Origin of the sequence: Micromonospora sp. CA-248260, assembly GCF_050942205.1 — a bacterium.
In the GTDB taxonomy this organism is placed as follows: domain Bacteria; phylum Actinomycetota; class Actinomycetes; order Mycobacteriales; family Micromonosporaceae; genus Micromonospora; species Micromonospora antibiotica.
Genome location: NZ_CP192021.1, coordinates 56,165 through 111,479 on the forward strand (window position 1 = coordinate 56,165; position 55,315 = coordinate 111,479).

Here is a 55,315-nt window from a genome sequence, read left to right on the forward strand (position 1 = left end):
CTGGACATCCGGGGGGTGGAGCAGCTCCGTACGCACACCGACTCGATCGTCCCCGAGGCCGCCTGCACCAGCCTCCAGTTCCACCTCCAGGTGGCCCCGGACAGCTTCGCCGACTATTGGAACGCCTCCCAGGCCATCGCCGGTGTCCAGGTCGCGGTGGGCGCGAACTCGCCGTTCCTCTACGGCCGCCAACTGTGGGCCGAGACCCGGATCGCGCTGTTCCAGCAGGCCACCGACACCCGCCCGGACGAGCTGAAGGCCCAGGGGGTACGCCCCCGGGTGTGGTTCGGTGAACGCTGGATCACCTCGATCTTCGACCTGTTCGAGGAGAACGTCAGGTACTTCCCGCCACTGCTGCCGATCTGCGCCGACGAGGACCCGGTCGAGGTGCTGCACGGTGGCGGCGTCCCGCAGCTGTCCGAGCTGCGGTTGCACAACGGCACCGTCTACCGCTGGAACCGCCCGGTGTACGACATCATGAACGGCCGTCCGCACCTGCGGGTGGAGAACCGGGTCCTGCCGGCCGGCCCGACCGTGGTCGACATGCTGGCCAACGCCGCCTTCTACTTCGGGTTGGCGCGCGGGCTGGCCGAGTCGGACCGGCCGATCTGGAGCCAGCTCACCTTCAGCTCCGCCGAGGAGAACTTCCACGCCGCCGCCCGACGGGGCATGGACGCGGTGCTGCACTGGCCCCGGCTCGGCGAGGTGCCGGTCACCAAGCTGGTCCTCGACACCCTGCTGCCGAAGGCGGCCGTCGGGTTGGACCGGTTCGGTGTCGCCCCCACCGAGCGGGACCGCCTGCTCGGCATCATCGAGCAGCGCTGCCGTACCGGCCGCAACGGCGCGGTCTGGCAGACCGAGACGGTGTGGGCCGCGCAACGGCACCGCAACCTGGACCGCGACGCCGCGCTGCACCACATGGCCAACCGGTACGCCGAGCTGCAACGCAGTAACGAGCCGGTGCACACCTGGCCGGTCGGCTGATCCCCTTTTCCCGCCTGCCCTTTTCCGCCCCGCCCCACCCCTTCCGGTGCCCCGACGAGTCGGAGGGCCGGGAGAGACGCGGGTCGGAGAGGGCCGGGAGAGACGCGAGCCGGGAGAGGGCCGGCATCCGGGAAGGTCAGGGGGTGCGGCGTCCGGGGCGGGGCCTGGGCACGCCGGGCGGGTCCGCCGGCAGGCTGGCCGGCGACCCGGTGTCCTGCTCCGGAGACCCACTGGCCGGCAACCCGCCGGTCGGAGACCCACCGGCTGGCAGCCCACCGGCCGGCGGAGCCGTCGGGGCGGCCCGACCCCGGCGGACCGGCCGGGCCCGTCCCACCGCCGAGGGCGTCGGCTCCCCGACCGGGGTGTCGGTCGGGGTGGCCGGGGGGTCCGCCGGGGCGGCCGTGGGATCGGCACGTGTGTCCGGGTCGACACGGGCGTCCGGGTTGGCCTGAGCGCCCACGTCGGTGCGGGCACCCACGTCGGCGCGGGCGTCCTGGTTGGCCCGCGCGTGCTGGTCCGCAGGGGCGTCCAGGTCCGCAGGGGCGTCCACGTCGGCGCGGGTGTCCGAATCGGACGGTGGGACCGGATGGGTGTCGGCCGGCCGGTCGTCCAGCTCGCCGGTGCGGGGGTGCGGTACGGATGCCGTCCGCGCGGCGGCACGCCGCTCGGCCCGCTGGGCGAGCGAGGCCACCAGCACCGACCCGGCCGCCCCGACGATGACCGCGTACGGCGCGACGAGGTGGGCCGAGACCTGGGCCGGCGAGATCGTGGCCAGCCGGGGGACGGCGAGGAAGTAGGCGACGGCGACGAGCAGCGGGCCGGCGGCACCGGAGACCACCGCACCGAGTCGCAGCTCCGCCCTACGGGCGGCCCGCCGGGCGGCCAACGCGCCGATCAGCAGCGCCGAGCCGAGGGCGAGCAACGCTCCTGGCCAGTAGAGGTGGTCCCGCAACCAGAAGCGGGGGCTGTCCTGGGCGATCTGCCAGATGCCGAGTTGGGCGCTGGTCAGCCCCCGTCCGGCGAGCACCCCGTCGACGACGGAGACCACGGCCAGCAACCAGAGCCAGCCGACGGTGGCGGTCACGTTCGTCGCCGCGGCCCGGGAGTGCAGCGTCCACACCGCCACCACCAGCCCGATGAGTACGCCGACCCCGGCGTATCCGGCCGCGACGGTCTGCGGCGAGAAGGTGTCCGGCACGGAGGCGGCCCGGGACGGCACCGCGACCAGCAGCACGGTGATCAACGCGCCGACCGCGCCCGCCACCGCGAGGGTGACCCGGTGCAGGGCACCGCCGGTCTCGACGTCCGTACCGCGTTCGTGCAGCCGCTGGGCGCAGACCGCCCCGCCGACGGTGGAGACGGCGGCGATCCAGGTCGCCCAGGCGAGACTGGCGAACCAGGACGGCTCGGTGGCCCCGACGTCGACCGGTGCCCAGTTGATGATGCCCAGGCCGTAGCCGAAGCCCAGTTGCGCGGCACCCACGCCGGCGGCGACGCCCACCGCCGTGAGCACCGATCCTCCCCAGCTCCGTCCCGCCATGCCGGGACTGTAGCGTCCCCTGGTCGGGGCGGCGAGTCGGACGAGCGGCGGAGCACGGCCGGTGACCGGTGGGCAGCGGCCGGTACCGTCTCGGGGACGAGGCGGGAGCGGCATGGACGACGAGTACACCGAACAGGACACTGCGGAACGCGACCGGCCCGGCCGGGGCAGGCTGCTGCTCGGCGGCACCCTGGCGACGGTGCTGCTGGCCGCCGTCGGTGGCACCGTCGGGTGGGTGCTGGCCGACCCCGGTACCCCCGACACGGGGGCCACCCCGGCGGCGGCGGGCCCCGGACCGGCGAGCCCGTCCGCCGCGCCGACCACCGCCCCGCCGACCACCGCGCGGGCCACGACGCCCCCGCCGCCGCCCGCCGCGACCAAGGGTGGCCTGACCGTGCCCCGGCTGGTCGGTCTCGATTTCGAGAAGGCGCGCGACGAACTGCACGACCGCAAGCTCGGCTGGCGGCTGGTCTTCGGCACCGGCTCCGGGCGGACGGTGGTCCGTACCGTGCCCGCCCAGGACACCTCGGTCCGGCCGGGCACCACGGTGCGGGTCGAGGTCAGCGGGCCGGCCCCCGAGGTCGAGGTGCCGGACCTGGTCGGCGAGGACTGTTCGGACGCGGCCGACGAGCTGGGTGACGTCGGCCTGTTCCCCCGGTATCCGACCGGGAACCGGGGCGAGGTCACCGCCCAGGTGCCGGCGGCCGACGCGACCGCGCACTGGAACGACGCGGTGGCGATCTCCTGCGGTGACGGTCCGACGCCGACGGCCGAGGCGACGCCGACGGGGTAGGGGGCGGGTCGTCGCGTCCATCCCGGTGGATGGTGCCTCCGACCGTTACGTTGGGGGCCGAGGGCCACGACCGTCTGGCCGGCCGGGGACACCGACTCCGGGTCCGGGGCCTACCGCCCGCCAGGTGGCGAGAGGACGTGCGATGAGCGACGACCGCCAGGAGCCACCCGCCGACGACGCGACCCGCCCGCTGCCACCGGCACGACCGGGGGCCGGTGGGCCGCCCGACGCCACCGCCCGGCAGGAGCCGGTGGACGCGACCCGTCCGTTGCCGCCGGTCGGTGGCGGGCCGGCCGGTTCGCCGGTGTGGTCCGGGCGGGCCGGGGTGCCACCGCCGCGTCCGGACGAGCCCCGGGAGCCGGCCGAGTGGTACGGCGAGGATCAGCGCGGCCGGCGCTGGTGGACGCCGATCCTGCTGGGCGTCCTCGGGTTGCTGCTGCTCGGGCTCGTCGGAGCAGGGATCTGGCTGGCCCTGCGGGCGGTGGATTCCCCGTCGGACGAGACACCGACCCCACCGCCGACCGCCCCGACCACGACCGCCCCGACCCGTGCCCCGACGACGAGCGCGCCGACCACCGCAGCGCCGACGACTCCGCCGACCACCCCGCCGACGACCGGCCCCGCCGCCATCGCGGTGCCACCCCTGGTCGGGCTCTCCCAGGAGACCGCGGAGAACCTGCTGGGTCGACTCGGCCTGTCCTCCCGGGTGCAGACGCGGGAGTCGGACCGGCCGGCCGGCACCGTCCTGTCCACCGACCCGGGGCAGGGTGAACTGGTGTCGCCGGGGGACGAGGTGACCCTGGTGGTGGCCGCCGAGCCGACGGCGTCGCCGACCGGGGCCGGCACCGCCACGCCGACGGCCAGCCCCACCGGGTGACGGTTCCGCCGCCGGCCCGGGTCGACGTCCGTCGCCGCGCCACCCTGCCGTCTGGTGCCTACCGGGCCCGTCGGGGGCTCACCACATCCGGCGTCGGGTGCCCACCAGACCCAGACCGGCCAGGGAGATGGCCAGCCCGAGCAGACCGGAGTAGAAGAGCGACTGGGCGACGGTCTGCGGGTCGTCCGAGGGACGTCGGGGCTCGGTGAGCGTGGACGTGCCGCCGCCCACCCCCGACTGCGCGCCGTTCGGGTCGGCCATCGGTCCGGCGGCGGCGTCGGCCGGTCCGCCGGGGCCAGGGGCGGCCGGTTCGCGGGCGGCGGCGTCGGCCGGTCCGTCAGGGCCAGGGTCGGCCGGTTCGCGGGCGGCGGCGTCGGCCGGTGCGCCCGAACCTGTGTCGGCCGGTGCGGCGGAGCCGGGGTCGGTGGGCGCGGCGGTGTCGCCGGCCGGGAGGTCGCCCTGCCCGACCACGGTGATCTCGGGCGCCGGTACCGGCTCGGCGAGCCGGGTGGCCGATGTGGCCGGGTAGTGGGTCACCACCGCGACGGTGATGACCGCGCCGATCAGGGCGAGCAGTCCGAAGGCGTATCGGATACGGGACCTGTGGTGCCGCCGCGCGGCGGGCAGATTGACCATGGCCATCCCAGGTTCAGGGGCCGGAACGCGCGGGGTGGAGACGTTCGCCGGGGTGGGCGTACCGAGTCTATGGCGGCGGTACGCCCTCCGACCTGGTAATCGGGGAGTCAGCCCACCGCGATCGGTGCGCGGTTGACCGGCCGGCGCGAACGGGCGGGGTGCTGACGGGGCACGGTCGCCGCCCGGAGCTGGGTCAGTCCGGCCTGCTGGACGAAGATCGACCGGCGGCTGACGGCGTCTCCCGACGCGTTCAGCTGGTAGCCGTCAAGCCAGAGCCAACCGTCGTACGTCGGCCAGTCGAGCACCCGGATCACCCGGAAGGTGATCGGCCTGAGGAACTGCACGCTGGCGGCACGCGTCACGTGCAGAACGTCACCGGAGCGGGGAAGCACATGGGCTCCTGGGAGGGTATGGCCGGCGTCGCGGGCCGGCCGGTGCGGAACGGGGACGAGGTGCGGGTCCGGCGACGGGGTTGTGCCTCGCGGGCCGGTGCTCGATGTGGTGCTGGTCGGGCCGTACCCGCTGGTGGTGGATCGCCACCCGACCATCACCCGGCTGCTCACGGGTGTTACCGCTCCCACCGCCGCAGCCTCCGGGCGTGCAGCGGTGGGGTCATCAACCCGAGGCAGGTCTCGATGACACAACTGGTCCGGGGCGCCCGCCGGCCCGTCCGCTCCCCCGGTAATGATCACTCGGTGAGATCGGTCGAAAGCGGTGAGTTACTCGAACCATACGGACAGACTGCATCAGCGTCGTGCTAGATGCAAGTTGCACGTCGACTTTTGCCGATACGTGAGTGCGACACGTGAACCGGGCGCTTGATCACGCCGACTCCGGGGCGGCACACTGGACGCCGGTTCCGCCCGCCGCGGCCGGTCGGCGACCGGGCTCCACCCCTGCCGCGAACGATGCCCGCCGCCCACGGTCGCGCCCTTGGCGGTAATGGACGCGGGCGCGATCGACCGGAGGTAACCGGGTGGGCCCGAGGCACCAGCTTTCCCCGTCAACAGGACCCGGGGCGCCCCGATGAGCGAACGGCGGAGCCCGACCATCCGGCGTCGCCGGCTCGGGGCCGAGCTGCGCCGGCTGCGCGACGGTGCCGGGATCACCATAGAGGCGGTCGCCGAGCAGTTGGAGTGCTCCGCCTCCAAGGTCTCCCGGATCGAGACCGGTCACACCTCGGCGACCCCGCGTGACGTCCGGGACATGCTCCGCATCTACGGGGTGGTGGGCGCGGAGAGCGAAGAGCTGGTGCAGATCGCCCGCGAGGCGCGGCAGAAGGGCTGGTGGCACCCCTACAGCACGGTGCTCGTCGGGGCGTACGTCGGCCTGGAGGCGGCGGCCGGTTCCATCCGGGCGTACGAACAGCAGGTCGTGCCCGGTCTGCTGGAGACCGAGGAGTACGCCAGTGCGATGATCCAGGCGGCCCGTCCGGACATCTCTCCCGATCAGGTGCAACAACGGGTGCGTGTCCGATTGGGCCGTCAGTCGTTGTTGACCCAGGACGATCCGGTCGATCTGTGGGTGGTGCTCGATGAGGCGGTGTTGAGTCGGCCGGTGGGCGGCGACGCGGTGATGCGTGGTCAGCTCAGACGGCTGGTGGAGGTGGCCGAACTGCCGAACGTGACGCTGCAGATCCTGCCCTTCGAGGTGGGAGCGCACGCCGGCATGGACGGGACCTTCACGATTCTCGGTTTCCCCGACTCGGTTGATCCGGATGTCGTGTACGCGGAGAACGCCACGGGTGGGCTCTTCCTGGAGAAGAGCGACGAGCTACAGAAGTACAACTTCATCTTCGATCAGATTCAGGCAGCGGCCAGGCGACCGGAGGAGTCCATCGCACACATCGCAGAACTGGCAGAGGAGCCGTTGTGGAAATGGCGACCAAGAGGTTCCCCGAGGACCTGACGCAGGCGACCTGGTTCAAGAGCTCAAAAAGTGGGCCGAACTGTGACAACTGCGTCGAGGTAGCTTACGTGATCGGGGCGGTCGGGGTGCGGGACTCGAAGGACAAGACAGGTCCCGCCCTCGTATTCGCCCCCGGGGAATGGAACGCCTTCGTCGCCGACGCTCGGAACGGCGCGTTCGGCCAACACTGACCAACGCAGCGTGGCGTTGACCGCGGGTCGGTCGGGGGACACTCCCCGGCCGGCCCGTCGCCACTTGCGCCCCCGCATCGTTGAACCCCTCGGTACGGCGCTGGTCGATGACCCGCCACACGCGGCGGCAACCAAGCGAGGCAGGCGAGAGCACATGACGACGATCGGTTCAGAAAACCTCACCCACGGCCCGGGCCGGGTCGAGCGCTTCGGCGGCAAGTACCGCAGCGCCCGCCGCGACACGATGCTCACCGAGGTGGGCGCCGGCGACACCGACTTCGATGACGACGGTGTCCTCGCACCCGAGCAGGCCGGGCCACCGATGACGTCGCTCGACCCGAACCCGCTCGCCGAGCCGTCGTTTCCCAGGGACACCTGGGAAACGACGGCACCCGAGTCGATGATCGACCACCCGCTGCTGCGTGGCCTGCTGCTGGAGTTGCCGCCCAAGGGGAGCGTACCGCCGCCCGGCTGGCTGGACCGGTGGTTCGAGGCGACCCGGGCGATCTTGGAACTGCTATACGTGCAGGGAGCCGGCCGCAGCCGGTGAGGCGGGCAGGCCGACCAGCGCGGGTCCGGTGCCCGGCAGCGTCCGCTCCGTGAGCCGGTTGTGCCGCAGGCCGTGGCGTACCCCGATGGCGAGGACGGCCAACCCGCCGAAGGTGAGCGCGACCCCGGTGACCCCGTTGCCGGCACCCAGGTCCAGCCCGGCGGCGGTGAGCAGCCCCGGCACGGTGGCCAGCGCGGTCACCTGCACCGGTAGACCGACCAGCGGGTGCCCGGCGGCGGCCCGCAGACCGTACGGCGCGGGCGTCTCCGGCGCGGCGGCGAACGCGCCCGCGCCCGCCCGCAACCGGCGGACCCGGCGCACCGTGCAGACCGCCACCGCGAGCGCCGGCACCGCCACCAGTGGGAGCTGCCCGGCGGCCCGGTCGACCGGGGTGTCCCCACCGCTGACCGTGCCGGCGACCAGCACCGTCGCGGTCAGTGCGAGCCCGGCCACGGAGAGGGCGAGCAGCCATCCGGTACGCCGTCGCAGCGCGCGGGCCCGATCCAGCCGGGGGAGGCCGTCCGCCACGACGCCGGCGGCGAGCCAGACGGCGGCGATCGACAGCAACACGATGAGATGCCCATCCATGGACACAGCCTTGCCCACAACGGCGGGCGGCGAATCCGGGACGAGCCCCTGTTCCCACCCCGGAGCATCCCGTAGGGGTGGCCGTGTCCCGGCCGGTCGGCCCAGCGGCACGGAACCGACCGGGTCGTCGTCCCGGCCGGTCGTCCGCAGTGGACGGATCAGACCGCGAAGGTCGCCGGCCGTTCGGTGGCCGGGGCCGGCGGACGGGCCTTCCACAGGCCGGTCTTCTGGCCGGCGAGGCGGGTCAGGTAGGCGGGGTTGAGGATGACGTACCGCCGCCAGAGCCGCTTCGGCTCCAGGCCGAGCCGCCAGAACCACTCCAGGCCGGCCCGCTGCATCCACGGCGGCGGCTGCCGGAGCAGGCCGGCGTGGTAGTCGAAGGCCGCGCCGACGGCCATCAGCGGCATGTCCAGCAGGGGTCGCATCGCGTACGTGAAGACCTCCTGGCGGGGGCAGCCCAGGCCGACCAGGACCAACCGGGCACCGCTGGCCCGGATCCGGTCGGCGATCTCGACGTCCTCGCCGGGCTGCACCGCGCGGAACTTCGACGGCTCCACCCCGGCGATCTTGAGGGCCGGGAACATCCGCTCCAGCGCCGGGATCAGCTTCGCCAGGGTCTCCTCGGTCGAGCCGTACAGGTAGACCGGCAGGCCCTCGTCGGCGAAGCGGCGCAGCACGTGCAGGGTCAGCGTCGGGCCGTAGACCCGGTCGGCCAGGCCGGCGTGGTGCAGCAGGTTGAGCGCCCAGCGCACCGGCTGGCCGTCCGGGGTGACCACGTCGAAGGAGTTGAGCCGGGCGTTGTGCGCCGGGTCGAGCACCCCGGTCATCACCCCGTGCACGGCCAGCGCGGTCAGCGCCAACGGCCGGCGGTCCCGGGCCGCCGCGACGACCTGCTCGGTGGCCGAGGCGTAGTCGGTGGCGTCGACCAGGACGCCGAGGACGTTGCGCTTGCCCTGTGCGGTCATGCTCCCGGCACCCACTTGTCGACGTTGGCCTGGTAGATCTCCCGCATGATCATGGGTACGTCGTAGACCTGCTTCCAGCCCGGGTAGTCGGCCTGGAACGCCTCGTTCGAGCCGATCCACCACTTGTGGTCGCCGATCCGGTTCGCATCGACGTACTCGGTGATCATCTCCTGGCCGGTGATCTGCTCGGCCAGGGCGAACGCCTCCCGGTTGGAGGTGTTGGAGTGCCGGCCGCCACCGAGGTTGTAGACCGCCGCCGAGCGGGGCGCCCGGAAGAACGCCTCGAACGCCGACACCACGTCGGAGCTGTGGATGGCGTCGCGCACCTGCTTGCCCTGATAGCCGAAGATCTTGTAGGTGCGGCGCTCCATGTTGGCCCGCATCACGTACCCGAGGAAGCCGTGCAGCTCGGTCGCGGAGTGCGCCGGGCCGGTCAGCGTGCCACCCCGGAAGCAGGCCGTGCGCATGTCGAAGTAGCGGCCGTACTCCTGCACCATCACGTCCGCGGCGACCTTGGAGGCCCCGAAGACCGAGTGCAGGCAGGCGTCGATCGACATGTCCTCGCGGATGCCCTGCTCGTACGGGTGGCCCGACTCGATCTCCCAGCGGGTCTCCTGCTCCACCAGCGGCAGGCTGTTGGGGCGGTCCCCGTAGACCTTGTTGGTCGAGCAGTGGATCACCGGCGCCTCGATGCAGTGCTCCCGCACGTTCTGCAGGACGTTGAGGGTGCCACCGGCGTTGACGTCGAAGTCGGTGAACGGGTCCCGTACCGCCCAGTCGTGCGACGGCTGGGCGGCGGTGTGGATCACCACGGCGATGTCCCGGCCGTACCGGGCGAAGAGCTTGCCGAGGGTGTCCCGGTCGCGGATGTCGATGCTGTGGTGCGCGTACGCCGACCCCAGCTCGTCGGTCAGCCGCCGGACGTTCCACGCGGTCGAGGCCTCGGCGCCGAAGAACTCCTGCCGCATGTCGTTGTCGATGCCGACCACGTCCAGACCGAGCCCGGCGAAGTGCCGGACCGCCTCGGAACCGATCAGACCGCCCGACCCGGTCACCAACGCGACACTCACACGACACCCCTGGTCAAAGGTAGGAGGCTGGAAAAACCACCGGAGCATAGCCTGACGTCCGGTACGCCCCGATACGAAGTGAGGGCCCCGCGACTGCGGAGCCCTCGTCTGGTGGTGGGGATGGGGGGAGTTGAACCCCCACGTCCTTTCGGACACACGGACCTGAACCGTGCGCGTCTGCCATTCCGCCACATCCCCGTGGCACGACCGTCGAACGCGGTAGTGCGCGTCGACTCCGCCGTCTCCGGCGGGCCGGCAACATGCTACCCGGTCCTGCGGTCTCGCCTCGACCGGTTACCGTTCCTGCGAGCGGTCACCCTTCGTGGCGGACGAAAGAGTAGCACGGGCCTGGGGGCCGCTCCGAACGGGCCGCCGCGCGGTGGCCGAGCGGCGCGCGAGCTGCGCGCGCGCCGTCCAGATACCATCATGTCCTCGGGACCCGAGGAGGAGCCGGTGAGCGTGCTGCAACGCTTCGAGAAGCGTCTGGAAGGCCTGGTCGAAGGGGCCTTCGCCAAGGTCTTCAAAGGGGTGGTCCACCCCGTGGAGATCCTCAACGCCATGCAGCGGGAGGCCGAGGCGCACAAGGCCATCCTCGCTGGTGGCCGCACCCTGGTGCCCAACCGCTACGTGATCGATCTCTCCCCGTACGACCACAGTCGGTTGGCGCCGTACGCCGCTGCGTTGGCCCAGGAGCTGGCCCAGTCTCAGGCGGAGTTCATCGGTGAGCAGGCGTGGACGGTCTACGGCGACGTGATCGTCGAGGTCGAGCGGGGCGAGGGGCTGGACACCGGCATGTTCCGGGTCACCGCTGAGGTCTACACCGGCGGCGAGGTCGCCCCGGTGTCCTCCCCGGGCGGCTACGACCCCGGCCCGCCGGCCTACCCGGCGTACGACCAGGGCGGCGGCTACGGCCCGCCGCCCGGCCACGGCGGTGGCGGCGCGCGCAACGTCCGGCTGGTCTCGGGCGACGGCCGCACCTATCCGTTGCAGATGGGCTCGACCGTGATCGGCCGGGGCGACCAGGCCAACCTGCGCCTGCCCGACGTCGGGATCTCCCGACGGCACGCCCGGCTGGACTTCGACGGCGGCCAGGTGGTGCTGACCGACCTCGGGTCCACCAACGGGACCATGGTCAACGGCCAGCGGGTCTCGGCGGTCGCCCTCAACCCGGGCGACATGATCCAGCTCGGCACCACGACGCTGACCTTCCGCGTGGACGGCTGACCCGCCTTGCCGGAACTCGTCATCACCGTCGCCCGGTTCGGGTTCCTCATCCTGCTGTGGATCTTCGTGTTCACGGTGGTGGGTGTCATCCGTCGGGATCTGTTCGCCGGTGCCCGGTCGGGCCGGCTGGTGGCCGCGCCGCGGGGGGTCGGCGCCTCGACCCAGCAGCAGGCGGCGAAACCGGCGAAGGCGAAGCGGGGCCGGGCGGCCCACCAGTTGGTGGTCACCGCCGGCCAGCTCGCCGGCACCCGGATCACCCTCGGCGAAGCGCAGATCACCATCGGTCGGGCCGAGGACTCCACCCTCGTCATCACCGACGACTACGCCTCCGCCCGGCACGCCCGGCTGGTGCCCCGGGGCGGTCAGTGGTTCGTCGAGGATCTCGGCTCGACTAACGGCACGTACCTCGATCGCGCTAAGGTCACCGGACCAACCCCCGTCCCCCTCGGCGTGCCGATCCGTATCGGCCGCACCTCTCTCGAATTACGGCCATGACTCTGACCCTGCGCTATGCGGCCCACAGCGACCGCGGTCTGATCCGAGACGGAAACCAGGACTCCGTCTACGCCGGGCCGCGGCTCCTCGCCGTCGCCGACGGCATGGGCGGCATGGCCGCCGGTGACGTCGCCAGCAACATCGTCATCGGTGCCATGGCGCCGCTCGACGAGGACGTCCCGGGGGACGCGCTCGTCGACGCGCTGCGATCGGCCGTGGGCACCGCCAACCAGCAGCTCCGCGACACCGTGGACGCCAACCCGCAGCTGGAGGGGATGGGCACCACGCTCACCGCGACCCTCTTCTCGGGCAGCAAGCTCGGCATGGTCCACATCGGCGACTCGCGTGCCTACCTCCTGCGCAACGGCGAGTTCGCCCAGATCACCAAGGACGACACCTACGTCCAGATGCTCGTCGACGAGGGACGGATCAGCGCGGAGGAGGCGAGCAGCCACCCCCAGCGCTCGCTGCTCACCCGCGCCCTCGACGGCCGGGACATCGACCCGGAATACAGCGTCCGGCAGGTGCTGCCCGGGGACCGCTACCTGATCTGCAGCGACGGCCTCTCCGGTGTGGTGAGCGCGGAGACCATCGGCGACAGCCTCCGGGAGTACACCGACCCGCAGCAGTGCGTCGAGCGGCTGGTGCAGCTGGCCCTGCGCGGCGGCGGCCCGGACAACATCACCGTGATCATCGCGGACGCCACCGACCAGGACATCGTCGAGGCGAGCCCGATCGTCGGCGGGGCCGCCGCCCGGGACCGGGGGATGGCCACCGCGGCCGACGACTCCACCCCGGCGGCCCGCGCGTCGGCGCTGGCCGCCCCGCGACCGCCCGCCCCGGAGGAACCCGCCGCCAACCGGGACGACGACCCGGAGCGCCCCCGCCGGCCGCTGCGTACCGTGGCGATGCTGGCGGCCCTGCTGGTCATCCTCGGTGGTGGCCTCTTCGCCGGCTGGAGCTACACCCAGCGGCAGTATTACGTCGGGGCGACCGACAACGGGCAGCTCGCGGTCTTCCGGGGGGTCCCCGGCCAGGTCGCCGGCCTCGACCTGTCCAGCGTGAACTCGACCAGCCAGGCCAAGCTCGACGACCTGACCCTGGCCGCCCAGGAGCAGGTCAAGCAGGGCATCCAGGCCAAGAGCCGGCCGGACGCGCTGCGCCGGTTGGCCGAGCTGACCAGCGAGGACCCGGGCAACCCGAACCTGAAGCCGGTCTGCCCGCCGGTTCCCTCCCTCGTCACCGGCTCCCCGGTGCCGGCGAACTCAACGGTGCCGCCGAGCCCCGGGGCGACTAGCCCCGGCGCGACCGGCGTGCCGATCGTCACCGGCACCCCCACGCCGCCCACCACACCCGACGCCTCGGCCTCCGACGCGGTTCCGCCGGCCGGAGACCCGGCGGGCTGCCGGTCGCCCGAGTGACCGCCGGCTGAGATCCGAGGGACACCTTCTTGACCGCAGCGGCCCAGCCGGTAGTCTCGCCCGCCACGACGGGCGAGCGGCCCGGCGTACGTATGGCGCGGTCCCGGCGTAACGCCGAACTGTCCCTGCTGGCGCTGGCGATGGTGCTGGTGGCCGCGTACGGGGCGATCGTCGAGGCGAACCTGCTCGACACCGTCACCCGCGACTTCTGGATGCCGGCCGCCGCGCTGGGGCTGGTCTTCTTCGGTATGCACCTGGTGATCAGGTGGTTGGCACCGTTCGCCGATCCTGCCCTGCTACCGGCGGTGGCCCTGCTCAACGGCATCGGGGTGGGCTTCCTGCGTCGCCTCGACCTGGGCAAGGCCGCTCCCGCCGACCGGGAGACGCTGGCCATCTTCGCCGGCACCGGTGGCCGCCAGCTGGCCTGGACGCTGGCCGCGGTGATCCTGGCCGCCGGGCTGCTGGTGGTGATGCGCGACCACCGGGCGGTCTCCCGGTACGCGTACACGCTGGGGTTGGCCGGCATCGTGCTGGTGATGATCCCGGCGGTGCTGCCCGGCCGGTTCTCCGAGATCAACGGCGCGAAGCTGTGGATCCGGGTCGGTGGGTTCAGCATCCAGCCCGGTGAGTTCGCCAAGCTCGCACTGCTTGTCTTCTTCGCCTACTACCTGGTCCGCAAGCGTGAGGTGCTGTCGCTGGCCAGCCGCCGCGTCCTCGGCATCGACTTCCCGCGTGGCCGGGATCTCGGCCCGGTGGTCGGGGTCTGGCTGATCAGCCTGCTGGTCCTGGTCTTCGAGAAGGACCTCGGCACGTCGCTGCTCTACTTCGGCATGTTCGTGGTGACGCTCTACATCGCCACCGAACGGGTCAGTTGGCTGCTGATCGGTCTCGTCCTCTTCTTCGGCGGCGCCTACCTCGCGTACGTGCTCGGTGGCACTGTGGGTGGGCCGTTCGCCAACTTCTACACCCGCGCGGAGATCTGGCTCGACCCGTTCGCCGAGCCGTACGACCGGGGTTACCAGCTGGTGCAGGGGCTGCTCGGCCTGGGCAGCGGTGGCCTGTTCGGGTCCGGGCCGGGTGCCGGGGAGCCGCTGGAGATCCCCGAGGTGCAGAACGACTTCATCTTCGCCGGCATCGGTGAGGAGATCGGCCTGTTCGGGTTGACCGCGCTGCTGGTGGTCTACCTGCTCGTCGTCGAGCGGGGGCTGCGGGCCGGGCTGGCGGTGCGGGACTCGTTCGGCAAGCTGGTCGCCGGTGGTCTCGCCTTCACCCTGGGGCTCCAGGTCTTCGTGATCGTCGGCGGGATCAGCAAGCTCATTCCGCTGACCGGTCAGACCACCCCGTTCCTGTCCGCAGGTGGCTCGTCGCTGATGGCGAACTGGCTGCTCATCGCGGTGCTGCTGCGTATCTCCGACGCCGCCCGGCGGCCGGTGGCCCAGGGTGGCGGCCCGGCGGCCCGGCCGGGTGGCGGCCCGCCGGAACAGCTGCACGGTGCTCCCACGGAGGTGATCCGCCCGTGAACGCGCCCCTGCGCCGCGTCGGCGTCGTCGTCATGGTCCTGTTCGGTCTGCTCTTCGCCAACCTGAACTGGATCCAGGCCTACAAGGCGGACGAATACCGCAACAGCGACTACAACGGCCGGGTCCAGGTGGCCGAGTACGAGCGCCGGCGGGGCAACATCGAGGCCGGCGGCACCGCCGTGGCCACCAGCAAGGAGACCGGCGGCAAGCTGAAGTTCCAGCGCAGCTACCCGTCGGGGACGAAGTACGCCCACGTGCTCGGCTACAAGCCGGTCAACCTGGGTGACACCGGCATCGAACGGCTGGAGAACGACTTCCTCGCCGGCACCAGCGACGCCCTGCTCGGCAACCGGATCAAGGACATGTTCACCGGCGACGAGAGCGGCGGCGGCAACGTGCTGCTGAGCATCTCGAAGCGGGCCCAGGACACCGCCTACGAACAGTTGCGCAACAACCGCAACGGGGTGAAGAAGGGCGCGGCCATCGCCATCGACCCGCGTACCGGTGCGGTGCAGGCGCTGGTCTCGATGCCCAGCTTCGACCCGAACCCGCTGGTCGACCACGACACCAACGTGGCCTCCGCGGCCTACAACAAGTACGAGCAGGACCCGGACGGCCCGCTGAAGAACCGGGCGCTGTCGGAGGTGCTGCCGCCCGGCTCCACCTTCAAGATCGTGATAGCCGCCGCCGCCCTGGAGAACGGGGTCGGCAAGGACACCGAGATCCCGGCCGGTCCCAGCTGGACCCCGCCGACCTCGGGCACGCCGATCCGCAACGCCGCCCCGTCGATCTGCCCGGAGGCGCAGGTCACCCTGATGGACGCGGTCACCGAGTCGTGCAACACCGGCTTCGCCCAGCTCGGCGTGAAGCTCGGCGCGGACACGGTGAAGGAGAAGGCCCGGCAGTTCGGCTTCGAGCAGGACGACCTCACCGTCGGGCAGCTCGGCGAGGGGGGCCTGCCGGTGGCGGCCAGCCGGACCGGCGACATGCAGAACCCCGACGGCGGCACCGACCCCGCCGCGCTGGCGCAGTCCTCGATCGGCCAGAACAACGTCCGGATGACCCCGCTCCAGGGGGCGCTGATCGCCGGTTCGGTCGCCAACAAGGGCCGGCAGATGCGTCCCTACCTGGTCAAGCAGCTCCTCGGGCCGGACCGCACCACCAGCTACTACAACGCCCAGCCCCGGGAGCTGCGCCAGCCGGTCAGCGGTCAGGTCGCCGACGACCTGCGGGACATGATGGTCAGCGTGGTCAAGAACGGCACCGGCAGCTCGGCGGACATCGACGGCTACACCGTCGGCGGCAAGACCGGCACCGCCCAGTCCGCCCCGGACCGGCCCGACCACGGCTGGTTCATCGGCTTCGCGCTGGACAAGAACGGCAACGCCGTCTCCGCGGTCTGCGTGGAGCTGGAGCAGGCCGGCAGCGGCGGCAGCGCCGAGGCGGCCCGGATCGGCGGCAAGATCATGCAGGCGGCCATCGCCGATGCGGGGGGCCGCTGACATGCTCAGCCCCGGGGTGCAGCTCGGCAACCGTTACCGTCTCGACGAGCGGATCGCCAGCGGCGGCATGGGCGACGTGTGGCGCGGCACCGACCAGGTGCTGGGCCGTACGGTCGCGGTGAAGAGCCTGCTCCCGGCGCTGCTCGACGAGCCCGGCTTCGCCGAACGGTTCCGGGGCGAGGCGCGCACCATGGCCACCATCAACCACCCCGGCGTGGTCGACGTCTACGACTTCGGCAGCGACCAGGAGATCGCCTTCCTGGTGATGGAGTACGTCGAGGGCGACGCCCTGTCGGCGACGCTCAGCCGGGTCGGCCGGCTCACCCCGGCCCGGACGATGGCGCTGCTCGCCCAGGCCGCCGACGCGTTGCACGCCGCCCACGAGAAGGGCATCGTGCACCGGGACGTCAAGCCGGGCAACCTGCTCGTCCGGCCCAACGGGACGCTGGTGCTGACCGACTTCGGCATCGCCCGGTCCGAGCTGGTCGGTCAGCTCACCGCCGCCGGATCGGTGCTCGGCACCGCCTCGTACATCTCCCCCGAGCAGGCCACCGGCGCGGTGGCCACCCCCGCCTCCGACGTGTACGCCCTCGGTGTCGTGGCCTACCAGTGCCTGGCCGGTCGGCGACCCTTCGAAGGCGACAACCCCCTCGAAATCGCCATGCGGCACGTCCGGGACACTCCCCGGGCCCTGCCCGGGGACATCCCGCCGCAGGTCAAGGCGATCGTGGAGCGGGCCATGGCCAAGGAGCCCGGCCACCGCTGGCCGAGCGCCGCCGCCCTGGCCGCCGTTGCCCGGCAGGCCAAGCAGGTCCTTTCCCAGCAGGCCCGAGCGGGGGGCGGACATCCCGGCCCGGTGTCCGGTGGTCCGGTGTCCGGTGGTCCGGTCTCGGGTGGCCCGGTCTCCGGGGCGGCGCCGGCCTCCCCCGCCGGCCCGATGGCCCGGGCCCAGGTGCCCGCCGTACCCCGGCAGCAGCCGGCGGCGCTGGCCCACCAGCACCGTCCGCCGGTCAGCGGGCAGGCCCGTCCGCCGGTCGGTGGGCAGTCCCGGCCACCCGTCAGCGGTCAGGCCAGGCCGCCGGTAGCAGCCCGGCACCCGCAGCCACCGGTGGCGCAGCAGCGCCCGCCGGTCCAGGCCACCCCGATGACCCGGCCCTATCCGCAGCAGCCCCGGGGCGCGGCGGCAGTCCCGTCGGCCCCGCTGCGTGTCGACCGACCCATGGGGTACGCCCGGCAGCCGCTCCCACCCCCGGCCCCGCCACAGCGTTCCCGGTCCGGCATGGTGACCCTGGCGATTCTGCTGGCGGTACTGGTGCTGGTCTGTTCCGGGGTGCTCGCCTACGCGGCGCGACAGCGGACCAGCGCCGGTGATCCCAGCGCGCCCCAGATGACGTCCGGCGCGCTGAGTGCCTTCGGACGCGACGATCCGGCCGGGACGTCGTACCGTCGGGTGGTACGGCTCGAACCGGGTGCCGGCGAGACGACGACGAGCGAAGGACGACGAACGCGATGACAGCCCAGGCCCGCCTGCTCGGTGGCAGGTACCAGGTCGGCGAGCTGCTCGGTTACGGTGGCATGGCCGAGGTGCACCGCGGCCGGGACCTCCGGCTCGGTCGGGACGTCGCGATCAAGATGCTCCGGACAGACCTGGCCAGGGACGCCACCTTCCAGATGCGGTTCCGCCGCGAGGCGCAGAACGCCGCCTCGCTGAACCACCCGGCGATCGTCGCCGTCTACGACACCGGCGAGGAGACCGCCCCGACCGGCGAGACCCTCCCGTTCATCGTGATGGAGTTCGTGAACGGGCGGACCCTCAAGGAGGTCCTCGGCGTCGAGGGGCGGCTCCAGCCGCGCCGGGCGTTGGAGATCTGCGCCGACATGTGCGCGGCCCTGGAGTTCAGCCACCGGCACGGGATCATCCACCGGGACATCAAGCCCGGCAACGTGATGCTGACCCAGACCGGTCAGGTCAAGGTGATGGACTTCGGCATCGCCCGTGCCCTGGCCAGCGGTGCCACCACGATGACCCAGACCAGCGCGGTGATCGGCACGGCCCAGTACCTCTCCCCGGAGCAGGCGCGCGGCGAGGCCGTCGACGCCCGCTCCGACGTGTACGCCGCCGGCTGCGTGCTGTTCGAACTGGTCTGCGGTCATCCGCCGTTCGTCGGCGACAGCCCGGTCAGCGTGGCGTACCAGCACGTGCGGGAGGCCCCGCCGACGCCCAGCGACATCAACCCGGACGTGACCCCGGCGATCGACGCGATCGTGCTGAAGGCGCTGTCCAAGAACCCGCTCAACCGCTACCAGAGCGCCGGTGAGATGCGGGCCGACCTGCTCCGTGCCGCCGCCGGCCGGCCGGTGATGGCGACCCCGGTGATGAGCCAGGACGAGACCACCCCGATGGCGGCGGCTGCGGCCGGTTACCCGACGCAGATGGTCGGTCAGCAGACCCGGCACATCCCGGCCCGGGTCGGTGACCCGCAGCGGCGCAAGAGTTCCGCCTGGGTGATCGCGGCGTTCGCGGCGGTCGGGGTGCTGGCGGTGATCGCCCTGGTCGCGGCCCTGCTGATGAACGGCGACGAGCCCAAGACGAGCCCGGTGCCCAACCTGGCGGGCAAGACGCAGGACGCCGCCTTCACCGAGATCCGCAACGCCGGCCTGGTGCCGGCGACCGGTGACCAGGTCTTCGACAGCACCTGCAAGGTGGGTACGGTCGCCCGGCAGGACCCGCCGGCCGGCACCCCGCTGGCCGAGAACCGTCAGGTGACGGTGAACATCTGCGGCGGCAAGCCCGAGGTAAGCATCCCGACCGGCCTCAAGGGCAGCAAGGTCGACAGCGCGCAGGCTCGCCTGAAGGACGCGAAGTTCGTCGTCACCGTCGTGGACAAGGACAGCGAGGAGAACGAGGACATCGTCCTCGACGTGTCCCCGCCCGAGGGGGAGAAGGTGCCGGAGGGCACCAAGGTCACCCTGACCGTCTCCCGGGGCAACGTCCGTGAGGTGCCGAACGTCAAGGACCTCAGCCAGGCGGAAGCCATCCGGGCCATCGAGAACGCCGGTTTCAAGGCCAACCCCGAACTCGGCTCGGAGGTGCCGGCGGACGAGGCCGGCAAGGTGCAGAGCCAGAACCCGAAGGCCGGCACCAAGAAGACGAAGGGGAGCACGGTCACCATCGTGGTGAGCGTGCCGGAGGTGACCGAGCCGCCGACCCCGCCGACCCCGACCACGCCGGTGCCGACCACCACACCGCCCGGTGACGGCACCGGGGGCGGGTTCCCGCTGCCGCCCACCCCGCCGTTCCGGGTCGAGGACCAGTGACCCGTACCCTGCGATGACGTTCAGGCCCGGTCCGGTTGGACCGGGCCTGGCTCTTTCGGCGGTGACCGACCGGCACCGGTCGGCGCGTGCCCCGGCGCTCGGGCGGCGTCGGCCGTGTCAGTTGGTGGCGAAGGCGGCCCGGCGGCGGGCGTCGACCTCGGCGGCCAGCTCCGGGGCGCGTTCCAGGGCCTCCGGGTGGCCGCAGGCGGCGACCCAGTTCGCCAGCATCAGGTGGCCGCCCTCGGTGAGCACCGACTCCGGGTGGAACTGCACCCCCTCGATCGGCAGGGTCCGGTGCCGCATCGCCATCACCACACCGGACTCCGTCCAGCCGGTGACCTCCAGCTCGTCGGGGAGCGTCTCGGGGAGCACCGCCAGCGAGTGGTAGCGGGTGGCGGTGAACGGGTCCGGCAGGCCGGCCAGCACCCCGACGGAGTGGTGCCGCACCTCGGAGGTCTTGCCGTGCAGCAGCTCCGGTGCCCGGGTGACGGTCCCGCCGAACGCCTCACCGATCGCCTGGTGGCCGAGGCAGACGCCGAAGATCGGCAGCTCCCCGGCGTACCGGCGGATGACGTCGAGGCAGATGCCGGCGCGGTCCGGGCTGCCCGGCCCCGGCGAGAGCAGGACGCCCGCCGCGCCGACCCGGCCGACCTCGGCGACGTCGATCTCGTCGTTGCGTCGGACCTCGCACTCCACCCCGAGCTGGCCCAGGTACTGCACGAGGTTGAACACGAAGGAGTCGTAGTTGTCGATCACGAGGACACGCATGGGCTCACTGGTCCGGAGAGGGGGCGGGTGGGGTGTTGTTGCGGTCGGTGTCGTACGGCAGGTCGTGCCCGTCGCCGGCCGGCGCGTCGGGATCGACGGCGGAGTCGCCGCCCGGGTTGCCGGAGTCCTGGGTCACCTGGACGTCGTCGAAGGGCAGCAGCGGCTCGGCCCAGGGGAAGATCACATACCAGAGCAGCGCCACCGTCGCGGTGGCGAGCAGCACCGATCCGATGAGCTTGCCGGGCAGCCCGAAGGGCAGCTTGCGCCAGATGAACGAGTACACCGTGGTCAGCCTCGCAGTTCCGGCGGTGGGCCCTCGGACTTGGGCTGCGCGCGGTCGAGCTCGGCGTGGACGATCAGCCGCTGGTAGTTGTCGAATTTGGGGTTGCAGGTGGTCAGGGTGAGCAGTTTGCGGGTGGCCTTCGCGTTCGGCTCGCCCGGCACCGGAGCGACGACCTCTACCTGGTCGGGGCGGACGATCCGGGTCTGGTAGACCTTGTAGACGTACCAGTCCTGCTTGCCCTCCAGCAGGATCGCGTCTCCGGTCTTCAGCTCGTCCAGCCGCCAGAAGGTGGCCCGGTTGCGGTGCCCGGCCACGGAGAAGTTGCCCACCTCGCCGGGGAGCGCGCTCTTCGGGTAGTGGCCGGGGGCGTACCGGATGTCCTCCTGGGTGACGCCCTCGACGACCACCCAGTTCTTGTCGAGGCTGGGGATGTAGAGCCCGGCGATGGGCTTGCCCTCGGCGGGGGCGACCTGCTTGGCCGGGGTGCTCGGGCTGACCGTCGGGTCGCCGGTCGGGCCCCACGCCTGTTCCAGTTGCTTGTTGAGTTTGCTCTGGTGGGCGTCGACGAGGGCGGACTTGCCCCAGATCTCGTACCCGGCGAACAGGAGCACCACCAGTCCGAAGGTGATCAGCACTTCGCCGCTGACCCGTACCCCGGTGCGCAGCCGTGAGCCGAAGCTGGGCCGGGTCAGCTCCGAGTAGACGCTCTTGTAGCCCTCCCCGGTCTGTTCCGGGCGCAGCTGCACGACCCGCTCACCCCGCCGGGGCGGGGGTGGTGGCGGGGCGGGCTCGCCGGAGCCGGGGTGTTCGGGGGCGGGCGGCACCGCCCCCATCAGGGCGGTGGAGTCCAGCGCCGGGTTGTTCGGTCGGGCCGGCACCACCGGCAGCAGCGCCGTGGCCGCCGGGTCCGCCGGGTGGTCCGGTCCCGGCCGGCCGCGCTCCACCGGCCCGTTCCCGGGTACGCCCCGACCGTGGCCCGTGCCGGGGCGGGGCCGCCCGGCCAGGCGGGTGGCGGTTGGCGTGCCGGGAGCACGGGGGTGGGCCAGGGGCCGGTGGGTTCCGGGCGGGCCGGCTCGGTGCGGGTGGCGGCGGGCGGCGTGGACCGGTCGACCCTGGGGAGGAACGCGGTCGGCTCGTCGTGCTGGTCGCCGCCGTGCGGACCCCCGCCCTGCCGGGTCATCGCGGCACCGTCGCCGATCGCAGCGCCGTGGAGTCCTCGAACGCGGGCACGGTGACGGAGCCGACGTGCTCGGAGTAGCCGAGCTGGTAGTGGTCGACCGCCTGCTTGAACAACCCGACTCCCTGCGAGCCGGCGAGGGCCTGCTGGAGGGCAGCGGGATCGCCGATTGCTACGATCTTGAATGGTGGCGAGTACACCCGGCCGTGCAGCAGCAGGGTGTTACCGACGCAGCGTACCGCGCTGGTGGAGAGCACGCGGACGTTCATGATGGACATGGCCTCCGCGCCTCCGGCCCAGAGCGCGTTGACCACGGCCTGCACGTCACCCTGGTGGACGACGAGGTCGTCGTTGGTGGCGCCCTTGGGTAGGGTGCCGTCGTTGCGGCGGGGGGCGTCGTTCAACTCGACCGTCACCCCGGAGCCGGTGAGCGCGGTGAAGCCGGCCGCCTGTTGGAGGCCCTGGGCGCGGTCCCGCTGCTCCTTGATCGGTGCGTCGGTGTCGGCCAGGGTCTCGGTCTCGCCCTCCACGTCGGCGCGCAGCCGGGCGGCCCGCAGCTCGCTGGCGGCCACCTGCTCCCGGCGGTCCTCGATCAGCTGGGTGAGCTGGGGCCGGCGGTCCTCCCGCAGGGCGGTGCCGCCCGCCGTGGTCGCCGTGGTGGTGAAGAGCAGTCCGGCGGCGGCGGCGATCAGTGGCACGCCGATCGACCAGCCCGGTCGGCGCTGCCGGGGGCGGCGGGGCAGGAAGGCGGCGACCGCCCGGCGCATGGCCTTCTGCCAGGACGCCGCACCGGATGTGTACTCCACCCTGCGTTCCTCTCCCGTCGTCTGGTGACGCCCGTCACGGTGCGGATCGGGTCGTCGACGGCGCGTCGACCCGACCGAATCCGGTCACCGTGGGCACCGGATCGACCCCATTCATGGCCTGAACCGGCCTTCCGGACTACGCTAGCTGTCGAACATTATTGGCCATGGACCGTCGCCCCCGCGCCCGGTTGTCAGGCCGGACGAGGTCGTCACCCCTCTGGAGAGCGTCGTGCCCAAGTCTCAGGTCCGTAAGAAGAAGGTGTACACCCCGCCGACGGACGTCCGTCCGACGACGACCGCGGCGACGCGCAAGCCTAGCCCGGTGTGGCTGCCGGTGACCGCTGTCGCGTTGATCGTCGGCGGCATCGGCTGGCTGGTGGTCTACTACCTCTCCGAGCAGGAGTATCCGGTCGCCTCGTGGGGCTACTGGAACCTCGCGGTCGGTTTCGGCGCGATGGTGGGTTCCCTGGTGCTGCTCTCCCGCTGGCGTTGAGCCCGGCGCTGCGGCGCCCTCCACGACACGACCCAGGTCATCGCGTACGCCCCCAGCCCGGCGCTTCGGCGTCGGGCCCCCTATGGTGTCCGCAGGGCGGCGTGGCCTGGTGCGAGAAGATTCACGTTACCGTCGGGTAACTTTCGCGTAGGCTGCACCGCATGACCGAGCGGAGCGAGGTCGTCGACCGGTCCGGTCGGGGGTGCGGCGGCGGCAGGCCGGGCACCTCCTGAACCGGCCCCGGCCGCCGCGCCGCTCGCCAGGCAGCAGACCGGGAGGCCAACTCGATGGGCAGCGTCCAGATCGTCACCACGGTCCTCGCCGCCGCCATCACCGCGGTGGCGGTGTGGCTCGCGGTGCGTGCGGTGCGGAAGATGGTGGCCGTCATCCGGCTGGGGCAACCCGCGCCGGAGCGGTTCACCGACAAGGGCACCCGGGCGAAGACCATGCTGGTCGAGACGGCCGGCCACACCCGAATGCTCAGGTGGGGCGTGGTGGGGGCCGCGCACTGGTTCGTGATGGTCGGCTTCATCGTGCTGTCACTGCTCGTGCTGGAGGCGTACTTCGAGGTCGTCTCGTCGACCGGCGGGCTGCCGCTGATCGGTGGCCTCGCCGTGTACGGCCTGGTCACCGAGGTGATCGCGGTGCTCGGCACGGTCGGCATCGCAGTGCTGATCGCGATCCGGATCCGCAACCGGCCGACCCGGCCGGGTGGGCGCTCCCGGTTCACCGGCTCCACCATGTGGCAGGGCTACTTCGTCGAGGCGGTCGTCCTCGCCGTGCTGGTCATGGGGTTCGTGATCCGGGGCTTCAAGGTCGCCACCGACCACTTCGAGTACCCGCTCTGGGCCACCCCGGTCAGCCACGCCGTCGGCGCGCTGCTGCCCGCCTGGCCGGCCGGCGTGAGCATCGCCGCCCTCATCAAGATCGTCATCTCGATGACCTGGCTGATCGTCATCGCGCTGAACGTGACGATGGGCGTCGCCTGGCACCGCTTCCTGGCGTTCTTCAACATCTTCTTCAAGCGCGAGCCGGACCGGCCGGCCGGCTCCGGGCTCGGCCCGCTGCGGCCGATGACGAGCCAGGGCAAGCCGCTCGACTTCGAGGAGGCCGACCCCGAGAAGGACCAGTTCGGCGTCGCCCAGGTCGAGCAGTTCACCTGGAAGGGGCTGCTCGACTTCAGCACCTGCACCGAGTGCGGGCGCTGCCAGTCGCAGTGCCCGGCCTGGAACACCGGCAAGCCGCTGTCGCCCAAGCTGCTCGTGCTCAGCCTCCGCGACCACGCGTACGCCAAGGCGCCCTACCTGCTGGCCGGGGGCGGCAAGGACCTGACCGGCGAGGAGAAGGCCACCGCGGCGCAGCTCGCCCACCTCGACGTGCTCACCCTCGCCGAGGCCGACAAGCCGTTGATCGGTGACGCCGAGGCCGGCGGTGTGATCGACCCGGACGTGCTGTGGTCCTGCACCACCTGCGGGGCCTGCGTCGAGCAGTGCCCGGTCGACATCGAGCACGTCGACCACATCGTCGACATGCGGCGCTACCAGGTGCTGATCGAGTCGAGCTTCCCGTCCGAGGCCGGCGTCATGCTGCGCAACCTGGAGAACAAGGGCAACCCGTGGGGTGCCCCGCAGAACACCCGCGAGGACTGGACCAAGGGCCTGAGCTTCCCGGTGCCCCGGGTCGGCGAGGTCGACGACTTCGAGTACCTGTTCTGGGTCGGCTGCGCCGGGGCGTTCGAGGACCGGGCCAAGAAGACCACCCGCGCGGTCGCCACCCTGCTCAACGAGGCGGGCGTCTCCTTCGCCATCCTCGGTGAGGGCGAGACCTGCTCCGGTGACCCGGCCCGCCGGATCGGCAACGAGTTCGTCTTCCAGATGCTCGCCCAGCAGAACGTCGAGACCCTCAACGAGGCGTTCGAGGGCCGGGACAAGACCAAGCGCAAGATCGTCGCCACCTGCCCGCACTGCTTCAACACCCTCGGCAACGAGTACGGCCAGCTCGGTGGCGAGTTCGAGGTGGTCCACCACACCCAGCTCCTGGCCCACCTGGTCAGCACCGGCAAGCTCACCCCGGTGCAGCCGGTCGACGGCGGCGTCACCTACCACGACCCCTGCTACCTGGGCCGGCACAACCGGGTCTTCGCGGCGCCCCGGGAGGTGCTCGGCAGCGCCGTCAACGGCGGTGGCAGCGCCGACGGCACCCTGATCGAGATGCCCCGCAACAGCGAGCGCTCCTTCTGCTGCGGCGCCGGCGGCGCCCGGATGTGGATGGAGGAGAAGATCGGCAAGCGGATCAACGTGGACCGGGTCGAGGAGGCCATGTCCACCGGGGCGCGCACGGTCGCCGTCGGCTGCCCGTTCTGCTCGACGATGCTCAACGACGGGGTGAACGGCAAGGGCGCCGGCGAGCAGGTCGAGGTGGTCGACGTGGCCAGCGTGCTGCTGCGCTCGGTCAAGCCGGACACCGCGCCGGGCGAGAAGGAGACCGCGCCGACCGCCGGCTGAGGTCGTACCCCCGCCGGGGCGGACGCACGACGGCGGCGGCACCCACCGGTGCCGCCGCCGCAGCGGTCGTCAGGACGTCGTGGTGGTGATGATGGCGGCCGTGGTGGTCACCGTGGTCGCCATCATGATCGCGGCCTGGGTCTCCTCGATCGCCTTCTTCGTCGCCGCGGACGCCCAGTCCCCGTCGGCGATCTCCGTGGTGCGGGCCTTGAGCCGCTCCTTGGGCAGCTCCCGGAAGAGCTTGCGGTCCAGCCCCACCGCCCGGGTCAGGCCGAGCAGCGCGGCCGTCCGGGCCTCCACCGGGCCGTCGGCGAGCAGCGCGTCGAGCATCCGCTGCCGGGCCGCCGTCTCCGCCGTCGGCTCCGCGCCGGTCGGCGACGGATAGCGGGTACGCGGAAAGACCAGCAGCACCCGGTCGGAGTCCCGGCGCAGCACCCCCGTGTCGACCAGACCCGACAGCACCCGGTCGGGCAGCCCCTTGGCCAGCCGGCTGATCCAGTCCTTGGGTCGGCGACGCTTGCCGTCGGCGGCCACCCGGGCGAGGGCGTCGTCGAGCACCGGCCGGCCGACCGGAGTCGGGTCGGTCACCGCCAGCCGGTCGTCGGCCACCTCGACCCGACCGGCGAGGGCCAGCTCCAGCAGGACCGCCCCGGACAGCCCGTAGTCGAGGTGGGGCCGGCCGAGCCGGTTCACCCCGGTGTCGTCGTAGGCGAGCAGGACCAGTTCGTCGGCGAGGGTGAGTGGTGCCATGCCGTCCACGCTAACCCGGTGGCGCGAGTCCCGCCGCTGGGCCGATCCGACGACGCCGGTGACGGTGAGCCACGCCCCGGTGACTGCGGGACGCGGTCGTGAAACAATCACGCCCATCGACTCTCTGCTGCTCGGTACGCTGTTGCCCCTGGTCGGCTTCGTGCTGCTGACCGCCGGCAACGCGTTCTTCGTTGCGGCCGAGTTCGCCCTGGTCACCGTCGATCGGGCGGAGATCGACCGGCGGGCCGAGGCCGGCGACACCACCGCCGCCACCGTCCGTCGGGCGCTGCGCGAACTGTCCTTCCAGCTCTCCGGGGCGCAGCTCGGCATCACCCTCACCGCGCTGCTCACCGGCTACCTGGCCGAACCGGCCCTCGCCCGGCTGTTCGACCCGCTGCTGGCCCCGCTGGGCGGTGCGGACCGGTTCGGTCCGCTGCTCGCCCTGGCGTTGGCCACCCTGCTCTCGATGCTCTTCGGCGAGCTGGTGCCGAAGAACCTGGCGCTGGCCCGGCCGATGCCGGCAGCGCTGGCCACCGCCGGGCCGATGCGCGCCTTCTCGCGGGCCTTCGGCTGGCTGATCAGAGGGCTGAACAACTCGGCCAACCGGCTGGTCCGCCAGCTCGGGGTGGAGCCGCAGGAGGAGTTGGCCAGCGCCCGCTCCCCGGAGGAACTGGGCCTGCTCGCGGCCATCTCGGCCCGCGCCGGGGCGCTGCCACCGGACACCGCCATGCTGCTGCGGCGCACCATCCGCTTCGGCGACAAGCGGGCCGCCGAGGCGATGACCCCCCGGGTGGACGTGATCGCGCTGCGGGCCACCGCCACCGTCGCCGAGCTGCTCGACCTGTCCCGCCGGACCGGTCGGACCCGGTTCCCTGTCTACGAGGAGACCCTCGACCTGGTCACCGGGGTCGCGGCCGTACCCGACGCGCTCGGGGTGCCGCTGGCCGCGCGGGCCGGCACCACCGTCGCCTCGGTCGCCCGCGAGCCGGTGTACGTGCCGGAGAGCCTCGACCTCGACGGCGTGCTGGCGGCGTTGAAGGCCGCCGGGTCCGACCTGGCGATCGTGGTCGACGAGTACGGCGGCACCGACGGGGTGGTGACCGTCGAGGACCTGGTCGAGGAGCTGGTCGGGGAGATCGCCGACGAGTTCGACCCGGCCACGGTGGACGACGCCCACGACACCGGGCTGACCGTGCCGGGTGGGGAACGGACCGTCCTGGTCGACGGGGTGCTGCGGGAGGACGAACTGTACGAGCAGACCGGCTTCCGGCTCCCCGAGGGGCCGTACGAGACGCTGGCGGGGTTCCTGATGGCCCGGCTGGGGCACATCCCGCTGCCCGGCGAGACGACCGGGGCGGACGGTTACGAGTTCACCGTCGTCGAGGTGGAGCGGCACCGGATCGAACAGGTCCGGGTGGTTCGCCCCGAGGAGCCGCACGTCGATGACTGAGCTGCTGGTGGCGGTGGTGCTGCTGCTCGGCAACGCGTTCTTCGTGGGCAGCGAGTTCGCGTTGATCGCGTCCCGGCACACGGTGGTGGAGCCGTTGGCCGCGACCTCGAAGCGGGCCCGGTGGGCGTTGTCGGCGATGAACCAGATCCCGCTGATGATCGCCGGGGCGCAGCTCGGCATCACCGTCTGCTCGCTCGGGTTGGGCGCGATCGCCGAGCCGGCCCTGGCCCACCTGCTGGAGCCGGTGTTCCACGCGGTGCTGCTGCCGGCGGGCGCGGTGCACCCGGTCTCCTTCCTGATCGCCCTGGGCGTGGTGGTCTTCCTGCACACGGTGGTCGGCGAGATGGTGCCGAAGAACATCACCCTGGCCGGGCCGGAGCCGTCGGCGCTCTGGCTGGGGCCGGCGATGCTGGCGTTCTGCCTGGCCACCAAGCCGCTGCTGCTGGCGATGAAGTGGGCGGCCCGGCAGGTGCTGCGGCTGTGGGCGGTGGAGGCCGCCGACGCGGTCAAGACGGTCTTCACCGCCGAGGAGTTGGCCGGGTTGGTGGCCCAGGCCCGTACCGAGGGGCTGCTCGACGCCGAGGAGCACGCCCGGATCACCGGCGCGTTGGCGTTGCACGCCCGGACGGCGGCGGACGCGCTGCAGCCGTGGTCGACGGTGACCACGGTGGCCGAGGACGTCTCACCGGCCTCTCTGGAGGTGCTGGCGACCACCACCGGCCGGTCCCGCTTCCCGGTGGTGCAGCGTTCCACCCGCAGGGTGCTGGGCTTCGTGCACGTCAAGGACGTCCTGGGGTACGCCGGGGCGTCCCGTCGAGCGCCGGTGCCGGCCGAGGTCTACCGGCCGCTGGCCGTGGTGCCACCGGACCGTACGCTGGCCGATCTGCTGCTGGCGATGCGACGCGAGCGGCGGCACATGGTGCTGGTGAGCGACGGTCGCCGCCCCCTGGGTGTGGTCACGCTCGACGATGTATTGACAGCAATCGTTGGAAATTGAGCGAACACCCTTTGTGTGCAAGCGATTGCACTGATGTGATGGAGGGCCCACCCGCCTTGATTCCCCACCGGGACTCCCCCTAATGTTGCACCGGCCGCTGTGGGTCGTCTGCCTCCTTCTTCCCCTTAGCGAGGCGCCCGGCGGTCGGTTGCAAAGGAGTCGACGCCGGTGGCAACCATGCCCCCTCAACGTCACGTCCAGGGCCAGCCGCCCGCCCGGCCGGCAGTCCTTCGGCGGGTCGCCCGCCGCCTGCTCACCGTGGTCGCGGCGGTCGCCGTCGGTGCCGGGATGCTCGCTGTGCCGGCCCACGCCGCGCCGTCGCCCGAGGAGATCGAGGCGGCTCTCGACAAGCAGTGGGAGCAGCTCGAACCCACCATCGAGAACTACAACAAGGTCCGGGCGCAGCTGAAGGTCAACCGCAAGAAGTCGGCCGACCTGCAGAAGAAGATCGAGCCGTTGGCCCTGCAGAGCGAACTGGCCCTCGGCCGGGTGGGCGACCTCGCCTCCCGCTACTACAAGTCCGGGCCGTCGCAGGAGTTGAGCGCGCTGCTCACCACCAGCCGGCCGGGCACCCTCGCCGCGCAGCTGACCATTCTGGACCGGCTCGCCGCCGAGCAGCGGCGGGAGGTCGAGGCGGTGCTCGTGGTGCGCCGCAAGTACGACGCCGAGAAGCAGAAGCTCGACACGCTGATCGCCGCCGAGGTGCAGCAGGAGAAGGACCTCGCGGCCAAGAAGACCAAGATCAACGCTGAGATCAAGCGGCTCCAGGCGGCCATGCCGAAGACCACCGTCAAGGTGAACGGCTGCCCCACGATCAACGGGGTGGTCAGCTCCGCCGCCCGGACCGCGATCGCGACCGCCTGCGCGCAGGTCGGTGACCCGTACGTCTGGGGTGCCACCGGGCCGAACTCGTTCGACTGCTCCGGGCTCACCCAGTTCGCCTACAAGGCGGCCGGCATCTCGCTGACCCACTTCACCGGTGCCCAGTGGAACGAGGGCAAGGCCATCCCGCGCTCCGAGGCCCGCCCCGGCGACCTGGTGTTCTTCTTCAGCGACCTGCACCACGTCGGCCTCTATCTGGGCAACGACATGATGGTGCACGCACCCCGGACCGGTAAGCCGGTCCAGGTGACCAGCATCAACTACATGCCGGTGGCCGGCTTCCGCCGACCCTGACCAGCGCAGACGCCAACCCCCGGCCCGATGGGCCGGGGGTTGGCCCGTCTTCCGGTCACGGAGTGTGCCGGCCCGGCGGGTTGCGGATCGATAACGACCATCTCTACTCTGGTCAATCGTCGGTCGGCACCAGGTCCGCCCCACCCGGGGTGGCGTCGGCCGGCACCGCCGAGTCGCCTCCGGGCGAGCCGGGGACCCAGGTACGCCGGGGTGAATCCGCAACCACTGCGGTAGGGCGCTCCCTTCCCGCCCGAACCCGTCAGCTAACCCGGTAGGCGGTCGAGGAAGAAGGAGCCCGGAGCCCGGTGGCACACGATGCCCCGCGCCCACCGTCACGCCGGTCGACCCAGGTCGCCCGCGAGACGACGGTGCCGCGCCCACGTTGGTCCCGCTTCACCACCACCCTCGCCACCCTTGCCGCCGTCGCGGTCGCCCTGACCGGTGGCGCCACGGCAGCCCACGCCGACCCCTCGGTCGCCGAGATCGAACGACAGATCGACCAGGACTGGAACAAGCTCGAACCGATCATCGAGCAGCACAACGCCACCCGCACCGACCTCGCCGCCAAGCGTCGGCAGGCCGACGCGCTGGGCAAGCGGATCGCCCCGCTGCAACGGCGGGTGGACCAGGCGATGAACCAGGTCAGCGGCCTCGCCGTCCAGGCGTACAAGGGCGAGAACATGTCCACCGTCAATGCGCTGCTCGGCAGCCACAGCCCCAGCCAGGTGGTCGAGCAGTTGGGGTTGCTGGACCGGTTCGCCAGCCGCCAACAGCGCGAGGTGCGGACCGTCGCGGCACTGCGCGACGAACTCGCCGCGACCAAGGCGCCGTTGGACGAGATGGTCGCCCAGCTGACCCGTACCGAGGCCCAGTTGGCGGCGAAGAAGAAGCAGATCAACACCGAGATCGACAAATTGCAGAAGCTGCGGCTGAAGGTCTACGGCAACGGCGGCGGGGGATCACTGCGCCCGGCACCCTGCCCGGCCGGCTACCCCGGCGGCCCGTCCGGCACGGCCGTCAAGTTCGCCTGCGCCCAGATCGGCAAGCTGTACGTGTGGGGCGCGGCCGGCCCCAACAACTACGACTGCTCCGGGCTGACCATGGCCGCCTGGGCGAAGGCCGGGGTGTCGCTGCCGCACAACGCCCGGCAGCAGCGCCAGGTCACCGACCGGGTCAGCCGGGCCGACCTGCGCCCCGGCGACCTGGTCTTCTACTACTCCGACCTGCACCACGTCGGGATGTACGTCGGGGACGGCTGGGTCGTGCACGCCTCCCAGGCCGGCAAGCCGATCACGATGAAGCGGGTCGACGACGGGCCGGTCAACAGCTACGGCCGACCCGGCTGAGCCACGCGTCCGGGCCCCCTGACCCGGGGGGCCCGGCCCGGTGGGGTGTGGTCAGCGGGTGGGCCAGATGCGCCAGTTCTGCCAGGAGCGGCTCTGCGTCGGCCCGCGCTGGCCCTGGTAACGCGACCCGTACACCTCCGAGCCGTAGGGGTGCTCGGCCGGCGAGGAGAGCCGGAAGATGCAGAGCTGGCCGATCTTCATGCCCGGCCACAGGGTGATCGGCAGGTTGGCCACGTTCGACAGCTCCAGCGTGACGTGGCCGGAGAAGCCCGGATCGATGAAGCCGGCGGTCGAGTGGGTGAGCAGGCCCAGCCGGCCCAGGCTCGACTTGCCCTCCAGCCGGCCGGCGAGCTGGTCGCCGAGCGAGATGACCTCGAGCGTGGAGGCGAGCACGAACTCACCCGGGTGCAGCACGAACGGTTCGCCCGCCGGCACCTCGACCATCGACGTCAGGTCGTCCTGCTGCACGGCCGGGTCGATGTGGGTGTAGAGGTGGTTGTTGAAGACCCGGAACAGCTTGTCGAGGCGCACGTCGATGCTGGACGGCTGCACCAGACTCGGCTCGAACGGCTCCAGCGCCAGCGTGCCGGCCTTGATCTCGGAGACCAGGTCCCGGTCGGAGAGCAGCATCGGGCCACCCTATCGAGCACGCCAGTCCGCCCTGCCTACCGGGCCGTCCCGCCGGCCTCGTCGGCGCGTCGGCCGCCCCGACCCACCGGGCCGCCGGCGGTCGTCGTCGGCGGTGGCTGCGGGGCGGATGCCGGGCCCTTCCACCTGCGTGTCGGACTGATTTTCGAACGCCTGTTCGATAGGATGACGGCATGGCATCATGGTCCGCATTCGCCGCCGACGAGCCCCGACTCGCCGACGGGATCCGCCTTCTCCTCCAGCAGTACGGGCCGGGTTTCGGCTACCTGGCCACCGTCCGCGCCGACGGTGGTCCCCGGGTGCACCCGGTCTGCCCGCTGGTCACCGACGGCGGGCTCTTCTGCTTCGTCGTCGACTCACCCAAGCGACGCGACCTCGAACGTGACGGCCGCTACGCGCTCCACTCGTTCCCGGCGGAGGAGAGCGACGACGAGGCGTATCTCGCCGGTCGGGCCGAGCCGGTGGCCGATCCGGCCCGGGTGGCGCTGGTGGCTGCGATCGGTCGGGCCGCTCCCCAGGTCGACTGGCGGCTCTTCGAGTTCAGCGTGGACGTCGCCATGCTGACCCGGCGTGACCACGGCGGCCAGTTGCGTCCCGACGGCGGGCGTCCCGCCGTGCAGGTCTGGCTGGACCCGACAGCGGGCCGGCCGGGTGTCGCCGACCTGCCCGACCAGCGGCCGGCCCGGCGTGGTCGGCACGGGTTCGACACCCGGCGTACCGCCGCCTGACCCGGAAGACGACGGTGCCGGCCCCGTCCGGGAAGGACGGAGCCGGCACCGGTGCCTGCGGTGTGTCGGTCAGGCCGACGCGCGGTAGGCGGTCCAGGCGTTCACCATGCGGCTCGCCTGACCAGCGGTGAACTGGTACATGCACGAGTCATAGGTGTAGTCCATGAAGTTGGTGATCGGGTCCTTGCCGGACGCGGTGCAGGTGTCCCGACCGGTCGGGCACTCGAAGGCCGGCTCACGCTCGGCCGGGGTGTCCGAGACGCCGTCGCCCGAGCCCGAGCAACCACCCTGGAAGGTGTGGTAGAGGTTCAGCCAGTGGCCGACCTCGTGGGTGCCGGTGTCACCCAGGTTGTAGTTGGTGGCGGCGCCACCCGGCAGCGACTCGCCGAGCACGACGACGCCGTCCATCACGTCCAGGGTGCGCTTGGGGAAGGTCGCCCAGCCGAGCAGGTCGTCGCTCAGCTCACCCAGGTAGAAGTTGAGGGTGTTCTTGCCGCCGGTGCGCAGCTGGGTCTTCATCGCCCGCTCGGCCGAGGAGCCCTGCACGATCGGGTACCAGGACGCGTTGGTGACCCGGTTGATCTTCTGGAGCTGGAAGGTGAAGCCGGTGGCCGCGCCGCCGGTCGCACCGCTGTAAGCCTGGTTGAGCACGGTGATCTGCGAGTTGATCAGCGAGTCGGGGATGTTGCCCCCGGCCCGGGTGCTGTCCCGCTGGATCACGTGGACGACGACCGGGACGGTGATCGGGGCCAGCGCCACCGTCGTGCCCTCGCTCGAACCGGTGCGGATGCTGGACTTCGACCGCAGGGCGCTGTTGCGCAGGGCGGCAGCGAAGTCCGCCTCCCGCTCCTTGACCTGCGTGGCGGTCAGCTGGTTCGGGTCGTGCCGCTTGTGCGCGGCCTTGCTGCCGCCGCGAACGCGCGCGTCGGAGTGGACGTCCTCGTGGACGTCGGCCGGCTCCGCGCAGGAGGCGTTGTCGGGGGCTGCGGAGTATGCGGAAGCCGCAGGCACGACGCCCACCGCAGCAGTGCTCAGCAGCAGCGCGAAGGTCGTCGATGCGACGCCGGCGGCACGCCGGGTCAGCAGGTTGGGACGTAGTCCCATGGGCCCACCTCTTTCTGGCGGCGCGACAGGGGGTATGTCGCGCCGAGGTCGTGAACGTGGGGGTGACGTTACAACTGATCGACACGTTTGAGAACGTCCCTAAGCTGCTTCTGTGAAACATCTGACCGTTTCATTTCAGCAGGTGGTGGTCGATCGGCTACGGAAGGTGTCCGGCGGCGTGCGGGGGTGCCAGGGTGCGCGGGCGTGGTCACCTCAGGTACAGTGGTTCCGCTTGCGGGTGTAGTTCAATGGCAGAACATCAGCTTCCCAAGCTGACAGTGCGGGTTCGATTCCCGTCACCCGCTCCACCACGAAGGCCCTGACCAGGATGCGAATCCGAGTCGGGGCCTTCGATGTTCCAAGGTCAACCAGGGCGCACCGTGCCGATGGCGGGAGCATCAGCGGGCAGTACAGCACGACGCTACTCACCTGGCTCGGAAGCCAGCTGAGCACCGGCGCGGCCGACAGCGGGGTTGTCGCGGTAACAAGTCATGGCCTTGGGCCGGGGTAGCGGCTCCAGGTGCCGCCTGCGTTGGTGACTTGGCGGTTGCGACGAGAGTTACGACCCCGGTGACGTCGCCCAGGCGGCGACCCCGGCGACCTGAAGCCCACTCGATCGGCATGGCGGGGGAGCGGATACCCGTGCGCGTCCTTTAGACCTGATGACGTGAACGACTCACACCGACGGCCGAAGCGGTGTCGACGTCAGCACACTCCGCCGCCCGCCGCCCGCCGCCCGTCACCCCCCGCCTGACCACCTGTCACGCCTCACTCGCCGCCTGATTCGTTGACGACATCAGCTCGAAAGGACGCGCCAGGACCACCCGACCTCGGGCCGACCTGGACGACAGCCCGGGGCGGAAACCTCGACACCTCCCCGTCGAGGATCATGTGGGGTGCCATCGGCCCTGCTCCGAGGAGGTCACCGTGCCGGCGAAGCTGACCCGGGACGAGGCCGTCGCCCTCGTCGAGCGGATCATGCGGCTCGACTATGCCGACGACGGCGAGCTGAACGACTGGCTGGACAGACTCGCACGCGACCTCGTCTGTCCGGACGTCTCCGATCTGATCTTCACGACCACCCCGGAGCTGACGGCCACCGAGGTCGTCGACCGCGCGCTGGCCTACCGGCCGATCGTGCTGAAGGCGACCCCGTGGTCGGAGACCGAGGAGCAGACCCGGCCTGACTGACCCACGTGAGCGCGGGCACCCGGCACGGAAAGGGCCGGGGGCGGCGTCGGGACGTACCCTGGTGATCATGCGGATTGGCATCGTGATCCTTCCCGACCAGCGCTGGTCGGAGTCGCGTCGGCGCTGGCAGCAGGTGGACGAGTGGGGTTTCGACCACGCCTGGACGTACGACCACCTGGGTTGGCGGGACCTGGTCGACGGTCCCTGGTTCGACTCGATGTCGACGCTGACCGCCGCCGCCACGGTGACCGAACGGATCCGGCTCGGCACCCTGGTCGCCTCGCCCAACTTCCGGCATCCGGCGGCGTTCGCCCGGCAGGTCACCACCCTCGACGACATCTGCGGCGGGCGGCTGCTGCTGGGCCTCGGGGCGGGTGGCATCGGCTTCGACTCGGCCGTGCTGGGCGGGGAGACGCTGCCGCCCCGGCCGCGGGTGGACCGGTTCGGTGAGTTCACCGAGCTGCTGGACCTGATCCTGCGGGAGGACGGCACCACCTGGCGGGGTGACTGGTTCTCCGCCGTGGACGCCCGCAACAACCCCGGCTGCGTGCAGCAACCCCGGGTGCCGTTCGTGGTGGCCGCCAACGGACCCCGGTCGATGCGGTTGGTCGCCCGGTTCGGTCAGGGCTGGGTCACCACCGGCACCGGCGAGGAGGAACTGACGGCCTGGTGGGACGGGGTGGCGACGCTCTGCGCCCGGATGGACCGTACCCTCGACGAGGCCGGCCGCGACCCGGCCAGCCTGCCCCGGTACCTCTCCCTGGACTCGGCGCCGGTCTTCTCGCTGAGCAGCGCGGACTTCTTCGCCGAGCAGGTCGCGCGGGCGGCGGCGCTCGGCTTCACCGACGTGATCACGCACTGGCCCCGGGCCAGCAGCTGGTACGCGGGCGACGAGGCGGTGCTGGCGGACGTCGCCACCCGCCTGCTGCCGGAGCTGCGCACGCCCTGACAGGTCGCCGCACGCACTGCGGGGTGCCGCGGGCCCTGAGCGGCTGCACACTGAGGGACCCCGCACGCACCGGCAGGGGGCCGGACACTGACGGGGTGCCGCCCCGGCCCGGTTCAGGTGCCCAGGTCGCCGGTGCGTATCCCGCCGTCGCCGGCCGAGACCAGTCGGAACCGGATGCAGACGATCTCGGTGTCGTCGGTGACCGGGGTGCCGGCCCGGGCCCAGAAGCCGGCGTGCCCCGCCCGCCAGTCCTCGATCGAGCGGTCGCCCTCCCCCTCGGAGCGGGCGAAGTCCCAGGGGACCCGGGCGAAGGGGACGACGTCGATTCCAGTCACCTCGACCACTCCGACGAGCGCGTCCCGGTCGTCGACCAGGGCCAGCCGTTCACCGACGTGCTCCAACTCCTCGGCCTCGGCGGCGTACTCGGTGAGCAGGCCGGCGGTGGCCGTCTTGACCCCGGTGAGCACCAGCGTGTTGAGGGTGGTGCGCAGCTCACCGGGGGTGCCGAGGGCGAGCGTGCGGAGTCCGCCGATCCGTGGCCACATGCGGCCGAGGCTACCGGGGTGCCGCTGTCCCGTCGCCCGGCGCACCACCGGCGGTGGCGGTGGACTGGGTCGCCGGACAGGTCGCCCCGACCCTGGCCACGCCGACCGATCTGCTGGTCGCCAAGTCGCTCGGCACCCTGGCCGGGCTGACACGGGAGCGTGGGTCAGGGCAGGTCGGCGGGGGTGAGTAGCCCGCGTGCGCCCAGTTCGGCGGCGACCGGGTCGGGCAGGTCGACGACCACGGCGGCGACGCCGACCCAGTGTGCGCCCCGGGCGGCGCAGAGGTCCCGGACGGCCCGCACCTGGGCTCCGGTGGCGACCCAGTCGTCGACCATGAGCACCCGGTCGTCCGCGCCGAGCCGGTCGTCGCGTACCGCCAGGTCGACCTGCCGGCCCCGGAAGTCGGGTGGGCTCTGCGCCCAGGTCAGCGGGCCGGCGGGGAGTCGGCCGTCGCCGGGCTTGTGGGCCGGGACGAAGCCGACACCGAGGGCGGTCGCGGCGAGCGGCCCGAGCATCAACCCGGTCACCGCGGGGGCGACGACGACGGTCGGCCGGTCGGGGTGGAACGGCGCGACCAGGGCTGGTCCGAGCCCGGCCAGCACCTGCGGGTCCCGCCACCAGCCGGAGACGTCGCTGACCAGGTGGCTGCTGCCCGGCCCCGGGTCGACCCAGCGGAACAGCTCGACCAGGCGGGCGCGCAGCGCAGCGGTCATGGCCCCATCCTCGCGGTACGCGGCGCGGCGGTCATGACCCCATCCTCGGCGGTGAATGCCAGCGGTGGCATTCTGGCCCGTGCGGCCCACCGGCCGTCGGCTGATCGGTCACACGTATCACTGTAATTCCGGGCATACCACCATGATCACGTTGACTTCGGAAGTGCTTCTGTCGTTACGGTCCGAGCCGCTATGAAGGCCTACGAAAGGACCGAGCCGGTGGTTGGCAGGCACTCCCGTACCCGGATCTTCTCCTCGCCCGCCGGCATCGCGGCCACCGCCGCGCTCGGTGTCGCGCTCGCCGTCGGCGGCACCGTCGGCGCGGTGCAGCTGACGGCCGACGACGCGCCGGCCCCCGTGGTCGTGGACCCGGTCACCCCCGGCGTCGTCGGCACCACCGCCGCGCCGACCCCGAGCCTGAGTGCCAGCCCCACCGTCTCCCCGACCGCCAGCCCGTCGCCCACCGCCACGGCCAGCCCGAAGGCGACCCGGACCCAGGCCGCTTCCCGGAGCAAGCCGCGCACGCCCGAGCCCAAGCCGTCCGCCACCACGAAGAAGGCGGCCCCGAAGAGCAACGTCGTCGACAGCGGCTCGTGCGGCGCGTCCTTCTACGACGAGGGTCAGTTGACCGCCAACGGGGAGAACTTCGACCCGAGCGCGCTGACCGCCGCGCACAAGACCCTGCCGTTCAACACCAAGGTCCGGGTGACCAACCCGGCCAACGGCAAGTCCGTCACCGTGCGGATCAACGACCGTGGCCCGTTCGTCGACGGGCGCTGCATCGACCTGTCCCGGGCCGCCTTCGCCGCGATCGCCTCGGTCGACCTGGGTGAACTGACGGTCAGGTACGAGGTGCTGGGCTGACGGCGAACGGTGACACCAGCGGGACGGCCGGGTAGAACACCCTCAATCGTGGGGCTAGGTTCATTCTCCGGCCCGGTTCCATCAGGCATGCTGTCCCACGTACGTAAACATGCCTTCCAGTTGGGCCGAGGCCCACTGAGTCCCGGGTCCCGCGCCGGCGTCGGCGCGGCCGTCGGGCTGCTCGCGCTCGTCTCGGCGATCGAGTCGGCCGACGGCCGTGCGGTGCACTACGTCGCACTGATGACGGTGGCGCCGATCCTGGCCGCCGGGTTCGCCTCGTGGCGGGCGGTGGCCGGGGTGGGTTTCCTCGCGCTGCTGGTCGGGGCCGGGTTCGCGGTGGCCGATCCGGCGATGAAGCTGACCACTGCGGTGTCCCTGGTCGGGATCGCCTTCGCCACCGTGGTGGCGGCCAGTGTGGCGGCGGTCCGGCAGGGGCAGGTGGTGCGGATCGGCGAGCTGTCCCGGCTGGCCTCGGTGGCTCAGCAGGCCGTGCTGCGTCCGCTCGGCCCGCAGGTCGGGACCCTGGCGGTGGCGGCCCGGTACATCTCCCCCACGGCCACCGCCGAGATCGGCGGTGACCTGTACGAGGCGATAGACACCCCGTACGGCGTCCGGATGATCATCGGGGACGTGCGGGGCAAGGGGCTGGACGCGGTCCGGCTGGCCAGCATCGTGCTCGGCTCCTACCGGCACGTCGCCTATGAGCGGCCCGACCTGCGGGCGGTGGTGGCCGACCTGGACCGGGCGGTGGCCCGCAACGTGGGGGACGAGGACTTCGTCACCGCGGCCGTGGTCGAGGAGCGCGGCGGGACGCTGACCATCGTCAACTGCGGCCATCCGGCGCCGTTGCTGCTGCGTCGGGGCGCGGTGATCCCGCTGGAGCCGCCCGCGCCCGCGCCGCCGCTGGGTTTCATGCCGGTGGTCCGGCCCCGGGTGGAGCGGCTGGAGCCGGGCGACCGGCTGCTGCTGTTCACCGACGGTCTCGGTGAGGCACGCCGGGACGGCGAGTTCTTCCCGACCGCCGACCGGGCGTGGCGGCTGCTCGGCCACGGCACGGTCGGCGACGGTCTGGCCTCCCTGGAGACCGCGCTGGTCGAGTGGGTGCACGGGCGGCTCGACGACGACATCGCCCTGGTGCTGATGGAGTACACCGGGCCGCGTAGCGGGGTGACGGTGGCGGTGCCCTCGTGGGAGGTCGGCGCGGCGGAGAACTGACGCGCGCCGGGCTGTGATCGCCGTCACTTCGACGATCGGGTTGTCGCTGCCTACCGGTGAGTAATACAGTGGGGGTTACTGATCGGTAACACCTGTCCGGAAGCGGGGCCAGTGAGCATGACCCACTACAAGAGCAACCTTCGGGACCTTGAGTTCAACCTGTTCGAGGTCTTCGGGGCGGACCGGACGTTCGGCCAGGAGCCGTACACGGACCTGGACGTCGACACCGCCCGCAGCTTCCTCTCCGAGGTCGACCGCCTGGCCCGTGAGGACCTCGCGGCCAGCTACCAGGACAGCGACCGCAACCCACCGGTCTTCGACCCCGCGACGCACACCGCACCGCTGCCGGAGTCGTTCAAGAAGTCCTACCAGGCGTTCATGGACTCCGAGTTCTGGCGGCTGGACCTCCCCGAGTCCCTCGGCGGCAGCAGCGCCCCGCGCGCGCTCTGGTGGTCGCTCGCCGAGCTGGTGCTCGGCGCCAACGCGCCCGTCTGGATGTACGCCTCCGGCCCGTCCTTCGCGCACGTGCTGGAGGTCGAGGGCACCGACGAGCAGAAGAAGTGGGCCAAGCTCTTCATCGACCAGCAGTGGGCCTCCACCATGGTGCTCACCGAGCCGGACGCCGGCTCGGACGTCGGCGCCGGCCGGGCCCGTGCCGTCCGGCAGCCGGACGGCTCCTGGCACATCGAGGGCGTGAAGCGCTTCATCACCTCCGGCGAGCACGACCTGAGCGACAACATTGTCCACTACGTGCTGGCCCGTCCGGTCGGCGTCGAGGGCGTCGGCGGCCCGGGCACCAAGGGGCTGTCCCTGTTCGTCGTGCCGAAGTTCCACTTCGACGCCGAGACCGGCGAGCTGGGCGAGCGCAACGGCGTCTACGCCACCAACGTCGAGCACAAGATGGGCATCAAGGTCTCCAACACCTGCGAGCTGACCTTCGGCGAGCACGGCGTACCGGCCAAGGGTTGGCTGCTGGGCGAGAAGCACGACGGCATCCGGCAGATGTTCATGATCATCGAGTACGCCCGGATGATGGTCGGCACCAAGGCGATCGCCACTCTGTCCACCGGCTACCTCAACGCCCTGGAGTACGCGAAGAACCGGGTGCAGGGCGCCGACCTGACCCAGCAGGCCGACAAGGCCGCGCCCCGGGTCACCATCACCCACCACCCGGACGTGCGCCGTTCGCTGCTGATGCAGAAGTCGTACGCCGAGGGGCTGCGGGCGCTGGTCTGCTACACCGCCACCTGGCAGGACAAGATCGCGATCGCCGAGGCGGCCGGCGACGAACCGGCCACCAAGCTGGCCAGGCGGGTCAACGACCTGCTCCTGCCGCTGGTCAAGGGCGTCGGCTCCGAGCGGGCCTACGAGCTGCTCGGTCACGAGTCGCTCCAGACCTACGGTGGCTCCGGCTTCCTCCAGGACTACCCGCTGGAGCAGTACGTCCGGGACGCCAAGATCGACACCCTGTACGAGGGCACCACCGCGATCCAGAGCCTCGACCTGATCTTCCGGAAGATCGTCCGGGACAACGGCAGGGCGCTCACCTCGGTCGCCGGTGAGATCCAGGAGTTCATCAGCACCGAGGCCGGCAACGGGCAGCTCAAGGAGGAGCGGCAGGCGCTCGGTCGGGCGCTCGCCGAGATCCAGAACATCCTCGTCGTGCTGACCGGTTGGCTCGGTGAAGCCCAGGGCGGCGACACCCGCAGCCTCTACAAGGTCGGCCTGAGCAGCCGCCGCTTCCTGCTCGCCCTCGGTGACCTGGTCGTCGGGTGGCTGCTCCAGAAGCAGGCCGACGTGGCGCTGAAGGCGCTGGCCGGTGAGGTCTCCACCACCGACCAGGCGTTCTACACCGGCAAGGTGGCCGCCGCCCGGTTCTTCGCCCGTGAGGTGCTGCCCCGCATCGGCGCCGACCGCCGGATCATCGAAGGCGCCGACCTGGACATCATGGACATCCCCGAGGAGGCCTTCTGAACTGACCGCCGGTCCCGACCGGGTCGAGCCGGCCGGATTCGGCGGGTGACACGCATGGGGCCGATGTGGCGGTGTCCGGGACGTCCGGACATCACCACATCGGCCCTTCTGCGTCGACCATGAGGATCGGGACAGCGCCACCCCTTGAGGCGTGCGGGAAGCGGTCGGGAGAGGGGCCAGATTTGCCGGGTGCGATCCCGGTAGGAGGGCTGCTGGGCGGGTAACCCGCGCGGACCACGTCAGGGCACGCCCAACGGCCACCGCACGGGGGAGTGCAGCGCACATGGGCATTGGTAGCGGCATCTTTCTCATCGCGCTCGGCGCGATCATGACGTTCGCCATCCGGGCCGACGTCTGGTGGATCAACCTGCGCGCCGTCGGCTGGGTCTTCATCCTGGCCGGCCTGGCCGTGCTGCTCACCACGCTCTGGTTCTGGCAGGACCGGCGCAAGCGGGCGCGCACGCTCATCGTGGAGGAGAACCGGCTCTCCCACCCGACCGCGATGATGCCGCCGCCGCCCGATCCGCCGCCGCCCACCGCACCCCCGTCCTGACCGTCCGCCCCGCTGGACGACACCGGCCGCTGACCGGCCGCGCGCAGGACGACGTCACCAGAGCCGGGCTGCCCGGCGGGTGGGTCGGGTCAGCCGCGGGCGGTGTGCCGGTCGACGACCGGGGTGTCGCCCGGTGTCAACTCCGCCCACGGGGCTGCCGCCCGGTGCACCACCAGACCGGTGGTACGCAACCCTTCCCGGTCGGCCCCTTCCGGGTCGAGGAGCACCGACAGCAGCGAGATGCCCGGGTTGTGGGCGACGAGCAGGACCGTGTGGGCCTCCGGCTCGACCATCCGCACCAGGTCGAGCAGGTCGTCCGGGTGCGCCTCGTACGCGGCGGCGGCGTACCGCACCACCGGTGCTGTCCCCGCCGGGCCACCCTCCGGCGGGACCCCGGTCATGCCCAGCGCCACGTCGTGCCAGGTCTGCCTGGTCCGGCGGGCCGCCGAGCAGATCACCACGTCGGGGAGGAGACCCTGCGCGGCCAGCCACGCCCCGGCGGCGGCGGCGTCGGCGTGCCCGCGTGCGGTCAGTCGCCGGTCGACGTCGGAGCCGCTCCCGGGCTGTTCGGCCTTGGCGTGCCGCAGCAGCACCAGTGTCCGTGTCTCGGCCTCGCCGTCCGTCATTCCCCCAGCTTGCCTGATTGACGCGAGTGTCGCCTGGGTATGTCAGTGGGGCCACTCGCTCATCGATGCCCTCGATGGCCGTGGCGGGTGGGTAACGCCAGCTGACAGCCAAGGAGGCGACGTCATGGGCATCGGTGCCAGCATCTTCCTCATCGCGGTGGGTGCGATCTTCGCGTTCGCCGTCGACGCCGATCTGGGATGGCTCAACCTCGACGTGGTGGGCTGGGTGCTGATGCTCGCCGGCCTCGTCGGGCTGCTGACCACCCTCTTCTTCTGGAACAGCCGTCGCCGGGCGGTGGTGACCACCGCCGTGCGTCAGGACCAGGTCGTCGCCGACCGGGTCGTGCCGGTGCAGGGCGGCCAGGTGGTACGCGAGGAGTACCGCGAGGCGCGCGGCCCGGGTTACCCGGTCTGACCGCACCGCACCACATGATCTCAGGGGCCCCGCAACGGCGCGGGGCCCCTGAACTGTTCCCTGCTCAGGCCGGCTCCGGCTTGCCGCGCGGCCGGCGCGACTGCCCCCGGACCGGCCGGAGACGGGTGATCAGGTGAAGAGGGCGAAGTAGATCGCGATGTGGTGACAGAGGGCGGCGAGCAGGGTGCAGGCGTGGAAGAACTCGTGGTGGCCGAAGACGGTGGGCCAGGGGTTGGGCCGCCGCAGCGCGTAGAAGACCGCGCCGATGCTGTACATCGCCCCACCGGCGGCGAGCAGCACCAGCACGGTGACCCCGCCCTGGCGCAGGATCTGCGGGAGGATCGCCACCGACACCCAGCCGAGGGCCAGGTAGAGCGGGGCGGAGACCCAGCGCGGAGCGTGCGGCCAGATCAGCTTGACGGCCACGCCGGCCAACGCCCCACCCCAGACCAGGCCGAGCATCAGGGTGGCCATCCGCCGGTCGAGCAGCAGCGCACAGAGCGGTGTGTAGGTGCCGGCGATGAACACGAAGATCATCGAGTGGTCCATCCGGCGCATGATCTGGTAGCCGCGCTCCGACCACACCCGGCGGTGGTAGAGGGCGCTGGTGCCGAAGAGGCCGCAGACGGTGACGCTGTAGATCAGGCAGCTGACCAGGGGCGCCCAGCCGGGACGGGTGGCCGCGACGGCGCAGAGCACGGTGCCGCAGACGAGCGCGACAAAGAACGCGTAGGTGTGCAGCCAGCCGCGCATCCGGGGCTTACCGATGTCGACAGGCTTGAGTCGAAGCGGTGCGGAGGTGGTCACGGAATCAGGTTACGGCACCGTAGGTTACTTCTAGGTAGTGCGACCCGTCACCAGACCTGTCGAGTCTAGCGACCCTGGACGGCACATCGATCGGGGAGTATGGCGGGATGCGCATCCGACCCGTGGGCCGGCACGCCCTCCTGCTCGACTGTGACGACCCCGGCCAGGTGGAACGGTGGCGGGCCGAGCTGTGGCGACGCCGCGCCGCCGGTGAGCTGGACGCCGCCGAGATCGTCCCGGCGGCCGGCACCGTCCTGCTCGACGGGGTGCCCGACCCGGAGTCGACGGCCACCCGGATCGCCGGCTGGACCCCCGACCCGGTCACCACCACAGCCGACGCCGGCACCGTCGACGTTCCCACCGTGTACGACGGTGAAGACCTGCCCCTGGTCGCCGCGCACTGGCGACTGACCGTTCCCCAGGTGGTGCAACGCCTGCGGGACACCGACTTCCGGGTGGCGTTCTGCGGCTTCGCCCCCGGCTTCGGCTACCTGACCGGCCTCCCCCCGCAGTACGCGGTGCCCCGGCTGCCCACCCCGCGCCCCCGGGTGCCCGCCGGCTCGGTGGCCCTGGCCGGCCCGTACGCGGGGATCTACCCGACCGCTTCGCCGGGTGGCTGGCTGCTGGTGGGGCGGACCACGCTCACCCTCTTCGACGTGGCCGCCGACCCACCGGCCACCCTCACCCCCGGCACCCGGGTCCGGCTGGTGACCGGGTGACCGGCGGTCCCCGACCCCGGCCGGTGCCGGCATGACCGGGACGAGTCGAGCGGAGCAGCCGGAGCAGCCAACCGGGCCGGCCGGGGGCGGGCCGACCGGGGGCGGGGCGATCGGGGTGCGCCGGGCGGAGCAGCCATCCGGGCCGACCCGTGGGGTGATCGAGGTGCGCCGGGCGGGACCGCGTACCACCGTGCAGGATCTGGGGCGGCCCGGGTGGGCGCACCTCGGCGTACCCCGGTCGGGGGCGCTGGATCCGGCGGCGCTGGCGCTGGCGAACCGGCTGGTCGGCAACCCGGCGGACGCCGCCGGTCTGGAGTTGACCCTCGGCGGCGGTGAGCTGCGGCTGACCCGGGCCGGCACGGTCGCGGTGACCGGGGCCGACGTCGACGTCCGGGTCGACGGCCGCCCCGGCGACGTGGGCCGGCCGTTGGCGGTGCCGGCGGGGGCGGTGCTGCGGATCGGGTCGCCCCGGCACGGGCTGCGCAACTGGCTCGCGGTCGACGGGGGGATCGCCGTCGACCCGGTGCTCGGCAGCCGGTCCACCGACACCCTCTCCGGCCTCGGCCCACCCCCGGTCGGCGACGGCGACCGGCTCCCGCTCGGCCCGCCGGCCGGGCCACCCGCCCCGGTGGACTTCACCGTCGGCCGGCCGGTGCCGGACGAGCTGTGGCTGACCCTGCGCCCCGGCCCACGCGCCGACTGGTTCACCGCCGACGCGCTGGCGTCGCTGCTCGGCACGGCGTACACGGTGAGTCCGGTGAGTGACCGGGTCGGTGCGCGACTTGTCGGCGCGGCGCTGCCCCGCGCGGTGGCTGGGGAGCTGCCGAGTGAGGGCGTGGTGCTCGGCGCGGTGCAGGTGCCCGCCGACGGCCAGCCGTTGATCTTCCTGGCCGACCATCCGACCACCGGCGGGTACCCGGTGATCGGGGTGGTGGACGACGTGACCGGGCTCGCGCAGGCCCGACCGGGGACTACGGTGAGATTCCATGGACCTCAACGCTGACCTCGGCGAGGGATTCGGCATCTGGCGGCTCGGCGACGACGAGGCGCTGCTCGACCTGGTCACCTCCGCCAACGTGGCCTGCGGCTTCCACGGCGGCGACCCGTCGACCATGCGGCGGGTCTGCGCCGCCGCCGCCGAACGCGGCGTCGCCGTCGGCGCGCAGGTCGGCTACCGGGACCTGGCCGGCTTCGGCCGCCGGCACATCGCGTACGGCTTCGACGAGCTGCGCGACGAGGTCACCTACCAGCTCGGGGCGCTCGACGCGTTCTGCCGACCGTCCCGCACCCGGGTCCGCTACCTCAAACCGCACGGCGCGCTCTACCACGCGGCGGCCACCGACGAGGTGCAGGCCGCCGCCCTGGTCGCGGCCGTCAGCGGGTGGGATCACGAACTGCCGATCCTCTGCGCGCCCGGCTCCACCCTCGCCCAGCTCGCCGTCGGCGCGGGCCTGCGGGCGGTCCCCGAAGGCTTCGCCGACCGGGGTTACCTGCCCAACGGGGCACTGGTGCCGCGTACCGCGCCGGGCGCGCTGGTCACCGACCCGGAGGAGGTGGCCGTCCGGGCGGTCCGGATGGCCACCGAGCAGACGGTGGTGGCGGTCGACGGGACCGTCGTGCCCTGCCCGGTCGCCTCGATCTGCCTGCACGGGGACAGCCCCGGCGCGGTCGCCTCGGCCGCCCTGGTGCGGGCCGCGCTGATCGACGCCGGGGTCACCCTCACCCCGTTCGCCTGAGAACCGTCCCCGGTCGCCTGCTGGCCCGGCGCGGGTCCGGTGCTCCCGCCCGCCCGCCCGCCCGGCGCGGTGCCGACCGGGCGGGCGCTCAGGTGTCCAGGCCGCGCAGCACCAGCGGGACCCGGGTCGCGCCGTCGTCGACGACCCGCACCGGGACGCCCCAGTCCTGCCGGGTCAGGTGGCAGGCGGCGTGCTCGACGTCGGCGTCGCAGGTGGCGGCCTGGGCGGTCACCTGGAGCACCCCCTGCGGTACGGCCGGGTCGATCACCAGCCGGCGGGACAACTCGGTGCCGGTGCCGGCCCCCTCGACCAGCAGCTCCGGCGGTGAGGCCGAGACGACCAGCCGGGTCGACGGCCCGTACGTCTCGTCCAGCTTCTGTCCCGGCGCCGGCGTGAAGATCACGTCGAGGGTCACCTCGCCGGGCGCGACGTCCGTCGGTTTGCGTTCCAGCCGGTGCCGGGGACCGTCCACGGTGTCCGCCCCGGCTGCGGTCAACGCGCCCGGGGCGAGCCGGGTCAACCGGTGCGCGGCCGACTCCACCACCAGCACCCCGCCGTCGGCGGTGAGCACCAGATCGCTCGGCTCGGCCAGCCCGTCGGCCACCGTGGCGACCTGGCCGGTCGCCGGGTCGAAGCGGCGTACCGCGCCGTTGTAGGTGTCGGCGATCAGCACCGAGGAGTCAGGCAGCGCGCACACCCCCAGCGGATGCTGGAGCAACGCCCGGTCGGCCGGCCCGTCCACGTGCCCGAAGTCGAACAACCCCTGCCCGACGGCGGTGCCGAGCACGCCGTCCTGCACGAAACGGATCGCGCTGGTCTCGCTGTCGGCCACCCACAGCCGGGTGCCGTCGGCGGAGACCGACAGGCCGGACGGCTGGGCCAGCCACGCCTCGGGCAGCGGGCCGTCGCGCAGCGCCTCGACGGTGGTGCCGGCCCACATGCCGGCGGTCCGCTTGATCGGGTCGAACCACCAGAGCTGGTGGATGCCGGCCATCGCCACGATGACCTTGTCGTCGTACCAGGCCAGGTCCCACGGGGAGGAGAGGTCGACGGAGCGCGCGTCGTGGGCGTGGTCGTCGACAGTGGAGCGCCACTGCCGGCCGGTGCCGGCGACCGTGGTCACCTCACCGGTGTCCAGGCGTACGCCGCGCAGCAGGTGGTTGACGGTGTCGGCGACCAGCAGGTCGTAGCCGGCGACCTCGGCGACGTGCGCGGGCAGCAGGCAGAGCCCCTGCGGCTCGGCGAAGCTCGCCGAGGGGGCCGGCCCGTCGACCCGGCCCCGCTCCCCGGAGCCGATCCGCCGGACCGGCGTCTCGCCGTCCGGGGCCAGCTCGACCAGGCTGTGCCGGGCCGAGTCGGAGACCAGCAGGTTCCCGCCGTCGAGCAACACGGCCTTGCCGGGGAAGCGCAGCGTCGTCTCCGGCGGCGTCGGCGGCACGTACGGCCCGTCGCCCCGGTGCAGGGTGCCCTTGGCCTCGTGGGTGGCGATCAGGTCGTCGACCAACCGGACCAGCCCTTCGGCATGGCCCTCGCCGGCCATCGTGGCGACCACGTAACCCTCCGGGTCGACCACCGCCAGGGTGGGCCACGCCTTCGCCGCGTACTGCTGCCACATGTCCAGGTCGGGGTCGTCGAGCACCGGGTGGTGCACGCCGTACCGCTCGACGGCGGCGGCCAACGCGGCCGGGTCCTTCTCGTGCTCGAACTTCGGCGAGTGCACCCCGACGACGACCAGCACGTCGGCGTACTTCTCCTCCAGCGGGCGCAACTCGTCGAGCACGTGCAGGCAGTTGATGCAGCAGAAGGTCCAAAAATCGAGTAAGACACAGCGACCTCGAAGATCCTGCAATGTTAGGTTTTGTCCCCCTGTGTTGAGCCACTGACGGCCCCGCAACTCGGGGGCACGCACGCGCGGTGTCGTTCCCATGTTTGTCAGCCTGCCATGTCGCGCTTGCCCGAGCCGTGCTTCGTGACCCGGAGGACAGGGATCCTCAGTTGGGCGCCGAGCGAGCCTCGTCGCGTTTGCTTAGTGGGGTGAGCGTATGGAAACGACGCCCAGCCGGCCGCAAGCCGACCACGAGCAGGACCAGCACCAGTAGCGCGTTCTCGGTGCGCTCGGCGCGGGTCACAACGCGCTGGCCAGGGTCAGGACTGGCACCCCTTGCAGCGCGGCGTAGATCGGCTCGGGGGAGTTGTGAGAGTGAGATTCAGGCGTTGACGGACGCAGGCTCGGTCTCGTCGGCCCAGGTGAACCGAAGACGGGCTACCGGGTCGAATCGCACGCCCCGCCGGCCCTCGGCCGGGGCGACGGTTACGGCGTTCAGGGCTAGGCCGAGAAAGTCGCGGCGGTCGGGAACTGTGGCGGCGTCCCACGCCTCCCGAGCTAAAACCGGGTCGAGGAGCGGGCTAATGTCCGCCTCGGGTAGCGGGAAATCGGCGAGGTTACGGCGCAGCCCTGCAACGCGGGCTGTCAACCGTTCGTGTAGACGCGTCCATCGCTGGATGGCGTCGGGACCGACGAACTCGCCGCGAAGGTATCGGGCGTCTTCGAGGTCGACCAGGGCGGCGTTAGCCTCGTCCAGGGCGGCGGTGATGGTCGAGCGCTCGCGGATCACGTCGGGGTCATGGCGGGCTACCCAACGCTCGGCGACGGTGTCTAGCAGTGGATCGCCGGGCTCGGTCATGGCGAGTCGGGCAATGAACGCGGCGATCACGGCGCGGTCTACAGCGGCGATGAAGGCGGTCGTGTATGCCGGGCAGGGCTTGCCGAGGCGGCGAGCGTGGCAGACGTACGACCGGCCGCCGGCAGACATGCGCCCCCCGCAGCCCCCGCAGCGCAGGAACCCGGTCAGAAGATGCGAAACCTCGGCGCGCACCCCCCGGTTGCGACCGGTCACGTCGGCGGCGGTGCGGTCTTTGAGGATGCGTGCGACCTGTAGTTGCTCTGCGGGTGTGATGATTCCTCGGCCGATCTCGACGCTCTCGCCGGTCTCGGGGTCGCGCCAGGGGACAACCTTTGCTGTGTACTTACCGTCGCGCTTGACGGTCTCTGGAAGTAGCCCGGCGAACGCGGGGGACTTCAGGAGTTGCGACAGCGTCCCGACTCCCCAGGTGGCTCCACGCGGCGAGGGAATCTGACGGGCGTTCAGGTCGCGGGCGATCCTGACCAGCGGCTCGCCGGTCAGCGCACGCTCGGCGATCTCCCGGGCGGTCGGCGCGTTGTGCGGGTCGTGGCCAAGCCGGCCGTCTTCGCCAATCGCGAGGCCGTAGGGCGGCTGTCCGCCGATCCAACGGCCCAGGTTGCGAAGGTGGGCCTTCGCCGAGGCGACGCGTAGACCGAGGTTCTCTGACTCGCTGCGGGCGATCTCGGACAACAGCGCCAGGGCTAGGCGGGCCTGTTGTTGAGACGTGTCTAGGCCGTCTTGAACGAAGACAATCCGGCCGCCGGCTTTCTCGACCTGGTCTAGGACTTGGCCGACCTGGCCCATGCCACGGCGCGACAGACGGTCTACTTTCCAGACGATCAAGGTCCCGACGGTGCCGGTCGTCAGGGCGGAGACGGCGGCGTCAAACCCGGCCCGGCCGACGGGCTTGTAGCCGGAGCGACCCCGGTCGATGTGGACAGTACGGACCTCTAGGCCGTTGCGCGCGGCCCAGGCTCGGCAGTCGGCCTCTTGGCGCTCGATTGCGGTCTTGCCCTCGCGGTCGAGGGACAAGCGTAGGTATAAGTCGGCGAGAAGTTCATGGTGGGACACTCCGAGGACGCTAGGCTCTCAGCCGGACAAGTTGCAAGCTTCTTCTAGGACTAACAGAATTCGAGCATAGCGATTTTCTCCCACAGGTCGGCGAGCCTCAGCTCCCGCCCGCCGGTGTGCAATCAGTCCCGGCCACGCAACTCTGGTGCCCGTACCAGTGCGCTTATGCCCCCATTGCGGTGGGCCGCACGAAGGGTGACCGGGGAGTCGTGGGTGACACTCAGCGGTCGGGTGGTCGAGCCCAGGACAGGAAGCGGTGGGTGAGATTGTTCGACCGACCGCTGTCGAGCTGGGTGAGGTGCCCCTCCGCCTCCCGTTGCAGCGCCGACAACAGGGCGAGCAGACCTGGCCGGTCATCGGCGAACGCGGCGAGCAGGACGAGCTTCGCCTCCCCGCACGGCCACGGGTTCGCGTCGAGGCGGCACAGCCAGATCGGGCGCAGCGGCCGGTGGGCGAGCCCGTCCAGCGGCGTCACGCCGACACCGCCGACCCGCGAGCCGCCGACGTCCTCGCTGCCGTCGGGTTGGTCGCTCCGGTTCCCGGTTTCGGGGTTGCCCGTTTCACCGCCGCCCGTGGTGCGGGCGGCCGGGTCGCTGCCGGAGGCGGGGACGGGAGCCAACGCACCCCGGCGCGGCGGACGTACAGCTCGCGCCGTCGTCGGGCCAGGCCGTCCGGCCCCAGCTCGTACGCCTCGATCCAGGTCCAGCCGTCGTAGGTGTGGCGGTCGGGCAGCTCACGGATCACCCGTACCGTGATCGGCCTGACGAACTGCGGGCTGGCCTCGCGGGTCAGGTGGAGCAGGTCGCCGCCCCTCAGTCTCGGTTCCTTCATCGCCCCGGCCCCCGGTTCCGGCTCTCGGTCCAGCGATCCGGCAAGACGACGTTCGTCATGCGGCCCGGTCCTCGGTAGGGCGGGATGAACGGCCCGATCGGGCCGGGGACGATCGGCGGCGCGGGCGGTGGTGGGGGCTGCGGGATTGGTTCGGGTTGGGGCCTAGGAGCGGGCTTCTTCGGCTTTTTGGACACGACTCTCCCTGTGACGGCGTGGCGTCGGGCTGCCCCCGGTGCTGCTGTCAGGGCAGCCCGACCACGAACGCGACCGCCGGGCTTCTCCGCACCGATCGCGCCGTTCCGTCTTCCACCCTGGACTTTCGCCCCTTGACTTCGGAATAGTGACTAGGTGATCGCGGAGTGCAATGTCCTGTTGTGAGCTGGCGAGGAGTGCAGGGGATCGCCGTGGAAGGGTGTGGAACCCGTGGGAATCTCTCCGTCGGAGTACCTTCTTCGTGAACTGCGGCGACGTCGGGCGGCTGCCGGGCTCACCCAGACACAGCTCGGCGAGCGGATCTTCTGCTCGGATTCCCAGGTGAGCGCGATCGAGACCGGCGTGAAGCCGCCGACCCTGCCCTACCTGGCATCGGTGGACGAGGCGCTGGGAACGGAGGGTTACTTCACGACTCTCTGGGACGAGTTGGTCAAGAGCGATGCGGCCCCGGTCTGGCTGCGCGAGTGGATCGAGATCGAGCGCGAGGCGACCGCACTGCGCTGGTACGAGCACGCCTTCGTGCCCGGCCTCCTGCAGACCGAGGGGTACGCCCGTGCCACCTTTCAGGCGGCCCGGGTGCCGACCTCGGAGCTTGACCGGCGAGTCGCTGCCCGGCTCGAACGGCAGGTCGTCCTTGACCGTGACCCCGCGCCCCAACTCTTCGTCGTCCTGGACGAGGTTGTCCTCCGACGGGCGTGCGGTGGGCCTGCCGTCATGGCAGAGCAGCTTGCGCACCTCATCGCCTGCGCTGAACGACCACATATCCAGTTGCGCGTCGTCCCGATGTCCGCTGGCATGTACCCGGGCCTGGCCGGGGCATTCATCATTGCTGACCTGCCCGACGGCTCCCGAACCGGGTACATCGACAACCAACTGGCGGCGCAGGTCGTCGGGCAGGCTGAGCTGATTGCTGACCTTGGTGTGTCATGGGACGCTATCCGAGGCGAAGCGTTGCCGCTGGGACTGACCCTGGACCTTCTCACGGAAGTAGCGAGGACATGGACCTGACTGGAGCCACGTGGCGGAAGTCGTCCCGCTCGTCCACCAATGGCGGCGCGTGTGTCGAGGTTGCCGGGAATCTGGTCGACGCGGTCGGCGTACGGGACAGCAAGGATCCGAACGGCCCTGCTCTCGTCTTCGCCCCGGAGGCATGGCGAGCCTTCATCGCTCAATTCCCCGAGCGGGCCTGATCGACCGAGCGCCGAGCATCGACGTTCAGCGTTGTGACCCGCTCTCGGTAGTTGTCAGTCAAACTGAGACGGTCTGTTCCTGCTGGGTCGGCTGGTTGATCCAGGCACCTTCGGCAGTTTCGGTGCGCCTGGTCTGACCCGATGTGAACATCTCCTTACTGGGGGCGGGTTGAGGCCATCGACCCGTTCATCATTGGACAATCGATGGGGCGACCTCTGTATAGGCGCGCAAGGTCTCATATGCCTCGTCCCACTTTGACACCTTCCCTGACGTGGGACCACTGCACGCTCTCGCCAGATCTGACAGGACGTCGGGTACGAGTTCCGGACGCCGTCGCGAAAGATCGATCAGTGCGCCTTTCGCCTGCCGCCGTATGTCGTCTTCAAAATGCCTTAAAAGTCGCAGAAAAACCCTTTGGAGCTTGCCGGTAGGTGGAGCCTGACGCAGCGCTTTTACGGCTGTGGTTCGTATAAACCCGGACTCGGTGGTGGCGAGGGTGGTCAGGGCGGTGATGACAGGTGGGGTGAGTGCCCCGCCCCGGCCCAGCGCCAATCCCGCGCGGGCGCGGACTTCCGGGTCGGTGGCGGTGGTGGCGAGGGTGGTCAGGGCGGTGATGACGGGTGGGGTGAGTGCCCCGCCCCGGGCCAGCGCCGATCCCGTGCGGGCGCGGACTTCCGGGTCGGTGGCGGTGGTGGCGGTGGTGGTCAGGGCGGTGATGACGGGTGGGGTGAGTGCCCCGCCCCGGGCCAGCGCCGATCCCGTGCGGGCGCGGACTTCCGGGTCGGTGGCGGTGGTGGCGGTGGTGGTCAGGGCGGTGATGACGGGTGGGGTGAGTGCCCCGCCGTCGACCAGCGCCGATCCCGCGCTGATGCGGACGTACGGGTCGGTGGCGGTGGTGGCGAGGGTGGTCAGGGCGGTGATGACGGGTGGGGGGAGTGCCCCGCCGTCGACCAGCGCCGATCCCGCGCTGATGCGGACGTACGGGTCGGTGGCGGTGGTGGCGAGGGTGGTCAGGGCGGTGATGACGGGTGGGGTGAGTGCCCCGCCGTCGACCAGCGCCGATCCCGCGCGGATGCGGACTTCCGGGTCGGTGGCGGTGGTGGCGAGGGTGGTCAGGGCGGTGATGACGGGTGGGGTGAGTGCCCCGCCCCGGGCCAGCGCCGATCCCGCGCGGATGCGGACTCCTGGGTCGGTGGCGGTGGTGGCGAGGGTGGTCAGGGCGGTGATGACGGGCGGGGTGAGTGCCCCGCCCCGGGCCAGCGCCGATCCCGCGCTGATGCGGACTTCCGGGTCGGTGGCGGTGGTGGCGAGGGTGGTCAGGGCGGTGATGACGGGTGGGGGGAGTGCCCCGCCGTGGGCCAGCGCCGATACCGCGCTGATGCGGACGTACGGGTCGGTGGCGGTGGTGGCGGTGGTGGTCAGGGCGGTGATGACGGGTGGGGTGAGTGCCCCGCCCCGGGCCAGCGCCGATCCCGCGCTGATGCGGACGTACGGGTCGGTGGCGGTGGTGGCGAGGGTGGTCAGGGCGGTGATGACGGGCGGGGGGAGTGCCCCGCCCCGGGCCAGCGCCGATCCCGCGCTGATGCGGACTTCCGGGTCGGTGGCGGTGGTGGCGAGGGTGGTCAGGGCGGTGATGACGGGTGGGGGGAGTGCCCCGCCCCGGGCCAGCGCCGATCCCGCGCTGATGCGGACGTACGGGTCGGTGGCGGTGGTGGCGAGGGTGGTCAGGGCGGTGATGACGGGCGGGGTGAGTGCCCCGCCCCGGGCCAGCGCCAATCCCGCGCGGATGCGGAGTTCCGGGTCAGTGGTGGCGGTGGTGGTGGTGGCGAGAGTGACCAGTGTGGCGGTGGTGGCTGCGGGCAGCGGACCCAGTCGGGCGGCGACGCCAGCCAGCTCGCACCAAACCCAGTGGTTGGCGGGGGTGAGTTTGGTGGCCCGGCTGTCGAGGGCAGCATGGAATCGATCAGCGGCCTTGGTACCGCTCAACGCCGCTAACCGTTCCGCCAGGGCGCTCCGATAGGCGGCGAAACGGCATCGGCTGTTCTCTTGGTCCAACCATTCGTCGATCGCCCGGGTGATCACAGCGTCGATAGTCGCGGTCTTCAGCGGTGTGTCGTCGGCCAGCACCCGGAGCATGAACAGGAAGTCCCGACCGAGCAGTTCCTCGTACGGGCTCGGGTTGCCCTCGGCTGGATAGATCGCCTTCGCCACCACGTCGTCGATCTGCTCGACGTAGTCGGTGCCGATCAGGCCGAGCGCGAGCAGGATCGGCTCGTCGTAGCGGGGGTCGTGCAGCCGGCGGCGGATCTCGCTGATCCGGTCGGTGGCCGAGCCGCGGAACGCCAACGCCCGGCCGGCGTAGTACTCCTCGAAGGTCAGGTGGGCGAACCCGTACCGGCCGGGAGCACGTTCGACCAGCAGGCCGGTGTGCGTGTCGGCCTTGTCGACGAACTCAGTCACCCCCAATCCGGCGTCGGTGCCCAGCGGGTCGGCAGTCTCCAAGAGGCGCGGATCCCACCTAATGCCCTGGTGTGTCGCCCACAACGGACCGAGGACTTCGAGTAGTTCCCGGCGGGTGGCGGCTCCCTCCGGGCGGTGCTCGTGCATCCACCAGCCCAGCTCGGTCAGCCACCGGGTCAGGATCCGCTCGTCGGGCAGGTCGGCCTCGGCAACCCCCTGGGCGCTGCGCCAGGTGCGCCCGAGCGCGTTGCACACCTCCACGTACGCCTCGACCCGGCGGTGCGGGAGTCGGCCGCTGGCCCGGTGCACCAGCACCAGCGCGGTCAACAGCAGGGGGTTGGCGGCCAACCGGCGTACCCCGGCGTTGGTGGTGAGGGCCTGTTCGATCGCGGCGGCCTCGCGTGCGCCGGCCAGCCGGGTCGCCTCGGCGGACCGGCCCGGGGTCTCGGCGCGTTCGACCTCGCGGCAGTAGACGTCGAGGAACCGGGTGATCGTCGGGTCGTCCATGTCCTGGAGCCGCACCGCGCGGAACGGTTCCGGCAGCGGGGCGGCCTGGTAGCCGGCGATCCGGCTGGTCACCACGAACCGGTTGCCCTGCCGTGCGTGGGCGGTCACGAAGTTGACCACCGCAGTGACCACGCCCCGGCGCAGTTCGGCCGAGGCGATCTCGTCCAGGCCGTCCATCAGCACCAGGCAGCGGCCGGCGTCGAGCTGGCGGCGCAGCAGGTCGGCCAGGCCCGGCAGGG

At 71.8% G+C, this 55,315-nt stretch carries 54 protein-coding genes, 2 tRNA genes and 1 riboswitch (2 of these 57 cut by a window edge); of the genes, 33 read left to right on the top strand and 23 right to left on the bottom strand.

The window, feature by feature from the left end:
• Positions 1-984, top strand: partial view of a glutamate--cysteine ligase gene (locus ACQP2H_RS00275; RefSeq protein WP_219465436.1) — the 3' portion only. 495 nt of this gene lie to the left of the window's left edge; the window shows 984 of its 1,479 coding nt (coding positions 496-1,479); its start codon lies off the left edge, out of view; it ends in the stop codon at positions 982-984.
• Between the two features lie 136 nt (positions 985-1,120).
• Here ACQP2H_RS00275 and ACQP2H_RS00280 read toward each other — a convergent pair whose 3' ends face one another.
• Positions 1,121-2,524, bottom strand: a complete 1,404-nt coding sequence (locus ACQP2H_RS00280) for a hypothetical protein (protein WP_433230335.1) — start codon at positions 2,522-2,524, stop codon at positions 1,121-1,123.
• Positions 2,525-2,636: 112 nt separating this feature from the next.
• Between ACQP2H_RS00280 and ACQP2H_RS00285 the strand changes: the two genes are divergently transcribed.
• Positions 2,637-3,317, top strand: a complete 681-nt coding sequence (locus tag ACQP2H_RS00285) for a PASTA domain-containing protein (RefSeq protein ID WP_433230338.1) — start codon at positions 2,637-2,639, stop codon at positions 3,315-3,317.
• A gap of 142 nt (positions 3,318-3,459) precedes the next feature.
• Positions 3,460-4,194 carry a PASTA domain-containing protein gene (locus tag ACQP2H_RS00290; protein WP_219465439.1) on the top strand — a complete coding sequence of 245 codons (735 nt, stop codon included), beginning with the start codon at positions 3,460-3,462 and terminating at the stop codon, positions 4,192-4,194.
• 78 nt (positions 4,195-4,272) lie between these two features.
• Here the strand turns inward: ACQP2H_RS00290 and ACQP2H_RS00295 are convergent, their stop codons facing one another.
• Positions 4,273-4,836, bottom strand: coding sequence for a hypothetical protein (locus tag ACQP2H_RS00295; protein ID WP_433230342.1), 564 nt, complete (start codon positions 4,834-4,836; stop codon positions 4,273-4,275).
• A 101-nt stretch (positions 4,837-4,937) separates the two neighbouring features.
• Positions 4,938-5,222 (bottom strand): hypothetical protein, encoded by a 285-nt coding sequence (locus ACQP2H_RS00300; protein ID WP_219465440.1) that lies wholly within the window; start codon positions 5,220-5,222, stop codon positions 4,938-4,940.
• 634 nt (positions 5,223-5,856) lie between these two features.
• Here ACQP2H_RS00300 and ACQP2H_RS00305 point away from each other — a divergent pair.
• The 3 genes from ACQP2H_RS00305 (at position 5,857) to ACQP2H_RS00315 (ending at position 7,479) form a co-directional block, all read left to right on the top strand.
• A complete protein-coding gene (locus tag ACQP2H_RS00305; protein WP_219465443.1) occupies positions 5,857-6,738 on the top strand; it encodes a helix-turn-helix domain-containing protein in 882 nt (293 codons plus the stop codon).
• Entirely contained in the window at positions 6,708-6,929 is a 222-nt protein-coding gene (locus ACQP2H_RS00310; protein WP_091253343.1) for a DUF397 domain-containing protein, read from the top strand. Before ACQP2H_RS00305 ends, ACQP2H_RS00310 begins: the two co-directional genes overlap by 31 nt.
• A 154-nt stretch (positions 6,930-7,083) precedes the next feature.
• Positions 7,084-7,479 carry a hypothetical protein gene (locus tag ACQP2H_RS00315; protein ID WP_219465444.1) on the top strand — a complete coding sequence of 132 codons (396 nt, stop codon included), beginning with the start codon at positions 7,084-7,086 and terminating at the stop codon, positions 7,477-7,479.
• Here ACQP2H_RS00315 and ACQP2H_RS00320 read toward each other — a convergent pair.
• From ACQP2H_RS00320 to ACQP2H_RS00335, 4 genes are all read right to left on the bottom strand, one after another.
• Positions 7,447-8,067, bottom strand: a complete 621-nt coding sequence (locus ACQP2H_RS00320; protein ID WP_255597800.1) for a hypothetical protein — start codon at positions 8,065-8,067, stop codon at positions 7,447-7,449. The two genes, ACQP2H_RS00315 and ACQP2H_RS00320, sit on opposite strands and share 33 nt — an antisense overlap.
• A gap of 158 nt (positions 8,068-8,225) precedes the next feature.
• Positions 8,226-9,032, bottom strand: a complete 807-nt coding sequence (locus ACQP2H_RS00325) for a WecB/TagA/CpsF family glycosyltransferase (RefSeq protein ID WP_219465445.1) — start codon at positions 9,030-9,032, stop codon at positions 8,226-8,228.
• Positions 9,029-10,102: an NAD-dependent epimerase/dehydratase family protein gene (locus ACQP2H_RS00330; RefSeq protein WP_357532731.1), complete on the bottom strand. Its 1,074-nt coding sequence runs from the start codon at positions 10,100-10,102 to the stop codon at positions 9,029-9,031. Before ACQP2H_RS00330 ends, ACQP2H_RS00325 begins: the two co-directional genes overlap by 4 nt.
• Before the next feature lie 112 nt (positions 10,103-10,214).
• Positions 10,215-10,300, bottom strand: a tRNA-Leu gene (locus tag ACQP2H_RS00335).
• A 228-nt stretch (positions 10,301-10,528) separates the two neighbouring features.
• Here ACQP2H_RS00335 and ACQP2H_RS00340 point away from each other — a divergent pair.
• The 7 genes from ACQP2H_RS00340 to pknB all read left to right on the top strand — a co-directional run bounded on the left by ACQP2H_RS00340 (position 10,529) and on the right by pknB (position 19,582).
• Positions 10,529-11,326 (top strand): FhaA domain-containing protein, encoded by a 798-nt coding sequence (locus tag ACQP2H_RS00340; RefSeq protein WP_208565226.1) that lies wholly within the window; start codon positions 10,529-10,531, stop codon positions 11,324-11,326.
• Positions 11,327-11,332: 6 nt separating this feature from the next.
• Complete coding sequence (locus tag ACQP2H_RS00345; protein ID WP_433230349.1) at positions 11,333-11,821, top strand: FHA domain-containing protein FhaB/FipA; 489 nt, start codon at positions 11,333-11,335, stop codon at positions 11,819-11,821.
• Positions 11,818-13,242: a PP2C family protein-serine/threonine phosphatase gene (locus tag ACQP2H_RS00350; RefSeq protein ID WP_219465447.1), complete on the top strand. Its 1,425-nt coding sequence runs from the start codon at positions 11,818-11,820 to the stop codon at positions 13,240-13,242. Before ACQP2H_RS00345 ends, ACQP2H_RS00350 begins: the two co-directional genes overlap by 4 nt.
• Before the next feature lie 92 nt (positions 13,243-13,334).
• Positions 13,335-14,762, top strand: a complete 1,428-nt coding sequence (locus ACQP2H_RS00355; RefSeq protein ID WP_208565229.1) for an FtsW/RodA/SpoVE family cell cycle protein — start codon at positions 13,335-13,337, stop codon at positions 14,760-14,762.
• Positions 14,759-16,264 carry a peptidoglycan D,D-transpeptidase FtsI family protein gene (locus ACQP2H_RS00360; protein WP_433230353.1) on the top strand — a complete coding sequence of 502 codons (1,506 nt, stop codon included), beginning with the start codon at positions 14,759-14,761 and terminating at the stop codon, positions 16,262-16,264. The genes ACQP2H_RS00355 and ACQP2H_RS00360 overlap by 4 nt, the downstream gene beginning before the upstream one ends.
• A gap of 1 nt (position 16,265) precedes the next feature.
• Positions 16,266-17,777 carry a serine/threonine-protein kinase gene (locus ACQP2H_RS00365; protein WP_219470500.1) on the top strand — a complete coding sequence of 504 codons (1,512 nt, stop codon included), beginning with the start codon at positions 16,266-16,268 and terminating at the stop codon, positions 17,775-17,777.
• Positions 17,774-19,582 carry a Stk1 family PASTA domain-containing Ser/Thr kinase gene (gene pknB, locus ACQP2H_RS00370; protein ID WP_433230356.1) on the top strand — a complete coding sequence of 603 codons (1,809 nt, stop codon included), beginning with the start codon at positions 17,774-17,776 and terminating at the stop codon, positions 19,580-19,582. The genes ACQP2H_RS00365 and pknB overlap by 4 nt, the downstream gene beginning before the upstream one ends.
• Positions 19,583-19,699: 117 nt before the next feature.
• Here pknB and ACQP2H_RS00375 read toward each other — a convergent pair whose 3' ends face one another.
• From ACQP2H_RS00375 to ACQP2H_RS00390, 4 genes are all read right to left on the bottom strand, one after another.
• On the bottom strand, positions 19,700-20,350 hold the full coding sequence (locus tag ACQP2H_RS00375) for an aminodeoxychorismate/anthranilate synthase component II (protein WP_208565232.1): 651 nt from the start codon (positions 20,348-20,350) through the stop codon (positions 19,700-19,702).
• Positions 20,351-20,354: 4 nt separating this feature from the next.
• Complete coding sequence (locus tag ACQP2H_RS00380; protein ID WP_208565233.1) at positions 20,355-20,633, bottom strand: hypothetical protein; 279 nt, start codon at positions 20,631-20,633, stop codon at positions 20,355-20,357.
• 5 nt (positions 20,634-20,638) lie between these two features.
• Positions 20,639-21,577 (bottom strand): class E sortase, encoded by a 939-nt coding sequence (locus ACQP2H_RS00385; RefSeq protein WP_433230360.1) that lies wholly within the window; start codon positions 21,575-21,577, stop codon positions 20,639-20,641.
• Positions 21,578-21,809: 232 nt separating this feature from the next.
• Entirely contained in the window at positions 21,810-22,616 is an 807-nt protein-coding gene (locus ACQP2H_RS00390; RefSeq protein WP_208565235.1) for a DUF881 domain-containing protein, read from the bottom strand.
• A gap of 229 nt (positions 22,617-22,845) precedes the next feature.
• Between ACQP2H_RS00390 and ACQP2H_RS00395 the strand changes: the two genes are divergently transcribed.
• Positions 22,846-23,109, top strand: coding sequence for a cell division protein CrgA (locus ACQP2H_RS00395; RefSeq protein ID WP_208565236.1), 264 nt, complete (start codon positions 22,846-22,848; stop codon positions 23,107-23,109).
• A gap of 287 nt (positions 23,110-23,396) precedes the next feature.
• On the top strand, positions 23,397-25,613 hold the full coding sequence (locus ACQP2H_RS00400; RefSeq protein ID WP_219465453.1) for a (Fe-S)-binding protein: 2,217 nt from the start codon (positions 23,397-23,399) through the stop codon (positions 25,611-25,613).
• A 69-nt stretch (positions 25,614-25,682) separates the two neighbouring features.
• Here ACQP2H_RS00400 and ACQP2H_RS00405 read toward each other — a convergent pair whose 3' ends face one another.
• A complete protein-coding gene (locus ACQP2H_RS00405; RefSeq protein WP_255597803.1) occupies positions 25,683-26,363 on the bottom strand; it encodes a GOLPH3/VPS74 family protein in 681 nt (226 codons plus the stop codon).
• Positions 26,364-26,505: 142 nt separating this feature from the next.
• Between ACQP2H_RS00405 and ACQP2H_RS00410 the strand changes: the two genes are divergently transcribed.
• The 4 genes from ACQP2H_RS00410 (at position 26,506) to ACQP2H_RS00425 (ending at position 31,332) form a co-directional block, all read left to right on the top strand.
• A complete protein-coding gene (locus ACQP2H_RS00410) occupies positions 26,506-27,813 on the top strand; it encodes a hemolysin family protein (RefSeq protein ID WP_255598825.1) in 1,308 nt (435 codons plus the stop codon).
• Positions 27,806-28,810: a hemolysin family protein gene (locus tag ACQP2H_RS00415; protein ID WP_219465458.1), complete on the top strand. Its 1,005-nt coding sequence runs from the start codon at positions 27,806-27,808 to the stop codon at positions 28,808-28,810. The genes ACQP2H_RS00410 and ACQP2H_RS00415 overlap by 8 nt, the downstream gene beginning before the upstream one ends.
• Before the next feature lie 177 nt (positions 28,811-28,987).
• On the top strand, positions 28,988-29,986 hold the full coding sequence (locus ACQP2H_RS00420) for a C40 family peptidase (RefSeq protein WP_208565241.1): 999 nt from the start codon (positions 28,988-28,990) through the stop codon (positions 29,984-29,986).
• Between the two features lie 156 nt (positions 29,987-30,142).
• Positions 30,143-30,279: riboswitch (cyclic di-AMP (ydaO/yuaA leader) on the top strand.
• Positions 30,280-30,291: 12 nt separating this feature from the next.
• On the top strand, positions 30,292-31,332 hold the full coding sequence (locus tag ACQP2H_RS00425; protein ID WP_357532738.1) for an NlpC/P60 family protein: 1,041 nt from the start codon (positions 30,292-30,294) through the stop codon (positions 31,330-31,332).
• Positions 31,333-31,383: 51 nt separating this feature from the next.
• On the opposite strand, the gene dcd is transcribed toward ACQP2H_RS00425, so the two are convergent.
• Positions 31,384-31,962, bottom strand: a complete 579-nt coding sequence (dcd, locus tag ACQP2H_RS00430) for a dCTP deaminase (RefSeq protein ID WP_208565243.1) — start codon at positions 31,960-31,962, stop codon at positions 31,384-31,386.
• A 191-nt stretch (positions 31,963-32,153) separates the two neighbouring features.
• Here dcd and ACQP2H_RS00435 point away from each other — a divergent pair, with 191 nt between their 5' ends.
• Positions 32,154-32,708 (top strand): pyridoxamine 5'-phosphate oxidase family protein, encoded by a 555-nt coding sequence (locus tag ACQP2H_RS00435; RefSeq protein ID WP_219465460.1) that lies wholly within the window; start codon positions 32,154-32,156, stop codon positions 32,706-32,708.
• A 69-nt stretch (positions 32,709-32,777) separates the two neighbouring features.
• On the opposite strand, the gene ACQP2H_RS00440 is transcribed toward ACQP2H_RS00435, so the two are convergent.
• Complete coding sequence (locus tag ACQP2H_RS00440) at positions 32,778-33,812, bottom strand: zinc metalloprotease (RefSeq protein ID WP_357532742.1); 1,035 nt, start codon at positions 33,810-33,812, stop codon at positions 32,778-32,780.
• Positions 33,813-34,046: 234 nt separating this feature from the next.
• Between ACQP2H_RS00440 and ACQP2H_RS00445 the strand changes: the two genes are divergently transcribed.
• The 3 genes from ACQP2H_RS00445 to ACQP2H_RS00455 all read left to right on the top strand — a co-directional run bounded on the left by ACQP2H_RS00445 (position 34,047) and on the right by ACQP2H_RS00455 (position 35,952).
• A tRNA-Gly gene (locus ACQP2H_RS00445) sits at positions 34,047-34,120 on the top strand.
• 619 nt (positions 34,121-34,739) lie between these two features.
• Positions 34,740-35,003, top strand: a complete 264-nt coding sequence (locus tag ACQP2H_RS00450) for an e9imm peptide (RefSeq protein ID WP_219465474.1) — start codon at positions 34,740-34,742, stop codon at positions 35,001-35,003.
• A gap of 61 nt (positions 35,004-35,064) precedes the next feature.
• Positions 35,065-35,952, top strand: coding sequence for an LLM class flavin-dependent oxidoreductase (locus ACQP2H_RS00455; protein ID WP_433230370.1), 888 nt, complete (start codon positions 35,065-35,067; stop codon positions 35,950-35,952).
• Positions 35,953-36,065: 113 nt separating this feature from the next.
• Here ACQP2H_RS00455 and ACQP2H_RS00460 read toward each other — a convergent pair whose 3' ends face one another.
• Both ACQP2H_RS00460 and ACQP2H_RS00465 read right to left on the bottom strand, forming a co-directional pair.
• Positions 36,066-36,497 carry an ASCH domain-containing protein gene (locus ACQP2H_RS00460; protein ID WP_219465476.1) on the bottom strand — a complete coding sequence of 144 codons (432 nt, stop codon included), beginning with the start codon at positions 36,495-36,497 and terminating at the stop codon, positions 36,066-36,068.
• A 164-nt stretch (positions 36,498-36,661) separates the two neighbouring features.
• Positions 36,662-37,210 carry a phosphoribosyltransferase family protein gene (locus ACQP2H_RS00465; protein ID WP_219465477.1) on the bottom strand — a complete coding sequence of 183 codons (549 nt, stop codon included), beginning with the start codon at positions 37,208-37,210 and terminating at the stop codon, positions 36,662-36,664.
• Between the two features lie 219 nt (positions 37,211-37,429).
• Between ACQP2H_RS00465 and ACQP2H_RS00470 the strand changes: the two genes are divergently transcribed.
• From ACQP2H_RS00470 to ACQP2H_RS00485, 4 genes are all read left to right on the top strand, one after another.
• On the top strand, positions 37,430-38,074 hold the full coding sequence (locus ACQP2H_RS00470; protein WP_363817873.1) for a septal ring lytic transglycosylase RlpA family protein: 645 nt from the start codon (positions 37,430-37,432) through the stop codon (positions 38,072-38,074).
• Between the two features lie 87 nt (positions 38,075-38,161).
• Positions 38,162-39,289, top strand: coding sequence for a PP2C family protein-serine/threonine phosphatase (locus ACQP2H_RS00475; RefSeq protein WP_219465479.1), 1,128 nt, complete (start codon positions 38,162-38,164; stop codon positions 39,287-39,289).
• Between the two features lie 117 nt (positions 39,290-39,406).
• Positions 39,407-41,263: an acyl-CoA dehydrogenase gene (locus ACQP2H_RS00480; RefSeq protein ID WP_219470507.1), complete on the top strand. Its 1,857-nt coding sequence runs from the start codon at positions 39,407-39,409 to the stop codon at positions 41,261-41,263.
• A gap of 283 nt (positions 41,264-41,546) precedes the next feature.
• Positions 41,547-41,816: a DUF6458 family protein gene (locus tag ACQP2H_RS00485; RefSeq protein WP_091253403.1), complete on the top strand. Its 270-nt coding sequence runs from the start codon at positions 41,547-41,549 to the stop codon at positions 41,814-41,816.
• Between the two features lie 89 nt (positions 41,817-41,905).
• On the opposite strand, the gene ACQP2H_RS00490 is transcribed toward ACQP2H_RS00485, so the two are convergent.
• Positions 41,906-42,442 (bottom strand): SixA phosphatase family protein, encoded by a 537-nt coding sequence (locus ACQP2H_RS00490; RefSeq protein ID WP_363817876.1) that lies wholly within the window; start codon positions 42,440-42,442, stop codon positions 41,906-41,908.
• 124 nt (positions 42,443-42,566) lie between these two features.
• On the opposite strand from ACQP2H_RS00490, the gene ACQP2H_RS00495 reads away from it, so the two are divergent.
• Positions 42,567-42,857, top strand: a complete 291-nt coding sequence (locus ACQP2H_RS00495) for a DUF6458 family protein (RefSeq protein WP_208565265.1) — start codon at positions 42,567-42,569, stop codon at positions 42,855-42,857.
• 129 nt (positions 42,858-42,986) lie between these two features.
• Here ACQP2H_RS00495 and trhA read toward each other — a convergent pair whose 3' ends face one another.
• Entirely contained in the window at positions 42,987-43,664 is a 678-nt protein-coding gene (trhA, locus tag ACQP2H_RS00500) for a PAQR family membrane homeostasis protein TrhA (RefSeq protein ID WP_219465483.1), read from the bottom strand.
• A 107-nt stretch (positions 43,665-43,771) separates the two neighbouring features.
• Here trhA and ACQP2H_RS00505 point away from each other — a divergent pair, with 107 nt between their 5' ends.
• The 3 genes from ACQP2H_RS00505 to ACQP2H_RS00515 are packed head-to-tail and all read left to right on the top strand — an operon-like array spanning position 43,772 to position 46,119.
• Positions 43,772-44,383, top strand: coding sequence for a 5-oxoprolinase subunit B family protein (locus tag ACQP2H_RS00505; RefSeq protein ID WP_219465485.1), 612 nt, complete (start codon positions 43,772-43,774; stop codon positions 44,381-44,383).
• 31 nt (positions 44,384-44,414) lie between these two features.
• Positions 44,415-45,386 carry a biotin-dependent carboxyltransferase family protein gene (locus tag ACQP2H_RS00510; protein WP_219465486.1) on the top strand — a complete coding sequence of 324 codons (972 nt, stop codon included), beginning with the start codon at positions 44,415-44,417 and terminating at the stop codon, positions 45,384-45,386.
• On the top strand, positions 45,370-46,119 hold the full coding sequence (locus ACQP2H_RS00515) for a LamB/YcsF family protein (protein WP_433230378.1): 750 nt from the start codon (positions 45,370-45,372) through the stop codon (positions 46,117-46,119). The genes ACQP2H_RS00510 and ACQP2H_RS00515 overlap by 17 nt, the downstream gene beginning before the upstream one ends.
• Positions 46,120-46,207: 88 nt before the next feature.
• Here the strand turns inward: ACQP2H_RS00515 and ACQP2H_RS00520 are convergent, their stop codons facing one another.
• The 4 genes from ACQP2H_RS00520 to ACQP2H_RS00535 form a co-directional block, all read right to left on the bottom strand.
• Entirely contained in the window at positions 46,208-48,046 is a 1,839-nt protein-coding gene (locus tag ACQP2H_RS00520; protein WP_433230381.1) for an NHL domain-containing thioredoxin family protein, read from the bottom strand.
• A 280-nt stretch (positions 48,047-48,326) separates the two neighbouring features.
• Entirely contained in the window at positions 48,327-49,874 is a 1,548-nt protein-coding gene (locus tag ACQP2H_RS00525; protein WP_433230384.1) for a recombinase family protein, read from the bottom strand.
• A 220-nt stretch (positions 49,875-50,094) separates the two neighbouring features.
• Positions 50,095-50,349 (bottom strand): flavin reductase, encoded by a 255-nt coding sequence (locus ACQP2H_RS00530; RefSeq protein WP_433230386.1) that lies wholly within the window; start codon positions 50,347-50,349, stop codon positions 50,095-50,097.
• Positions 50,346-50,705 (bottom strand): hypothetical protein, encoded by a 360-nt coding sequence (locus tag ACQP2H_RS00535; RefSeq protein ID WP_433230388.1) that lies wholly within the window; start codon positions 50,703-50,705, stop codon positions 50,346-50,348. The genes ACQP2H_RS00530 and ACQP2H_RS00535 overlap by 4 nt, the downstream gene beginning before the upstream one ends.
• A gap of 414 nt (positions 50,706-51,119) precedes the next feature.
• On the opposite strand from ACQP2H_RS00535, the gene ACQP2H_RS00540 reads away from it, so the two are divergent.
• Positions 51,120-51,926 carry a helix-turn-helix domain-containing protein gene (locus ACQP2H_RS00540; RefSeq protein ID WP_433230391.1) on the top strand — a complete coding sequence of 269 codons (807 nt, stop codon included), beginning with the start codon at positions 51,120-51,122 and terminating at the stop codon, positions 51,924-51,926.
• A complete protein-coding gene (locus tag ACQP2H_RS00545; protein WP_433230394.1) occupies positions 51,917-52,108 on the top strand; it encodes a DUF397 domain-containing protein in 192 nt (63 codons plus the stop codon). The genes ACQP2H_RS00540 and ACQP2H_RS00545 overlap by 10 nt, the downstream gene beginning before the upstream one ends.
• Before the next feature lie 190 nt (positions 52,109-52,298).
• On the opposite strand, the gene ACQP2H_RS00550 is transcribed toward ACQP2H_RS00545, so the two are convergent.
• A protein-coding gene (locus ACQP2H_RS00550) for a HEAT repeat domain-containing protein (RefSeq protein WP_433230397.1) crosses the window boundary here: on the bottom strand, positions 52,299-55,315 show its 3' portion. The gene runs 1,060 nt beyond the window's last position; 3,017 of the gene's 4,077 nt are visible here — the last part of the coding sequence; its start codon lies off the right edge, out of view — the gene reads right to left on this strand; its stop codon occupies positions 52,299-52,301.

Bases quoted from the DNA above. Each gene is read 5' to 3' on its own strand.
- ACQP2H_RS00465 (WP_219465477.1), bottom strand. From the start codon at position 37,210: ATGACCGCTGCGCTGCGCGCCCGCCTGGTCGAGCTGTTCCGCTGGGTC.
- dcd (WP_208565243.1), bottom strand. From the start codon at position 31,962: ATGCTGCTCTCCGACCGGGACCTGGTCTCCGAGATCAAGGCCGGCACG.
- ACQP2H_RS00485 (WP_091253403.1), top strand. From the start codon at position 41,547: ATGGGCATTGGTAGCGGCATCTTTCTCATCGCGCTCGGCGCGATCATG.
- ACQP2H_RS00405 (WP_255597803.1), bottom strand. From the start codon at position 26,363: ATGGCACCACTCACCCTCGCCGACGAACTGGTCCTGCTCGCCTACGAC.
- ACQP2H_RS00440 (WP_357532742.1), bottom strand. From the start codon at position 33,812: ATGGGACTACGTCCCAACCTGCTGACCCGGCGTGCCGCCGGCGTCGCA.
- ACQP2H_RS00480 (WP_219470507.1), top strand. From the start codon at position 39,407: ATGACCCACTACAAGAGCAACCTTCGGGACCTTGAGTTCAACCTGTTC.
- ACQP2H_RS00505 (WP_219465485.1), top strand. From the start codon at position 43,772: ATGCGCATCCGACCCGTGGGCCGGCACGCCCTCCTGCTCGACTGTGAC.
- ACQP2H_RS00495 (WP_208565265.1), top strand. From the start codon at position 42,567: ATGGGCATCGGTGCCAGCATCTTCCTCATCGCGGTGGGTGCGATCTTC.
- ACQP2H_RS00375 (WP_208565232.1), bottom strand. From the start codon at position 20,350: ATGCGTGTCCTCGTGATCGACAACTACGACTCCTTCGTGTTCAACCTC.
- ACQP2H_RS00305 (WP_219465443.1), top strand. From the start codon at position 5,857: ATGAGCGAACGGCGGAGCCCGACCATCCGGCGTCGCCGGCTCGGGGCC.
- ACQP2H_RS00515 (WP_433230378.1), top strand. From the start codon at position 45,370: ATGGACCTCAACGCTGACCTCGGCGAGGGATTCGGCATCTGGCGGCTC.
- ACQP2H_RS00545 (WP_433230394.1), top strand. From the start codon at position 51,917: ATGGACCTGACTGGAGCCACGTGGCGGAAGTCGTCCCGCTCGTCCACC.
- ACQP2H_RS00315 (WP_219465444.1), top strand. From the start codon at position 7,084: ATGACGACGATCGGTTCAGAAAACCTCACCCACGGCCCGGGCCGGGTC.
- ACQP2H_RS00325 (WP_219465445.1), bottom strand. From the start codon at position 9,032: ATGACCGCACAGGGCAAGCGCAACGTCCTCGGCGTCCTGGTCGACGCC.
- ACQP2H_RS00415 (WP_219465458.1), top strand. From the start codon at position 27,806: ATGACTGAGCTGCTGGTGGCGGTGGTGCTGCTGCTCGGCAACGCGTTC.
- ACQP2H_RS00520 (WP_433230381.1), bottom strand. From the start codon at position 48,046: ATGGGAACGACACCGCGCGTGCGTGCCCCCGAGTTGCGGGGCCGTCAG.
- ACQP2H_RS00475 (WP_219465479.1), top strand. From the start codon at position 38,162: ATGCTGTCCCACGTACGTAAACATGCCTTCCAGTTGGGCCGAGGCCCA.
- ACQP2H_RS00535 (WP_433230388.1), bottom strand. From the start codon at position 50,705: ATGAAGGAACCGAGACTGAGGGGCGGCGACCTGCTCCACCTGACCCGC.
- ACQP2H_RS00295 (WP_433230342.1), bottom strand. From the start codon at position 4,836: ATGGCCATGGTCAATCTGCCCGCCGCGCGGCGGCACCACAGGTCCCGT.
- ACQP2H_RS00420 (WP_208565241.1), top strand. From the start codon at position 28,988: ATGCCCCCTCAACGTCACGTCCAGGGCCAGCCGCCCGCCCGGCCGGCA.
- ACQP2H_RS00460 (WP_219465476.1), bottom strand. From the start codon at position 36,497: ATGTGGCCACGGATCGGCGGACTCCGCACGCTCGCCCTCGGCACCCCC.
- ACQP2H_RS00340 (WP_208565226.1), top strand. From the start codon at position 10,529: ATGTCCTCGGGACCCGAGGAGGAGCCGGTGAGCGTGCTGCAACGCTTC.
- ACQP2H_RS00490 (WP_363817876.1), bottom strand. From the start codon at position 42,442: ATGACGGACGGCGAGGCCGAGACACGGACACTGGTGCTGCTGCGGCAC.
- ACQP2H_RS00365 (WP_219470500.1), top strand. From the start codon at position 16,266: ATGCTCAGCCCCGGGGTGCAGCTCGGCAACCGTTACCGTCTCGACGAG.
- ACQP2H_RS00510 (WP_219465486.1), top strand. From the start codon at position 44,415: ATGACCGGGACGAGTCGAGCGGAGCAGCCGGAGCAGCCAACCGGGCCG.
- ACQP2H_RS00435 (WP_219465460.1), top strand. From the start codon at position 32,154: ATGGCATCATGGTCCGCATTCGCCGCCGACGAGCCCCGACTCGCCGAC.
- ACQP2H_RS00400 (WP_219465453.1), top strand. From the start codon at position 23,397: ATGGGCAGCGTCCAGATCGTCACCACGGTCCTCGCCGCCGCCATCACC.
- pknB (WP_433230356.1), top strand. From the start codon at position 17,774: ATGACAGCCCAGGCCCGCCTGCTCGGTGGCAGGTACCAGGTCGGCGAG.
- ACQP2H_RS00355 (WP_208565229.1), top strand. From the start codon at position 13,335: ATGGCGCGGTCCCGGCGTAACGCCGAACTGTCCCTGCTGGCGCTGGCG.
- ACQP2H_RS00350 (WP_219465447.1), top strand. From the start codon at position 11,818: ATGACTCTGACCCTGCGCTATGCGGCCCACAGCGACCGCGGTCTGATC.
- ACQP2H_RS00310 (WP_091253343.1), top strand. From the start codon at position 6,708: ATGGCGACCAAGAGGTTCCCCGAGGACCTGACGCAGGCGACCTGGTTC.
- ACQP2H_RS00320 (WP_255597800.1), bottom strand. From the start codon at position 8,067: ATGGATGGGCATCTCATCGTGTTGCTGTCGATCGCCGCCGTCTGGCTC.
- ACQP2H_RS00280 (WP_433230335.1), bottom strand. From the start codon at position 2,524: ATGGCGGGACGGAGCTGGGGAGGATCGGTGCTCACGGCGGTGGGCGTC.
- ACQP2H_RS00285 (WP_433230338.1), top strand. From the start codon at position 2,637: ATGGACGACGAGTACACCGAACAGGACACTGCGGAACGCGACCGGCCC.
- ACQP2H_RS00290 (WP_219465439.1), top strand. From the start codon at position 3,460: ATGAGCGACGACCGCCAGGAGCCACCCGCCGACGACGCGACCCGCCCG.